Annotated in this window: 43 protein-coding genes; 6 read left to right on the top strand and 37 right to left on the bottom strand. The window is 48.8% G+C overall.

The window, feature by feature from the left end:
- Positions 1-203: 203 nt before the first annotated feature.
- From FYJ45_RS22180 to mtaB, 10 genes are all read right to left on the bottom strand, one after another.
- Positions 204-1,442, bottom strand: coding sequence for a peptidase U32 family protein (locus FYJ45_RS22180; RefSeq protein WP_154467264.1), 1,239 nt, complete (start codon positions 1,440-1,442; stop codon positions 204-206).
- Between the two features lie 106 nt (positions 1,443-1,548).
- Positions 1,549-2,205 (bottom strand): O-methyltransferase, encoded by a 657-nt coding sequence (locus FYJ45_RS22175; protein ID WP_021638771.1) that lies wholly within the window; start codon positions 2,203-2,205, stop codon positions 1,549-1,551.
- A gap of 3 nt (positions 2,206-2,208) precedes the next feature.
- Complete coding sequence (locus tag FYJ45_RS22170) at positions 2,209-2,628, bottom strand: endolytic transglycosylase MltG (protein ID WP_146045262.1); 420 nt, start codon at positions 2,626-2,628, stop codon at positions 2,209-2,211.
- A complete protein-coding gene (locus FYJ45_RS22165; protein WP_154467263.1) occupies positions 2,621-2,944 on the bottom strand; it encodes a YlbF family regulator in 324 nt (107 codons plus the stop codon). The genes FYJ45_RS22170 and FYJ45_RS22165 overlap by 8 nt, the downstream gene beginning before the upstream one ends.
- A gap of 25 nt (positions 2,945-2,969) precedes the next feature.
- Positions 2,970-4,649 (bottom strand): ribonuclease J, encoded by a 1,680-nt coding sequence (locus FYJ45_RS22160; protein WP_025488391.1) that lies wholly within the window; start codon positions 4,647-4,649, stop codon positions 2,970-2,972.
- On the bottom strand, positions 4,624-5,100 hold the full coding sequence (locus tag FYJ45_RS22155; protein WP_154467262.1) for a Fur family transcriptional regulator: 477 nt from the start codon (positions 5,098-5,100) through the stop codon (positions 4,624-4,626). The genes FYJ45_RS22160 and FYJ45_RS22155 overlap by 26 nt, the downstream gene beginning before the upstream one ends.
- An 83-nt stretch (positions 5,101-5,183) precedes the next feature.
- Positions 5,184-5,450, bottom strand: coding sequence for a DUF1292 domain-containing protein (locus FYJ45_RS22150; protein WP_025488390.1), 267 nt, complete (start codon positions 5,448-5,450; stop codon positions 5,184-5,186).
- 25 nt (positions 5,451-5,475) lie between these two features.
- Entirely contained in the window at positions 5,476-5,982 is a 507-nt protein-coding gene (gene ruvX / locus FYJ45_RS22145) for a Holliday junction resolvase RuvX (protein ID WP_025488389.1), read from the bottom strand.
- 68 nt (positions 5,983-6,050) lie between these two features.
- A complete protein-coding gene (locus FYJ45_RS22140) occupies positions 6,051-6,326 on the bottom strand; it encodes an IreB family regulatory phosphoprotein (protein ID WP_025488388.1) in 276 nt (91 codons plus the stop codon).
- Between the two features lie 251 nt (positions 6,327-6,577).
- Positions 6,578-8,119, bottom strand: coding sequence for a tRNA (N(6)-L-threonylcarbamoyladenosine(37)-C(2))-methylthiotransferase MtaB (gene mtaB / locus FYJ45_RS22135; protein ID WP_154467261.1), 1,542 nt, complete (start codon positions 8,117-8,119; stop codon positions 6,578-6,580).
- Positions 8,120-8,255: 136 nt separating this feature from the next.
- Between mtaB and FYJ45_RS22130 the strand changes: the two genes are divergently transcribed.
- Positions 8,256-8,486: an HPr family phosphocarrier protein gene (locus FYJ45_RS22130; protein ID WP_009251471.1), complete on the top strand. Its 231-nt coding sequence runs from the start codon at positions 8,256-8,258 to the stop codon at positions 8,484-8,486.
- Positions 8,487-8,953: 467 nt separating this feature from the next.
- Here FYJ45_RS22130 and thiI read toward each other — a convergent pair whose 3' ends face one another.
- The 7 genes from thiI to FYJ45_RS22095 all read right to left on the bottom strand — a co-directional run bounded on the left by thiI (position 8,954) and on the right by FYJ45_RS22095 (position 17,398).
- Positions 8,954-10,144, bottom strand: coding sequence for a tRNA uracil 4-sulfurtransferase ThiI (gene thiI / locus FYJ45_RS22125; protein ID WP_154467260.1), 1,191 nt, complete (start codon positions 10,142-10,144; stop codon positions 8,954-8,956).
- A 102-nt stretch (positions 10,145-10,246) separates the two neighbouring features.
- The gene (locus FYJ45_RS22120) at positions 10,247-11,407 is read right to left on the bottom strand and encodes a cysteine desulfurase family protein (protein ID WP_021634593.1); all 1,161 of its coding nucleotides are present in this window, start codon (positions 11,405-11,407) and stop codon (positions 10,247-10,249) included.
- 105 nt (positions 11,408-11,512) lie between these two features.
- A complete protein-coding gene (locus FYJ45_RS22115; RefSeq protein ID WP_154467259.1) occupies positions 11,513-12,265 on the bottom strand; it encodes a 16S rRNA (uracil(1498)-N(3))-methyltransferase in 753 nt (250 codons plus the stop codon).
- 37 nt (positions 12,266-12,302) lie between these two features.
- Positions 12,303-13,292 (bottom strand): 50S ribosomal protein L11 methyltransferase, encoded by a 990-nt coding sequence (gene prmA / locus FYJ45_RS22110; RefSeq protein ID WP_154467258.1) that lies wholly within the window; start codon positions 13,290-13,292, stop codon positions 12,303-12,305.
- A gap of 43 nt (positions 13,293-13,335) precedes the next feature.
- Entirely contained in the window at positions 13,336-14,061 is a 726-nt protein-coding gene (locus FYJ45_RS22105) for an SWIM zinc finger family protein (RefSeq protein ID WP_154467257.1), read from the bottom strand.
- An 18-nt stretch (positions 14,062-14,079) separates the two neighbouring features.
- Complete coding sequence (locus FYJ45_RS22100; protein WP_154467256.1) at positions 14,080-16,704, bottom strand: DEAD/DEAH box helicase; 2,625 nt, start codon at positions 16,702-16,704, stop codon at positions 14,080-14,082.
- A 142-nt stretch (positions 16,705-16,846) separates the two neighbouring features.
- Entirely contained in the window at positions 16,847-17,398 is a 552-nt protein-coding gene (locus tag FYJ45_RS22095) for an AAA family ATPase (RefSeq protein WP_235930957.1), read from the bottom strand.
- Positions 17,399-17,783: 385 nt separating this feature from the next.
- Here FYJ45_RS22095 and FYJ45_RS22090 point away from each other — a divergent pair, with 385 nt between their 5' ends.
- Positions 17,784-18,236 carry a GNAT family N-acetyltransferase gene (locus FYJ45_RS22090; protein WP_195841936.1) on the top strand — a complete coding sequence of 151 codons (453 nt, stop codon included), beginning with the start codon at positions 17,784-17,786 and terminating at the stop codon, positions 18,234-18,236.
- 152 nt (positions 18,237-18,388) lie between these two features.
- Here the strand turns inward: FYJ45_RS22090 and dnaJ are convergent, their stop codons facing one another.
- From dnaJ to FYJ45_RS22050, 8 genes are all read right to left on the bottom strand, one after another.
- Positions 18,389-19,564: a molecular chaperone DnaJ gene (dnaJ, locus tag FYJ45_RS22085; protein ID WP_021634601.1), complete on the bottom strand. Its 1,176-nt coding sequence runs from the start codon at positions 19,562-19,564 to the stop codon at positions 18,389-18,391.
- A gap of 103 nt (positions 19,565-19,667) precedes the next feature.
- Positions 19,668-21,539 (bottom strand): molecular chaperone DnaK, encoded by a 1,872-nt coding sequence (gene dnaK, locus FYJ45_RS22080; protein WP_154467253.1) that lies wholly within the window; start codon positions 21,537-21,539, stop codon positions 19,668-19,670.
- Between the two features lie 58 nt (positions 21,540-21,597).
- The gene (grpE, locus tag FYJ45_RS22075) at positions 21,598-22,290 is read right to left on the bottom strand and encodes a nucleotide exchange factor GrpE (RefSeq protein WP_154467252.1); all 693 of its coding nucleotides are present in this window, start codon (positions 22,288-22,290) and stop codon (positions 21,598-21,600) included.
- Positions 22,291-22,325: 35 nt separating this feature from the next.
- On the bottom strand, positions 22,326-23,360 hold the full coding sequence (gene hrcA / locus FYJ45_RS22070; protein WP_021634604.1) for a heat-inducible transcriptional repressor HrcA: 1,035 nt from the start codon (positions 23,358-23,360) through the stop codon (positions 22,326-22,328).
- Between the two features lie 346 nt (positions 23,361-23,706).
- Positions 23,707-24,246, bottom strand: a complete 540-nt coding sequence (locus FYJ45_RS22065) for a DUF6465 family protein (protein ID WP_154467251.1) — start codon at positions 24,244-24,246, stop codon at positions 23,707-23,709.
- 105 nt (positions 24,247-24,351) lie between these two features.
- Positions 24,352-25,755: a sensor histidine kinase gene (locus tag FYJ45_RS22060; RefSeq protein ID WP_021634607.1), complete on the bottom strand. Its 1,404-nt coding sequence runs from the start codon at positions 25,753-25,755 to the stop codon at positions 24,352-24,354.
- Positions 25,756-25,758: 3 nt separating this feature from the next.
- Positions 25,759-26,475 carry a response regulator transcription factor gene (locus tag FYJ45_RS22055; protein WP_117545578.1) on the bottom strand — a complete coding sequence of 239 codons (717 nt, stop codon included), beginning with the start codon at positions 26,473-26,475 and terminating at the stop codon, positions 25,759-25,761.
- Between the two features lie 93 nt (positions 26,476-26,568).
- Positions 26,569-28,260 (bottom strand): Na/Pi cotransporter family protein, encoded by a 1,692-nt coding sequence (locus FYJ45_RS22050; RefSeq protein WP_154467250.1) that lies wholly within the window; start codon positions 28,258-28,260, stop codon positions 26,569-26,571.
- A gap of 370 nt (positions 28,261-28,630) precedes the next feature.
- Between FYJ45_RS22050 and FYJ45_RS22045 the strand changes: the two genes are divergently transcribed.
- From FYJ45_RS22045 to FYJ45_RS22035, 3 genes are read left to right on the top strand one after another with little or no spacing between them, the layout of a single operon-like run.
- A complete protein-coding gene (locus FYJ45_RS22045; RefSeq protein ID WP_154467249.1) occupies positions 28,631-29,026 on the top strand; it encodes a hypothetical protein in 396 nt (131 codons plus the stop codon).
- 20 nt (positions 29,027-29,046) lie between these two features.
- Positions 29,047-29,493, top strand: coding sequence for a LytTR family DNA-binding domain-containing protein (locus tag FYJ45_RS22040; protein WP_154467248.1), 447 nt, complete (start codon positions 29,047-29,049; stop codon positions 29,491-29,493).
- The gene (locus FYJ45_RS22035; protein ID WP_154467247.1) at positions 29,490-29,915 is read left to right on the top strand and encodes a hypothetical protein; all 426 of its coding nucleotides are present in this window, start codon (positions 29,490-29,492) and stop codon (positions 29,913-29,915) included. Before FYJ45_RS22040 ends, FYJ45_RS22035 begins: the two co-directional genes overlap by 4 nt.
- A gap of 119 nt (positions 29,916-30,034) precedes the next feature.
- Here the strand turns inward: FYJ45_RS22035 and FYJ45_RS22030 are convergent, their stop codons facing one another.
- The 12 genes from FYJ45_RS22030 to FYJ45_RS21975 form a co-directional block, all read right to left on the bottom strand.
- Entirely contained in the window at positions 30,035-30,778 is a 744-nt protein-coding gene (locus FYJ45_RS22030) for an alpha/beta hydrolase (protein ID WP_276893106.1), read from the bottom strand.
- Positions 30,779-30,816: 38 nt separating this feature from the next.
- A complete protein-coding gene (locus tag FYJ45_RS22025) occupies positions 30,817-31,203 on the bottom strand; it encodes an HAD family hydrolase (RefSeq protein WP_154467246.1) in 387 nt (128 codons plus the stop codon).
- Between the two features lie 86 nt (positions 31,204-31,289).
- Positions 31,290-32,126, bottom strand: a complete 837-nt coding sequence (locus FYJ45_RS22020; protein ID WP_021634615.1) for an undecaprenyl-diphosphate phosphatase — start codon at positions 32,124-32,126, stop codon at positions 31,290-31,292.
- Positions 32,127-32,214: 88 nt separating this feature from the next.
- Positions 32,215-33,081 carry a patatin-like phospholipase family protein gene (locus tag FYJ45_RS22015; RefSeq protein WP_154467245.1) on the bottom strand — a complete coding sequence of 289 codons (867 nt, stop codon included), beginning with the start codon at positions 33,079-33,081 and terminating at the stop codon, positions 32,215-32,217.
- 52 nt (positions 33,082-33,133) lie between these two features.
- Positions 33,134-34,330 (bottom strand): pyridoxal phosphate-dependent aminotransferase, encoded by a 1,197-nt coding sequence (locus tag FYJ45_RS22010; protein WP_154467244.1) that lies wholly within the window; start codon positions 34,328-34,330, stop codon positions 33,134-33,136.
- 450 nt (positions 34,331-34,780) lie between these two features.
- Complete coding sequence (locus FYJ45_RS22005; RefSeq protein ID WP_021634618.1) at positions 34,781-35,566, bottom strand: adenosylcobinamide-GDP ribazoletransferase; 786 nt, start codon at positions 35,564-35,566, stop codon at positions 34,781-34,783.
- A 41-nt stretch (positions 35,567-35,607) separates the two neighbouring features.
- Positions 35,608-36,801, bottom strand: coding sequence for a DUF3048 domain-containing protein (locus FYJ45_RS22000; protein ID WP_154467243.1), 1,194 nt, complete (start codon positions 36,799-36,801; stop codon positions 35,608-35,610).
- A 223-nt stretch (positions 36,802-37,024) separates the two neighbouring features.
- The gene (locus FYJ45_RS21995) at positions 37,025-38,656 is read right to left on the bottom strand and encodes a putative polysaccharide biosynthesis protein (RefSeq protein ID WP_154467242.1); all 1,632 of its coding nucleotides are present in this window, start codon (positions 38,654-38,656) and stop codon (positions 37,025-37,027) included.
- 26 nt (positions 38,657-38,682) lie between these two features.
- A complete protein-coding gene (locus FYJ45_RS21990; RefSeq protein WP_154467241.1) occupies positions 38,683-39,783 on the bottom strand; it encodes an alginate O-acetyltransferase AlgX-related protein in 1,101 nt (366 codons plus the stop codon).
- Between the two features lie 144 nt (positions 39,784-39,927).
- The gene (locus tag FYJ45_RS21985; protein ID WP_154467240.1) at positions 39,928-41,340 is read right to left on the bottom strand and encodes an MBOAT family O-acyltransferase; all 1,413 of its coding nucleotides are present in this window, start codon (positions 41,338-41,340) and stop codon (positions 39,928-39,930) included.
- 201 nt (positions 41,341-41,541) lie between these two features.
- The gene (locus tag FYJ45_RS21980) at positions 41,542-42,264 is read right to left on the bottom strand and encodes a tRNA threonylcarbamoyladenosine dehydratase (RefSeq protein WP_021634623.1); all 723 of its coding nucleotides are present in this window, start codon (positions 42,262-42,264) and stop codon (positions 41,542-41,544) included.
- A gap of 367 nt (positions 42,265-42,631) precedes the next feature.
- Positions 42,632-42,871 (bottom strand): HPr family phosphocarrier protein, encoded by a 240-nt coding sequence (locus FYJ45_RS21975; RefSeq protein ID WP_021634625.1) that lies wholly within the window; start codon positions 42,869-42,871, stop codon positions 42,632-42,634.
- Positions 42,872-43,233: 362 nt separating this feature from the next.
- On the opposite strand from FYJ45_RS21975, the gene FYJ45_RS21970 reads away from it, so the two are divergent.
- A complete protein-coding gene (locus FYJ45_RS21970) occupies positions 43,234-44,133 on the top strand; it encodes a helix-turn-helix domain-containing protein (protein ID WP_154467239.1) in 900 nt (299 codons plus the stop codon).
- Positions 44,134-44,334: the final 201 nt, after the last annotated feature.

Here is a 44,334-nt window from a genome sequence, read left to right as displayed (position 1 = left end):
TTATTCTGAATGCCATTCGTATTTACCACCTTTACTTGATAAACACAGTATATCACACCGAGCAAGAAATAGAGTGTTTGTGTAAAATTTTCAAGGTACTATTATAGGGCTTTTGACCCCAACATCAAAAAAATAAAAAACATGCCCCAAATCAGACATTATGCAGACAGCAGCCCGGAAAAAAGCGTTTTCCCCGGCAGCTGTTAATCGTTTTTAACTCTCAGGATATCATACTGTTCCGGCGCCGCCGAAAGCTGCAGGAATAAAACCTGCCTTGGATGAGGCGCGCTTTCCACCTCGTTTCCCTCCTCATCAAGAATACGTTCCACCTTAACGGGGATATTCCTTCCATCGGGCTTCATGATTTCTATTTCGTCCCCGGTGCAGAACTTGTTACGCTGCTCGATTCTGGCAAGTCCGTCTTCCCGGACAGCGCCGACAATACCCAGATAAATATATTCACTGACATAAGTGTTATTGTCATAAATCTGCGCCTGCTCCGAAGGTTTACCGAAATAGAATCCGGTAGTAAACTGCCTGTAGGTACATTTGGCGATTTCGTCCCTGTACCACGGCAGGTTATTCCGGTATTCCTCCTCCGAACGCAGATAATCGTCAATGGCCTTCCGATAGGTACGGGCCACGGTTGCCACATAGAGGGCGGTTTTCATCCTGCCCTCGATTTTAAAGCTGTCGATTCCGGCCTCCATAAGCTCCGGGATATGTTCTATCATACACAAATCCCTGGAATTAAAAATAAAAGTCCCTCTTTCATTTTCATAAACCGGCAGATATTCGCCGGGGCGGCTTTCTTCCATCACCGCATATTTCCAGCGGCAGGGATGGGTGCATTCCCCCTGGTTGGCATCTCTTCCGGTAAAATAATTGCTCAGAAGGCACCTTCCTGAATAAGAAATACACATGGCCCCGTGCACAAAACTCTCTATTTCCATTTTCTCCGGAATATTCTCACGGATTTCCCTGATTTCCTCCAGCGAAAGCTCCCTGGCGGAAACGACTCTTTTCGCCCCCTGCTCCCACCAGAAGCGGTAGGTCATATAATTGGTATTGTTGGCCTGGGTTGAAATATGGATTTCAGCCTCCGGCCATACCTGCCTGGCAATGGAAAACATGCCCGGGTCGGAAATAATCAGCGCATCCGGGCCGATTTCCCTAAGCTCCCCAAAATAAGCGCGGGCGCCCTCCAAATCCCTGTTATGCGCCAGGATATTGGCAGTGACATATACCTTCACGCCGTTCTCATGGGCAAAACGGATTCCCTCCTGCATATCCTCTTTGGAAAAATTCTTGGCCTTCGCCCGCAGGCCAAAGGCTTCTCCTCCAATGTATACCGCATCCGCGCCGAAAATAACCGCGGTCTTAAGTACCTCAAGATTACTGGCCGGAATCAGAAGCTCCGGCTTTCTGTTTTTTTCACTCATACCGTTCTTATCCCTTTCCGTTACAGCAGCAGTCCGGATATCCAGACAGCCGCTCATGATCCGCAAAACGCCGGAAGAAGCACATTCAGCTCCCTCCAGGCGTAATTCAAAGTCCGTTATTTTTACTCTTTACACTGACGGCCACACCGTCTCCCACAGGAAGCACGGAGGTAATCAGCTCCGGATGATGCTTCAGTACATACAGGTATTCCCGCATACGGGCATGGATGGTCCTGTCCCTTCTGGTCACCGCGTACCGGGATTCCAGAATGTCCCCGTCCTGGAGCACATTATCCGATATCAGCAGCCCGCCGTCCCTTAACAGGCGAAGCGTATCCGGCAGAAAATGCAGATACTGGCCTTTGGCCGCATCCATAAAAATAAAATCATAGCTTCCGCTCAACTCCCTGAGCACTTCTGCCGCATCACCTTCCAGCAGGTGAATCTGCTCTTCCTTCCCAAACCTGCGGAAATTCTCTTTTGCAATGGGAATTCTTTTTTCATATTTTTCAATGGTTGTGATCTGACAGCCCTGCGGTGCATATTCACTCATGCAAAGGGCAGAAAAACCAATAGCCGTCCCCACCTCCAGAATCCGTGCAGGCCTGTTAATGGATATCAGTGTCCTTAACAGGCTCTGGGTTTCCGTGCGGATAATCGGCACATTGGTTTCCCTTGCTTCCTTTTCCAGTTCGTTAAGATATGCCGGATTCCCCGTATCCAGGGAATTGATGAAGGCCGTCAGGCGTTCATCGGTTATCATAGGTTAACTTCCTTCCCCGTCCTGGTCCTCCTCCGAAGAGGCCGCCATAATCTGTATCATTTCATCCGGCGTCATGGAGGTGTTCAGCGTATAGGTTCCCGCTTTCAGGCCATCCTTATAACCGGCCAGCTTCTCCTGCAGGACAAACAGGCCTGCGTCACGGACCAGCCCCGCATCCTCAAGCTTCTGCGCAATCACCTTCACATCGTCGCCGTTCTGAATCATAATTTCTATATCAGTTCCGGGGGCATCTGCCATCGGCGGTTCTCCGAAGATTCTTTCCCCGTATTCAAAGGCCATGCTTCCCAGACGGTAGATGACCATGACCACAAGTACGATTACAACGATTTTAATTACGGAATGCACCGCCATTCCCGCTGCCTCTTTTTTCTTCATCGACCGCTTTTTTCCCTTCCTACTCAAAATCCATTGCCTCCGCCAGTTTTACGTCAATTTCCTGCATCATACGGCAGAAAGCCAGTTCGGCATCCAGGAATTCCTCCACCAACGGGTCTTCCCTGAATTTCTCATATTCTCTCTCAAAAGCATCCAGCTTGTCAAGTAAATCTTCTGTCTGAACCGAATTCTGCAATTCAAAGTTACGGACACGGTACTCGTCAATCTTTTCCCGCATATCGCCCGTATTATCCACTTTCTCGCTCTGTCTGCGGTATTCCCGGTATATGTCAGAGTCCTTTATCGCCTGGGCCAGCTGTTCCAGAGCTTCCTGTACTTCCATCCTTTTATCACTCCGTTTCACTCATCTAGACTTCCATAATGATGGGAAGTATCATAGGACGGCGTTTCGTCTTTTTCCAGATGAAATCACCGAGAGAATCCTTCACTGTGGATTTGATTTTGCCCCAGTCGCTGCAGCCGCGGCCTATGCAGTTGTCAAGGACATTCGTCATCAGGGCTCTTGCCTCTTCCATCAGCTCATCGGATTCCTTCACATATACAAAGCCTCTTGATACCAGATCCGGTCCGCTTACCAGCTGTCCTGTAGCGGAATCCAGCCCCAGGACCACGATCATGATTCCGTCCTCCGCCAGATGCTGGCGGTCCCTGAGCACCACATTGCCCACATCACCGACGCCAAGGCCGTCAACCAGAATGGAGCCAACCTGTACCTTGCCGGTCACCTGGGCCTTTTCCTCATCCATTTCCAGAACATCTCCGGAATTTATCATAAAAATATTTTCCTTGGGTATTCCCAGATCCGCCGCCAGCCTTGACTGCGCCTTACGGTGCTTGAATTCACCGTGAACAGGGATGGCATATTTGGGCTGTACCAGTGTATAAATCAGCTTGATCTCTTCCTGGCAGGCATGTCCGGATACATGGACATCCTGGAAAATTACCTCCGCACCCTTTATGGAAAGCTCATTGATTACCTTGGTAACCGCCTTCTCGTTGCCGGGGATCGGATGGGAAGAGAAAATAATAACATCATTGGGAGTAATGGAAATCTTCCTGTGTGCGCTTCCCGCCATACGGCTCAAAGCCGCCATGCTCTCTCCCTGGCTCCCCGTTGTAATGATAACGGTGCGTTCATCCGGATAATTCTTGAGCTGTTCAATATTAATCAGCGTATTTTCAGGAATATTCAGGCAGCCCAGGTTCATGGCAGTATCAATGATATTTACCATGCTCCGGCCTTCCACAACAACTTTACGGTTGTATTTATACGCAGAGTTAATAATCTGCTGCACCCTGTCCACATTGGAAGCAAAGGTGGCAATCAGGATTCTCTGATTGGGATGCTCATGGAAAATGGTGTCAAAAATGCGGCTCAAAGTCCTCTCGGACGGTGTAAAGCCGGGTCTTTCGGCGTTAGTGCTGTCGCACAGCAGAGCCAGTACGCCTTTTTTCCCGATTTCTGCAAAACGCTGCAGATCTATGGCATCACCGAATACCGGTGTATAATCCACTTTAAAGTCCCCTGTATGAACAACGGTGCCCGCCGGGGAGTAAATAGCGAGAGCTGCCGCATCCACAATACTGTGGTTTGTCTTAATGAATTCAATCCTGAACTGGCCCAGATTAATGGACTGGCCGAATTTGATAACCTTCCTCTTGGTATGATTCAGAAGGTTGTGCTCCTTAAGCTTGTTTTCGATAATTCCCATCGTCAGACGGGTGGCATAAACGGGGATATTCAGCTGCTTTAATACATAGGGGAGCGCTCCGATATGGTCTTCATGTCCGTGGGTGATCACGAAGCCCTTTACCTTGTCCACATTTTCCTTCAGGTACGTGATATCCGGGATCACCATGTCGATTCCCAGCATATCGTCGTCGGGGAACGAAAGACCGCAGTCCACCACAACAATACTGTCCTCGTACTCGAAGGCAGTAATGTTCAGTCCAATCTGCTCCAGCCCGCCCAAAGGTATTACTTTCAGCTTGGAGCCGCCATTATTCACTTGTTTTGTTTTTTTCAATCAAATTACCTCCACATTCCTTACAGTACCCGTAGAGCTTCACCTCATGATCGGTAACCTTAAAGCCTGTCGTCCGCGCAATTTCTGCTTCCAGTTCGTCCAGCAGATCATCCTCCACGCTCAAGACCCTGCCGCACGAAAGACAAATCAGGTGATGATGGTGATGGCTGTTTTTTTTCGTCCCCATATCGCCAATTTCATACCTTACAAATCCATCATCCAGGTTAATCCGGTCTATCAGATGCAATTCCATAAATAACTGTATTGTTCTATAAACAGTAGCCAGCCCTATTTCGGGACTGTCTGTTTTAACTAAATCATATATTTCCTCTGCAGTCAGGTGGGAATCCGGCTTCGATGCCAGCGCGTTCAGCACAACAAGACGCTGACGGGTTACCTTCAGTCCTTTTTCCTTCAGTATTCCTTTAATCTTTTCTTCATCAAGGGCCATGTCCACTACCTCCTACCGAAAAATTGCTGACCGGCAGGAAAGCTTATCCAACGTAACATTTCCTGACTGCTAATTTTCCCGGATTATTTTTCCAGGTCGATATCCTCCAGCATATCGGAAAAAATCTCGGCCACCGCATCCAGCTCGCGTTCATCCTCCACGATTTCATAGATGGCCTCTTTATCTTCAGGTGCTGAGATATCCTTCAGGATCAGGGCTTCCCCCTCTTCCTCCTCCGAATCCATGGAATCGGTTACCAGGATATAATCACAGCCTCCCAGTCTTGTCTGTTCCAATACGTAAAATTCAACTTTTTCGCCGCCGTCGGGGCAAAATTCAATTTTTTCCAAAATAACTTTCCTGCTTTCTTCTCTCTTACAGCCCGGTTTCCATCCGCACTTCTGTTTCTCCGGCATCCTCGTCCGGCTCAGGCTTTTCCTGCTCCAGAACGCCATCCTGTCTGTTCTTCCTGTAATCCAGATAGCCCTGCAGTATCAGGACCGCAGCGATCCTGTCCACATGCTCTTTCCTGTCTTCCCTGCGGATTCCCGCTTCTATCATGGTGCGGTCCGCAGCCACCGTGGTAAGCCGCTCATCCCAGAAGGTAATGGGCAGCGCAGTACGCCGCATCAGCTTTTCCGCAAATTCCTTGGTCAGGGCGACACGGTCTCCCTCCGAATCATTCATATGCTTCGGATATCCCAGCACAATTTCCTCCACCTCATACTCCAGAATCAGTTCCTCAATCCTGGCAAGCGTCTGGCGGAGTTTGTTTTCTTCTTTTCTACGGATAATTTCAATTCCCTGGGCAGTAATCAATAAAGGGTCACTGATGGCGACACCTACCGTCTTTGACCCGAAGTCCAGTCCCATAATTCGCATATTTACCATCCTTTTACGGGGTCCACCCGTTCCCGGCCGCAGCCCCCTGCCGTTCCGTCAGGCCGCGCTTACCGCTTGTCCCAGTTATTGTTCTTAATATACTCCTTGAGCATCTCTTCCACCAGCTCGTCGCGCTCCGCACGCATAATCATGCCTCTTGCGTTCTTATGGCTGGTAATATAAGTCGGATCTCCGGACATAATATATCCCACTATCTGGTCAACCGGGTTATAACCTTTTTCCGTCAGTGCTTCATAAACCGCAGCGAGGATAACCTTTACCCCGTTCTCCGGCTCTTTTTCCACCTTAAAATACTGCGTGCTGCCAAAATCCTGGTCCTGCATTTTATACTCCATTCCGTCTTCCGCCTGCCGTTTTCATATAAAACAGGGGGCGGCATTCCTGTCAAGATACCTGTTCCATTCTATCTTACTCTACTTTCCGGAAAATTTCAACGTAATTTAATGTGTGCAATAACGAATCCGTTTTTTTGTAATAATGTCTTTTTTATCTTCGGTCCGTTTTTTCCACATCCATACACAAAGGCACTCGCAGGGAAATCCTCTGTACAGGCCAGACGGAGAAATCCTGGGATCTAGTTTTCCAGCAGAAGGATATCTTCCTCAAGCAGTCTTACTGCCCTGCCGGATATTAACTGGTTTCCTCCCGCCTTCTCTGCCAAAACCGCCGCCTTCACATACGTTTCGGTATGGCCGATACGATACTCTTTTCCGTCAATTTCCCTGGCTTCTTCCGTGAGAATCGTAATTCCATTCCCTATGTAGCCCTGTCTGTATGCCGCTGACTGTTGCCGCTCCAGCTCCAGCAGCCCGGCGCTGCGCTGCGCCTTCACCTGCTCCGGCACCTGATTATCCATGGCGGCAGCCACGGTTCCCCGACGCCTGGAATACTTAAACACATGCATTTCGAAGAAATTCACCTTCTCCAGGAAACGCTTTGTCACCGCAAATTCTTCCTCCGTTTCCCCGGGGAATCCTACAATCACATCTGTCGTAACCGCGGGATTGGCAAAAACACGCCTGAGAAGCGCCACCTTGTCATAGTATTCCTCCGTCGTATAATGTCTATTCATTCTTTTTAAGGTTTCATCACAGCCGCTTTGCAGGGAAAGATGAAAATGAGGGCACACCTTGGGAAGCGCAGCCAGGCCGCCGGCAAACTCCTCCGTAATAATCCTCGGCTCCAGTGATCCCAGCCGGATTCTTTCAATCCCGTCAACAGCTGCAATATCCCGGATCAGATTCAGCAGATACGCCCTTTCCATGGCTGTTCCCCGCAAATCCTTCCCGTTTTCCAGATAATCCCCATCTGTTTTATCAATGAAATCCATCCCGTAGGAGCTCAGATGAATCCCTGTCAGGACTACCTCTTTAACACCGCTTTCCGCCAGCCCCCTGATTTCCCGCAGCACATCCTCCTGACGCCTGCTGCGCACCCGGCCCCTGGCATACGGTATAATACAATAGGAACAAAACTGATTACAGCCGTCCTGGATTTTGATATAAGCCCTCGTATGGGCAGACAGCGCCATCTCTCCGGACTCTCCGCCGACACCAAAAGTCCCTCCGCCAACGCCTGCCGGATCCCCATCTTCAGGGCCGCGTCCCACGTTAGAACCGGCTTCTCTACCGACCTCATCCTCATCCTGAGGCCGAAGCAGCGTCATCTCCTCATATGCCTCCTCCCGGCTGATATCCACTACAGAACGCCGGGAAAGCGTCTTCTCCTCCCACACATCACCGCCGGATTCCCTCCCGCCGGCCTTCTCCCGCTTTGCAAGAAAGGCCTCCAGAATCTCCACAATATCCTTCTTCCTGTTATTGCCCACAGCCAGATCGATACTGCCGTCAAGCAATGCCTCTTCCTTCCCCGCCTGCACATAACAGCCCACTGCCACCACCACCGCATCCGGGTTCATCTTCTTCGCCCGATGCAGCATCTGCCGGCTTTTCCGGTCCGCAATATTTGTCACAGTACACGTATTTACGATATATATATCCGCTTTTTTATCAAATGATACAATATCGTATCCTTTTTCTTGTAACTTTTGTCCGATTACCTCTAACTCATAGGCATTTACTTTACAACCCAAATTATGTAATGCTACACTTTTCATATTATTCCCCACTATTTTTGTCATGTTTGGTGCTTGACTTTTACCCCCCATCCCTTTAATATGTAAGCAGAAGGTATAAGATAACGTAACCGGTATGCCGGCCATTGTTATCCAACAAATAAGGAGGTAAAACAAAATGAAAACCGTTAAGATTTCATTAAATTCCATTGATAAGGTAAAATCATTTGTTAATGACATTACCAAATTTGATTATGACTTTGATTTAGTATCCGGAAGATACGTAATCGATGCAAAATCAATCATGGGCATCTTCAGCCTCGACTTATCCAAGCCGATCGACCTGAACATCCATGCTGAAGATAACTCTGACGAAGTTCTGGAAGTACTCAAGCCTTACATGGTTTAATCCTTCCCGCAACCGTCCAAGTTAAAACAAATGAGAGAAAAGGGCAAGAGACCACCCCACAAAAAAGAAGGGAAAGGGAACTTGTTCCTTTCTTTTTTTATAGCTACGAGCCGGGCGCAAACCCCAAATAAGAACTGTCCGAAATACAGATAACCGCCCTTTATTATCTGCATTTCGGGCAGTTCTTATTTGGGGATTTGCATGCGGCGACAGCCGCAAAGTTTCAGAATTCCCGCAGGGGATTCTGAAACCTGTCCGGCTCGATCCACCCGTGCGATGGGGTGCCCGTCCCGAGCCCGTCTCCCTCTCCCTCTCCTCCCATAAGCGATGGGCCCCCGGTCCCGAGCCTTCCCCCTCCTCCCATAAGCGATGGGACCCCGGTCCCGAGCCTTCCTCCTCCCCCATTAGCGATGGGGACAGCGCAGCGACTACCCGAGCCCGCCCCTCACTCCTCTCCCCAAACCATCTCAATCCTTCCCCACAACCACCAGCTCCTTCGACTCCACCGCCGACTTCACCAGTTCATCGATCCTATCATCCAAAAACCTCTCATGCTTCCGGATCACATTCAAATTCGGCTTCGTCACCGGATGCTTTGCCACAAAGATCGTACAACAATCCTCAAACGGCAAAATCGACGTCTCATACGTCCCAATCCTCTCAGAAATATCAATAATCTCCTGCTTATCCATCCCAATCAGCGGCCTGTACACCGGCATCTCACACGCATCATCCGTAGCCGCCAGCGAATGCATCGTCTGCGAAGCCACCTGCCCGATACTTTCGCCCGTAATCAGCCCCAGACACTCCGTATCCCTTGCGATCATCTCCGCAATCCGCATCATATACCTTCTCATAATTATCGTCAGCTCATCATGCGGACACTTCTCATAAATATACAGCTGAATATCCGTAAAATTCACCACATGCAGATAAATCGGCCCGCTGTACCTTGACACCAGCTTTGCCAGATCCACCACCTTCTGCTTCGCCCTCTCGCTCGTATACGGAGGCGCATGAAAATAAACCGCATCAATCTTCACACCGCGCTTTGCGATCATATACCCCGCTACAGGAGAATCAATCCCTCCCGAAAGCAGCAGCATCCCCTTACCATTCGTCCCCACCGGCATTCCTCCCGGCCCGGGAATCTCTATGGAATAAATATAAATCTTCTCCCGGATCTCAATATACAGCATCACATCCGGCTTATGCACATCCACCTTCATATCCGGGAACGCATCCAGCAGGATGCCGCCCACCTCTGAATTGATCGTCATAGAATCCAGCGGATAATTCTTCCTTGCCCTTCTCGCACTCACCTTGAACGTAATATTCTTGTCCGCATACACATCGTCCATATATTCCACAAGCGTACCACACAGCTTGTCAAACCCTTCGTCCTCCACCTGCACCATCGGACAGATTTCCGCGATACCGAACACCCTCTGCAGATGCTCCACTGTCTCATCATAATCATACTCCTCAGACAGCACGTCCACATAGATTCTGCCCCGGGTACGATGAACCGCAAAATCTCCCTCACACCGCTTCAGCGCATACTTAATCTGCTGCACAAGCGCATCCTCGAAAATCCCCCGGTTCTTTCCCTTTACGCCGATTTCCGCGTACTTTATCAAAAACGCCTTAAAAACCATACATCCTCCTATCCTGCCCTGCCCGGCTGCTTTTCACGTGCCGCCCGACAGCCCAACGACTCCTGCCGGTTTTCCGTCCGGCCAAAAGGCCGGACGCCGACTCTATCTTCTTGTAAACCTGCGCAACATGGGCACCATCTCATACAACGCATTCAACGCATAACGGATCTCTTCCTCCGTGGTAAACACCGACAGGCTGAAACGAAGCGTAGAGCCCATCAGCTCCTTATCCAGACCAATCGCCCGCAGCGTAGCCGATGCCGCCGTTCCCGGCTTATTGGAAGAACAGGCGCTTCCCGAAGAAACATAAATTCCCCGCTCCTCCAGCGCATGCAGCAGAACCTCGCTCCGGATTCCCCGGAAAGATACACTGATAACATGAGGCGCGCTCTCACGCCCGGTCAGCCCGTTAATCTGCACGCCGTCCAGCTGTGTCACACCGTCAATAAACATCTGCTTCAAAGCATACAGCCTGTTCACATCCTCATCCAGATTTCCATACATCTCCTCGGCGGCCTTCGCCAGCCCTGCAATTGCCGGTACATTTTCCGTCCCGGAACGCATGCCGCGCTGCTGGCCCCCGCCGAAAATAATCGGCTGGATTTTTACCGCTTCATTGATATAAAGAAATCCCACGCCCTTGGGCCCATGAATCTTGTGTCCGCTCACAGACAGCATATCGATTCCCATTTTTTTCGGCAGAATCCTGTATTTACCAAATCCCTGCACCGCATCCACATGAAAAAGCGTTCCCGGATTCATCTGTTTAATCAGCCTGCCCGCCTCAGCGACAGGCTGCAGGGAACCGAGCTCATTATTCGTATGCATAATGGATACCAGAATCGTATCCTGCCTCATTGCATACTCCAAATCCTCCAGCCGGATCCGCCCATAGCAGTCCACCGGCAGATAAGTCACTTCAAAGCCCTGTCCTTCCAGATACTGCATCGTCTGCAGGATTGCCGGGTGTTCAATAGAGGTTGTTATCAGATGCCTTCCTGCCCGGCAGTTTGCATAAGCGCTTCCGATGAGGGCAAGATTATCCGATTCCGTACCTCCCGAGGTGAAGAAAATCTCTTTTTCATTCACCTTCAGGATTCTTGCAATCACATCTTTGGCATAGCGCAGATACTGCTCTGCCTGCACTCCTTTCATGTGCATACTGGATGGATTGCCATAGTCCTGACACATGACCTGGGTCATGATAGCCGCTACGCTGTCAAAGCATTTTGTCGTAGCAGAGTTATCCAGATAGCATTCCATAATTTTTCCCAACTTTCTGTATTTGATTTGCCGGTAAAGAAGCGCGGACTCCCCAATCGGAATCCGCCTAACTTATTATATGTCTGCTTTCGACAATTGGTACTCCTAAACGCCCTGATCCGCCTCCAGCTGATACATAATCCAGGCAAGCACGGTAAAGCCTGCCGTTTCCGTCCGCAGAATGCGCCGCCCCAGTGTCACCGGCACGAAACCGCACTCCGAAGCAGCCTCCACCTCACCATCCTCAAAACCGCCCTCCGGCCCGATGAAAACCGCGATGGACTGGCCGGGGCGGATGCCTGCGATCAACTCCTTTGTCTTTCCCATCCCTTCAGCCAGCTCGTAAGGAAAAAGCTTCACATCCATATCCTTTGCAAAATGCAGCGCCTCCTGCATGGACATCACCGGCATTACCTCCGGTACGATGCGGCGTTTGCTCTGCTTGGCCGCAGACTCGGCAATTCCCTGCCACCTTGCCAGCTTGCTCTTTACCTTTTTCGCATCCAGCTTTACCACACAGCGCTTAGCCGCCACAGGCACCACCGCAAAGGCCCCCAGCTCCACCGCCTTCTGGATGACAAGCTCCATTTTATCCGCCTTGGGCAGACACTGGAACAGGTAAATCCTGGAAGGCAGCTCCAGCCCATCCTCTTTGATGAAACGAAGCGTGCAAACCACCTCGTCCTCCCGGATTTCCTCAATCCCGCATCTGTACTCCCGTCCATCAACGCCGTTGCTTACAGCGATTTCCTCTCCCGGCCTCATACGCAGTACATTCTTAATATGATTCACATCACTTCCCGTGATGGTAACCGTCTTTCCCTGAATCTGCCCGGGCTCCACAAAAAACTGATACATTCCGATTCCCGCTCTCCTGTCAAACTGGCTGTTACTGTCACACTGGCTTTCTCGCCGTCACGCCAACCCATTCCCCCTGATAATTGACCTCCAGAAGCTCCAGCCCGGCAGCCTTTACCGCATCTACCACCGTTGTTTCCTTGTCATCTATAATTCCTGAAGTAATATAGATTCCGCCCGGCTTCAGCTGGCTGCAGATCACCGGCGTCAGGTTTACCAGTACATCAGCCAGGATATTTGCCGCCACAATATCATAACAGCCATACCCCACCCGATCCTGAACTTCTTTTTCCGTAATGATATTGCCAATCATCATTTCAAATTTATCCGGGTCAATATGATTGGATTCCAGATTTTCACGTACCGCTTCCACTGCGCAGGGATCCAAATCAGTTCCCACCACGCTCCTTGCTCCGAACATCAGCGCAAGAATCCCCAGGATTCCGCTGCCGGTGCCCACATCCAGAAGCACGGTTTCCGGCGTCACAAACTTTTTCAGCTGCCTGATGCAAAGCTGTGTTGTCTCATGCATCCCCGTCCCGAAGGCGGTACCAGGATCAATATGAAGGACCAGCTTGTCCTTATCCGTTTCCTCCACCTCTTCCCAGGAAGGGATAACAAGGAGATCATCAATATAAAACTGGTGAAAATACTGCTTCCAGTTATTGATCCAGTCGATATCCTCCGTCTCATCCACGGAAATGCTTCCTTCTCCGATGTCGCAGAATACCCGCAGCTCCTCCAGCTTTCTGCGCACATTTTCCATAACGGACTCCTCGTCCGTCTCTTTGCCGACTACCAGAAGATGCCCGTCCTCTGTTTCCTCCACGAAAAAGCTGAGCCACGCAATCCCGTCATCCTCCGGCCCATCCGGCAGGATGTCGACGAACATCTGCTCCTTTTCCGCGGCTGTCAGCGGCACCTTATCCTCGATCTGCGCCCCTTCCAGGCCAATATCATAAAGGGTGCTGATAATTATGTCCTCCGCATCCGTTATTGTTTTTATCCTGAATTTTTTCCATTTCATATTATATGCTCCTTACAGAAGGCCTTAACCTATTCCTCATTTTTCACAGTCCGAAAATCTGCCATGCATCTTCATCTGTAATGATTCTGCTGCTTGGCCTGGAAGCATTCTCCAACATTGCTTCCACCTTATTTTCAAGCGTAACATCAATAAAACGCTCCACGTCAATTCCACGCAATTCAAAAAAGAAGAAGGGATTTTCATCCACACGCACTCCGATACCGTACATAACAGCCGCCACATGCTTGCACATCAGGGCCCAGTCCGGACAGCTGCAGGAAAAACTGATTTCCCGCGGCGTAGGAAAAAGACCGTCCGCTCCGGTAAAAATTTCTTTTAATTCCTCCGGAATACTGCCCTGTATCAGCGCCTCCATATTTTCAATTTTTTTCCCGCATTTTTGTATAATCTTCTGGCATTGCTCCTCAGTCATCGGACTGATCCGGACTTCGACCTTATATGGCGTCTTTCTCGTACCCTGTACCCTGGCCTCTATTCTTCCCTTCTGTACCTTTAAATCGATAACCGCTCCGGAGCGCACATAACGCTTTCCTCTGTCCAGACGGCTGCTGTAATCAGCATACTGTTCCAGGTTGACGCACCATGCCTGTCCCCACCAGCTTGTACAGATCTTCTTGTCCTTTACAATGACCGGCTCCAGCTCCTGCCCTTTTTTTCTCGCTTTACCGGCGCTTTCTCTTGCCTTCCTTCTCAACTCCTCCACCGGGATCTGGCTATATGTGCCTTCCGTATTCCAATATCTGCTCATGTTTCCATCCCCTCTATATTATAACTCAAGCCGCATCATCGCCAGGAGCTGCTCATTGTTCATTTCGGTAATCCAGTTTTCACCGCCCTTCCCAATCACATTATCCGCCAGTTCCTTCTTTGCATTTATCAGCTGATCAATCTTTTCTTCAATCGTCCCTTCGCTTACCAGCTTATGGACCACTACATTCTTATCCTGGCCGATCCTGTAGGCTCGATCGGTGGCCTGGTTTTCCACTGCCGGATTCCACCAGCGATCAAAATGGATGACATGATTTGCCGCTGTCAGATTCAGCCCGGTTCCTCCCGCCTTCACTGAAAGCACCATAAACGGAATATACTCCTCTCCATTAAACATATCCACCAGCTCCGCCCGTTTTCCCACACGGGTACCTCCATGCAGCACCAACCCCGGCTGGCCCATAACCTGCTCCAGAAAAGCCGCCAGAGGTTCTGTCATCTCTTTATACTGGGTAAATACCAGCACCCGTTCCCGCTTCTCGTAAATGGTTTGGCAGATTTCCTGCAGCATCTGGAATTTACCGCTCTCAGACGGTTCAAACACCTCCTGGCCCAAAAACTGATCCGGATGATTGCAGATCTGCTTGAGCTTTGTGATCGCAGAAAGTACGATTCCCTTTCTCTGAATCCCTTCCGCCTCCTCAACCTGCTTTGCAAGCTCCGCCACCTGCTTCCGGTAAAGTACAATCTGCTTTTTGCTAAGCCCTGCATAGTCCACACGTTCCAGCTTATCCGGAAGATCCGCAATAATACTCTTATCCGATTTCAATCGCCGGAGAATAAAAGGGTTCACCATATTCTTCAGCTTGCCATACCCCTCCGGATGGCTTTCCAGTCCTTTTGCAAAATCGTGAAATTCCTTACTGTTTCCCATCAATCCGGGATTCAGATAGTCAAATAATGACCACAGGTTCGTTAAATCATTTTCAATGGGAGTTCCCGTCATTGCAATCCGAATACCGGCCCGCAGCTTCTTGACCTCTCTGGTCTGCTTTGTGGCAGGGTTCTTGATTGCCTGCGCCTCATCCAAAATCACCGCCGTCCACTGCTGTTCCTTCAGCTTGTCCAGCCGGCTGACCATACCATACGTTGTAATTGTAAGAAAGGTCTCCTGTTCCTCATCGGCCGCCGCCCTTCCATGCAGAATCCGGAAATCCATGGCAGGGGCAAACCGCCCGATTTCCTTCCTCCAGTTTCCCAATAAGGAAGCCGGAACCGCCAGCAATACCCGCGCATCAGCATCGGTATTCCGAAGCTTTTCCAAAAAAGCAATGACCTGAACCGTCTTTCCAAGTCCCATATCATCGGCAAGGCAGGCTCCAAAACCAAGTCTGGCCATATAAGAAAGCCAGGTATATCCTGTTTTCTGATATGGACGCAGATCAGCGCACAGGGTTTTAGGAACCGCCGCCTGGCTGATTGTACCCGGCATTCGCAAATTACGCATCAGGGTGGCAAGCCATGTACCATTGGTAATCCCCGCCCAGCCTTCCTTTGACAGGTCTTCTTTGCCAGTCCCCCGCTCCAAATCCATGCGCAGCGCTTCTTTCAAGGTGACCATCTCCGGGAATTCCTGCATTTCCTCCAGGAGCTTTTTGAGTTTCCTGTGATCTACCTCCACCCAGCGCCCCTTCAGCCATGCCAGTCCCTCCGTCTGAGAGAGCAGCTGTTTTATCTCCTCCCGGCTCAATTCCACGCCGCCCGCCATCAGCTTTGGCTGTACACTGATCAGTGAATCAAATCCAAGCAGCGCCGGTTTCTTTTCGCCAAGACTGACAGACAGCGATGGCGATGCGTAATGCTTCTTCCACCAATTCGGAATTCTGCATAAAATTCCCGTCTCTTCAATGGCAGGAATTGCCTTTAAAAATTCATAAGCCTCATCAGCCGTCACCTGCAGAGGATAAAACATTTCTCCGCTTTCCACAATCTGAGAAATAAACGGTGATTTCTCTGCCGCTCTGTTCAGACAGGACAGCAGCTCCAGTAATTTTTCCCTCTGATGCTTATACTCCGTCAAAGCATACTGCAGCGGCATATGGCGCAGTTTACCTGTCTCATCCTTCGTAGCATAGGTTGCAAGAAAAGCAAAGGGCTCCTCAAAATCCTTCTTATTCTCTACCAGATGAAAAAAAATCCGTTCCGGCGCCTTCAAATTCTGACTGTTTTCAGCCAGAAACATTTCTACCGTTCCCTCATACTGACTGATTTCATAAACATAGGCCTGGGTAAGCCTTCGGTATATCCCCTCCAGCCAGCGCTTTGTTATATACTCACTGCCGATTCCATAAGGCGCTGCGTTCAGAAGCAGCTCTGCCGTATCCTCCTCAAGGTCAACCTCAATTTCTTCCCTTGCCAGCTCCAGCCCTGCGTGCGCTGTCAAGGATTTCAGAAATTGCTCCGACAATAAATGAAGATAGCCAAAAGAAGCCGACGCCTCTTCTGGCCTTTCCCCAAATCCCAAATAAAATAAGGCTTTATATCGGTTCTTTCCAAAACGTTCCTTCCATTCCTTATGTGCAGGCAGCACAGATGCCTTTGTTTTATCCAGCCGAAAGGTATCTGCTGTAAAGATAAAGCTCAAAGAAACCTTCTGTATTCCATCTTTTTTTTCAGAGCGCATTTCTTACTTCCTTCCTGCAATAACTGCCTGTCCCCCGAAAGTATGTATTTATCCGGCAGCGCCGGTACTATACCTTTTAAGGTCAATCATCTTTCCTTCAAGTTCATACTCCGGCATATTATACCATTAACCAACTGTTGTTTCAATAAGTTAAAACGCAAGATAAAATTTTCCAGGGATTATAGACCTCGGCATTACCAAACCGATAACCATTATACCATTCCTTCATTGTTTCCATCTTATCTGCCCGATCGTATTCATCTAACAACGCCTCGGTTTCCTTTTGCGTAAAACCAAAGTACTCATCATATATATTGCTGAGGATTGATACCATTTTCAGGTTATTCAACCCTGTAAAAATCGACTCTTTTGTTATTCTCAGGCATCCCGTGATCACTCCAAACTCAAGATAAGGGTTTGACTTTAAGGCAGATTCAAAATGCGAACGGATAAAATCCGACATTTCTTCATAGAAACCATTTAAATAAGCATTTTCCAGCGGAACATCATATTCATCTATTAATATGATCGATTTTTGGCCTGTACTCTCCCAAAGAGCCTCGCTTAAAAACTGAAGGGCTCCTGAAAAATCATCTTCGGAAGCGGTTTCCTCCAGAATTTTTTGATATCTGACCGCTTTTTCAGGAGAAAGCCTCTCTTTTATTTTCCTATGCCTGTCGAATTCATTGGCCAGTTCTCTTATTGTAAATAAATTTACATCTCCTTTTTTATCTAACAGTTCAAATCATCAACACCTATTGGTAATGGCTTTTTCATGCTTTACCTCCGTTGAGTTACAGCTTCACAATTCTATCAGCTTCCAGTCTATCATAGGCATGTCGGCTTAGCAAGGATTACCCGGGTTCAACAGCAGTTAAGTATAAACTGTCATTTACAGCCGTTACAAACGTTGCAGCCCCATACGGACCGCCTCTATATGGTCGAAGGCCAGTCCCCGTCCCACTTCCGCATCAAGACATACCGGCATCCGCCGCGTCGGCTGCCGTCCGTATACGCGCGCAGAATACCGGATGGCACAGGTCCATGTGGGGAAAAAATCATTTTCAAGGAGGCCCTTTATGCAGATAATCGAATATTTTGAAGATGGAAAAAAAGAATGCTGGATAGAAAAAATCGGGAGCTGCGACTGGGGCGCAGCAAAATATCTGGCAGTGCTGCTCAGGGACGGCCGGTTTGAAACGGTGCTGGGAACAGGCGGCAAGCTGTTTCTTCTGTGCGATGGGGATGAACTTGTTTCCTTTGTTACCCTGACACATCAGGACTGTATCGATGATATCCGGCTGTTTCCCTGGCTGGGGTTTGTATTTACAGCGCCTGAGTACCGGGGACACAGATACAGTGAGCAAACTATCAGCCATGCTTGTGAAGAAGCCAGGAGGCAGGGACATGAAAAAGTATATCTGGCTACGGATCATATTGGGTTCTATGAAAAATACGGATTTGTTTACATGGAAAACCGGCCGGATACGGGCGGTGAGGACAGCCGGATTTATTTTAAGCCGCTCTCCTGACAGCTGTACTCCGTTCTTATAGCATTCCCTTATCCAAAGCGTTCCTAAGGCGCTCGCCTGTTATCCACCCGTTCCCTCCGGGGAAACGCCGCTATATACAAAAGGCAGCCCCGCGGGCTGCCTTTTGTTATCTGTCAGGAATCCGGAAATTCCTATTTCCAGAATCCTTTTTTCTTCTTTTCTTTCCCTTCCGCAGCTCCGCCATCGCCCATTCTCTTCGCCGCATTCAGGCTGTCGCCGGAAACTTCGTCGAATTTTCTGAGCAGTTCCTTGGCTTCGCCGGAAAGCTTGTCGGGTACCTGGACTACAAGAGTTACGTAGTGGTCGCCGCGCACCTCTTTGTTCCGCAGATTGGGAACGCCTTTTCCCTTCAGGCGGATTTTGGTGTCCGTCTGGGTTCCGGGCTTCACATCGTAAATAACCTTGCCGTCCACCGTATCAATAACTACCTCGCCGCCAAGAGCCGCTACGGCAAAGGATACAGGGACCGTGGAATAGATATTGTAATCCTGGCGCTGGAATATGGGATGACGCCCTACAATGACTTCTACAAGCACATCTCCCCTCGGGCCGCCGTTGACGCCCGGTTCTCCCATGCCAGCCAGACGCTTGCACTGGCCGTTGTCGATTCCCGCAGGGATATCCACCTCAAACCGTTTCTTCATGGGTACATAACCGCTTCCATGGCAGTCAGTACATTTATCTTTAATTACCTTGCCGGTGCCGTTACAGTCCGGACAGGTCTGTACATTGCGGACCGTGCCGAAGAAGGACTGCTGGGTAAACACCACCTGGCCCTTACCGCCGCACTTGGGACAGGTAATGGGCTGTGTGCCCTCCTTGGCTCCCGTTCCGTGACAGGTCTTACATTCTTCCTTTACATTCAGTTCTATGGTCTTAGATGTACCGAATACCGCTTCTTCGAAGGTTATGTGCACACTGGTACGAAGATTGGCGCCCTTCATGGGTGCATTGCTCGCCCTGCCGCTTCTGCGGGATCCGCCGCCGAAGAAATCACCAAATATATCACCGAAAATATCGCCAAAATCTGCGCTGTTGAAATCAAAGCCGCCGAAGCCGCCGCCACCCGCGCCGTTGTCAAAGGCTGCATGGCCGAACTGGTCGTACTGGCGCCGTTTCTCAGGATCACTCAGTATCGCATATGCCTCCGATGCTTCCTTAAATTTCTTTTCCGCCTCCGCATCTCCCGGGTTCATATCAGGATGGTATTTTTTGGCGAGGACTCTGTATGCTTTCTTAATGGCTGCGTCGTCAGCATTCTTCTCAACGCCTAGGACCTCATAATAATCTCTCTTTTGTTCCGCCATAAATATGCCTCCCTTGGTTCTGCATTCACCGCAGAATCATCTTTTTCTGAACGCAACACTAAGGGACACGGCAGTGCCCCCTAGTGTTGTATTTTTGTTAAGCTTAAACCTCTCTGAAATCACCGTCAATTACATCATCATCCGGTGCGGAGCCTGCGCTTCCGGCTGCACCGCCCATGTCGGGGCCTGCGCCTGCTGCGCCGCCGGCTGCCTGTGCCTGCTCATAAACCTTGGAGAACAGGGTCTGTGCGCTCTGCATCAGTTTTTCCTGGGCAGCCTTCATATCTGCAACCTGGGATTCTGTCATTTCCTGATCCTTGGTCTGATCCAGCAGAGTCTTCAGAGCAGACAGATCTGCCTGTACGCTTGCCTTGTCAGCTTCCGGAATCTTGTCACCTACATCTTCCAGCGCTTTTTCTGTCTGGAATACGAAGGAATCAGCTTCATTTCTTGTGTCAATCGCTTCTTTTCTCTTCTTATCCTGAGCCTCGTACTCAGAAGCTTCCCTCACCGCTTTTTCGATATCGCCTTCAGACATATTGGAGCCTGCAGTAATGGTGATGTGCTGTTCTTTTCCTGTACCCAGATCCTTTGCGGATACATTTACGATACCGTTGGCATCGATATCAAAGGTAACTTCAATCTGAGGAACACCGCGTCTTGCCGGCGGGATACCATCCAGTCTGAACTGGCCGAGAGATTTGTTATCCTTTGCAAACTGTCTTTCACCCTGCAGTACGTTGATATCAACTGCAGTCTGGTTATCTGCCGCTGTGGAGAAAATCTGACTCTTCTTTGTAGGAATGGTAGTATTTCTCTCAATCAGCCTTGTAGCAACACCGCCCATGGTTTCAATGGACAGGGACAGCGGAGTAACATCCAGAAGAAGGATATCGCCTGCGCCTGCGTCGCCTGCCAGCTTGCCGCCTTGGATGGAAGCGCCGATAGCAACACATTCATCCGGATTCAGGGTCTTGCTGGGCTCATGGCCTGTCATCAGTTTTACCTTATCCTGTACGGCAGGAATACGTGTGGAACCGCCTACCAGCAATACCTTGCCAAGCTCAGATGCTGTGATTCCCGCATCTCTCAGGGCGTTCTGCACGGGGATTGCTGTTCTTTCCACCAGGTCATGGGTAAGTTCGTCAAATTTGGCTCTTGTCAGATCCATATCAAAGTGCTTCGGTCCATCTGCAGTTGCTGTGATGAAAGGAAGGTTGATGTTGGTTGTTGTTGCGCTGGAAAGCTCTTTCTTGGCTTTTTCTGCAGCTTCTCTCAGTCTCTGCATAGCCATCTTGTCGCCGGAAAGGTCGATGCCTTCCTGCTTCTTGAATTCGCTTACCATCCAGTCGATTACTTTATTATCAAAATCATCACCGCCCAGACGTGTATCACCGTTGGTTGCAAGTACTTCGATTACGCCGTCACCGATTTCGATGATGGAAACATCGAAGGTACCGCCGCCCAGGTCGTATGCCATGATTTTCTGTTCTTTTTCATTATCAAGGCCATAGGCAAGCGCTGCTGCCGTAGGCTCGTTGATGATACGCTTAACATCCAGGCCTGCGATCTTTCCTGCATCCTTGGTTGCCTGACGCTGTGCGTCATTGAAGTAAGCGGGAACTGTGATAACAGCTTCGTTTACTTTTTCTCCCAGATAGTTCTCCGCATCTGCTTTCAGCTTCTGCAGAATCATTGCGGAAATTTCCTGCGGGGAGTATTTCTTACTGTCAATGTCTACCTTGTAGTCGCTTCCCATATGTCTCTTGATGGAAGCAACCGTTCTGTCCGCGTTGGTTACTGCCTGACGCTTTGCAGGCTCTCCTACCAGTCTTTCCCCTGTCTTGGTGAATGCGACAACACTGGGTGTTGTTCTTGCGCCTTCCGCATTGGCGATAACGGTGGGCTTTCCACCTTCCATTACTGCCACACAGCTATTTGTTGTACCTAAGTCGATACCAATAATTTTGCTCATGATTCTCCTCCATTCTACCGCTTAATACGGCTATTTCATCAGGCCATGCCTGAAATACTTAATTTGCCACCTTAACCATACTGTGTCTTACCACAGCGTCATGATATGTGTAACCCTTCTGGAATTCCTCCACTACGATGTTCTCACCGTATTCCTCATCCTCCACATGCATCACTGCATTGTGGAAATTAGGATCGAATTCCTGACCTGCAGCTTCGATGGGTTTTACTCCCATGTTGTCCAGCTCGGTCATCAGCTGTTTATATACCTTGTTCATGCCTTCCACAAAAGCGGAATCCTTCTCATTCTCCGGTACGGCTGCCAGACCTCTTTCAAAGTTGTCAACCACCGGGAGGATTTTCTCTATCACACTTTTTGCTCCGGTTTCGAACATTGCTGCCTTTTCTTTGTCGGTACGTTTTCTGAAGTTTTCAAATTCGGCCATCTGACGTTTTATCCTGTCTTCCAGTTCGTCAATTTGCACTTTGAAGGCCTCTTCTTTTTTATCTTTCTTTTTCTTTTTGAAGAATCCCTCTTTTTCTACAGAGGAATTATCCTCCGCCTGTTCGGAATCCTCCTGGGTATTCTCCGATGCCCCGGCTTCACCGCCTTCTCCGTTTCCTTCGGAAGAATCAGTATCCGCGTCTGCCGTTTCCTCTGTCCTGGGAGCTTCTGCTGTCTCTTCTCCGGCCTTCGCCTCAGAAGCAGTGTCCATCTCTTCTTCCAGATTACGGTTATCTTTATTTTCCATTTTCTGCTTCACTCCATTCTGTGTACCTGACACTTCTATTTTTTCTTATACAGCGTATCCAGCTGGCTCATGAGATTCTTCAGAATGCCCACGACTCTGTCGTAATCCATTCTCTTCGGTCCGATGATTCCCACCGTCCCTTTCATTCCTTCTCCCAGTTCATAGGTTGCTGTAACAATACTGCAGTCCTTCATTGTCTGTACCGGGGTCTCATCACCGATATATACCTGTATGCCGGTGCTGTTCTCATCAGCAAGTGTTTCCTGAACTATCTGGTTTAATGCCTGTTTTTCTTCAAATGTGGTAATAAGCTGTCCGGCCAGCTCCTTATCCGCCAGCTCCGGATATTTAAGGATGTTGTTGGTGCCGCTGGTATAAATCTCCAGGTCTTCATCCGCCTGAATGGCTTCCGCCACCGCATCGATAATTTCTCCCACCATGCTGCTGTGTATTCCTGCCTGCTGCTTCAGGTTGGCTATTGTCCCCAGATTGATCTCATCCATGGATTTGCCGTTTAAATGCGTATTCAGCAGGATGTTGAGCTTAAGCATGGTTTCCTGATCAGGCGCCTCGTCCACGTGGAGCATTGTGTTCTTAATCACATTGCCTTCCACAACGATAACCGCCAGCACCTGATGTTCATCCACTCTTGAAAGCTGAATGAACTTCAGCTTGTTTCCATGATAAAGCGGCGATGAAATCATTGCCGCATAATTGGTATTTACCGCAAGAACCTTCGCTACCTGCTGGAGAAGATGTTCCATCTTATCTTCCTTCTCCACGAGAAGCTCCTTCAAATCAGCGACTTCCCTGTCCTTCTCTTCCAGCATGCTGTCCACATAAAGACGGTAGCCTTTATCGGAAGGGATCCTGCCTGCCGAGGTATGAGGCTGAATGATATAACCGAGCTCTTCCAGATCAGCCATCTCATTGCGGATGGTAGCTGAACTCAGGTTCAAATCCGTATATTTGGAAATTGTCCTGCTGCCCACCGGCTCTCCCGTCTCCAGATAGTTCCGGATGATAGCCTGCAGAATCTTCATTTTACGTTCATCCAGTTCGCTCTGCATTACCTCACCTCTTTTTTAAGTTGTTAGCACTCAACCCTTGGGAGTGCTAACACCTTCTGAACATACATTATCACTTCTCCCAAACGTTGTCAACTCGTTTTTTGAAATAAATTAGTGAAAAAAATATGAAAATCATGAACGTAAACTTAAGAAAAAATCAAATATCCCTGCATGGGGAAACATTTTCAAAAGAAACGCCGTATCCTTAAAGAGGCCGGAATCGGACGGATCAGACAAAAGATCCGCCGTTCCTGTCCGGATACGGCGTGTAAATGATGTGAAGTTATATGCAGCCTTATGCTGCGTCAGAACGGTTCTATGTAATACAGTCCTCTGTTCCCTGGGATCAGATGGCAAAGCTGCCGGTAACGTCTCCGTTGATTACATAATATACACTGCTCTCTTCCGGCTTTACATACAGTTCCACGGTTTTGAACTCTTCTTCGTTCCTGCCCAGGTCATATTTCCATACGTCCTTCGCAATTTTTACCAGATCCTCCGATGAGTAGGATTTTCCTGAAAACTGTACGGTTACTGTCTCTTTGATCTCTTCCCTGGCCGCTGCTTTTTTCGCAGGGGCTGCTGCGGGCTTCTCAGCCGCTTTTTTCACAGGGGCTTTCTTAACAGGCTCTTTCTTCACAGTTTCCTTCTTTACGGTTTCTTTCTTTACTGTCTCTTTCTTCACAGCTTCCTTTTTTACAGCTGTTTTCTTTGCAGGCGCCTTTTTGGCAGGTGCCTTTGCCTCTGCGGGCTCTTTTACGGCCGCTTTTACTGCTGGTGTTTTTTCGGGTTCTTTGGTTTCGATTTTGGGCGCATCAGCTTTTGCAGCGATTTTCTCAACAGGTTTTACAGTTTCCTTTGCTTCGGTTTTCTTCGTTTCTGCCATAATTTTTTCTCCTCCTTTAGACCCAGGTACTTTGTCCAAGCACAATACACATAGCAGTAATATACCTGAATATAGGACTAAGTTTACCGCAAAGCCGCGAAGTTGTCAACTTTTCGTCTGATTTCCCGGGATCGTCACCGTAAAACAGCTGCCTTTCCCCGGCTCGCTTTCCAGTTCAATATGACCGTTATAGTACTCCGCAATATGTTTTACGATGGACAGGCCAAGCCCTGTGCCGCCCATCTTTTTGCTGCGTCCTTTGTCCACGCGGTAGAAGCGTTCGAAGATCCTGTCCTGATCTTCCTTTCTGATTCCGCAGCCGTCGTCGCGGACACGAACGCACATATCCGTCCCCCTGGCGCTGATTTCAACCCATACATTACCGCCGGGATGGTTGTATTTGATGCCGTTGCTGACCAGATTCATAATCAGCTCCCGAAGCTGTTTGGCGCTGGCCTCTATGGAGACAGGCTCGCATTCCTTATGAAGCGTTACCTGATATTCCGCGGCAATGGGTTCGACAGATTCAAAAATTTCCGTAAGCAGCGGCACCATTCGCACCGTGGAATAGGTCACCTCCGCTTCCTTGGCTTCCAGCCTGGATATCATGAGGATATCATTGATCAGATTGGTCATATTGTCCGTTTCCTTCAGAATCCTGGCAATAAAATCCTTTTTGACGGCCTCATCCGTCACAAAGCCCTGATCCAGCAGCTCCGCATAGCCTCTCACCGATGTGATAGGGGTTTTAAGCTCATGGGAGGCATTGCTGAAAAATTCCTGGCGGATACGTTTTTCCTTTTCCAGGCGGTCCATGTGCTCCCGGATTTCCTCCGCCATTTTCATGGTGGTTGCGGAAATCACGTTCAGTTCCTTATATTTATAGGTTTTAAAGGTAAAACTGGGATTGTCGCTGCGCACCTTTTCCATCTCCCTGGAGATCTCATTTAAGGGCGTGGTAATCGTATTTGTAAAACGCACGGCGATGACGACGCTCATGGCAAAGGCAATCCCTGTGCCCAGAAGAAGCACCGGGAAAATCAGTATCATATAATCCAGCATATTGGTATAAGGAACCGCCATGCGCACCACATAGGGTCCCTTCTTGGAATGAACCGCCACATACAGCATGTTCTCCCCCAGGCTTTCCGAATTCCTGGTAGCAAAACCGGAGCCGCTGCGCAGCGCCTCTTTCACCTCTTCCCTCTCCAGATGGTTTTCCAGGGAATCCACCTGTTCAATTTCGTTGTCCGCCACTACCGTGCCGTCTTCACCGATAATGGTGACGCGGGAATTTTCATCCATGGTCGCTTCATGCAGACGGCTGAGCTGTTCCTGCAGATCCCCGTCATAATTCAGGGAATAGTCCACCACATGAATGGTATTCAGCATGGATTCCCGATTGCTTTTCAGCATATTTTTGCCGATAAAATAGTAAGAAAAAACACTGCTGACCGCGAGGGCCAGCATGAGTATCGCTACGAACCGGAGTAATATCGCTCGTTTCATAATTTAATTATCCCTGTTTTCCGTCTCCTGCGGGAGCACAAAACGATAGCCCACGCTGCGGATAGTCTTAATATATCTGCTGCCTTCCTCGCCCAGCTTCTGGCGCAGGGTACGGATATGGATGTCCAGTGTACGCGTTTCTATGTCTGCCGTATAATCCCAGAGTTTGTTAAGAAGCTCATCCCGCTCCACCACTCTGGCCCGGTTATCGATCAGATACATAAGAAGCTCATATTCCTTATAAGTCAGAACCACCGGCTCCCCGTTCATGGCCACTTCCCTGGCCGCCGTATCCACACATAAACCGCCCAGACGCACCTTTCCCTCGGACTGCACAGGCTGCTGCTCGGACGCCCTTCTAAGCAACGAACGAATTCTCGCCGCCAGCTCCAAAACCCCGAAGGGCTTAGTCACATAATCATCCGCGCCGCCGTCCAGCCCCACCACCTTATCGTACTCCTTATCCTTAGCCGTAAGCACAATAATCGGCATACTCTTCAGCTCATCCTCCCGCCCCCTGATAATCCGAATCGCAGAAAGACCATCCATGCCGGGAAGCATTAAATCAAAAACCGCCAAATCCGGCTTCTCCCTCCCAACAACCTCCAACGCTTCTTCCGCAGTCTCAAAAGCCGCCACCTGATAGCCATAACCTTCCAAAGCAATTTTCACCAGATTCCGGATATTCTCATCATCCTCAATCACAAATATCTTCTGCATCCTACTCTCCATTCCGCCAAACGCCATTATTTCCTACACCTGTTGCACAAAATCCGGTACCGAGGAGTGTCTGGATCTTATGACAACAGTATATCACTCTTCATCCAGCGCAGGAAGTGGTTTGCGGGATTCGCTGACCACATACCCCGCAATGTTGGTGGCATGATCCGCGATTCTTTCCAGATTGCTAATCAGATCCAGGAATACCACGCCGCTTTCCGGCTCGCATTTCCCTTTGGAAAGACGCTGGATGTGCTTCTCCCGCAGCTCATCCTCCAGCTTATCCACATTCCTTTCATAATCCGCTTCCTGAATTGCATCCTGTGTGCTGGAAAGCTCCCTGGCCTTCAGCGCGCTTTCCAGCGCCAGTATGGTTTCACTGGAAATCAGCTTCAAATCTTTGAAGCCTTTCTTGGAAAAGGAGATCTCATCCTTGCGCATATTTTCGGCAAGCTCCGCGATATTTTCCGCGTGATCTCCCACCCTTTCCAGGTCACTGATGGTATAGAAAAGATTTTTTACCACCTTATGCTGTCCCTCGGTAAGGGAAAGATTATCCACCCTCACAAGGAAGGAGGTTAAAACCTTTTCCATTTCATTTATGATTTTTTCCTTATCAAATACAGATCGGATCAGTTCCTTGTTGCCTGTCTCCACGCCTTCCAGGGCCGCCTTCAGGTTTTCCAGGGCGGACTGACCCATCATATTTACCTCTCCCATCACGGTATCCATGGCAAATGCAGGGTTTTCCAGAATACGTTCGTCCAGATGGCGGCGCATTTCCCCTGCCGGCGTTATTTCTGCGATCTCCGCTTCCTTATCATCCCTTATTATATAGGTAGAAAGCTTGACAAGCTTATTTGCAAAAGGAATCAGCATCAGGGTATTTAGAACGTTGAAAATCGTATGGAAAACAGAAATTTCCACGCTGTTAATGGCTGCCGCGCCCCATGCCGCATTAAAACGGAACAGGACAAACATGATAATGCCGAAAACCACAGCGCCGATGACATTGAACAACAGGTGGATAACAGAGGCTCTTTTTGCATTTTTCCCGGCACCCGCGCTGGAAATCAGGGCTGTCACACAGGTCCCGATATTCTGGCCCAGCGTAATGAACACAGCGGACTGCCAGTTTACCACACCGTTGAGCGCCAGCGTCTGCAGGATACCCACAGAAGCCGAGGAGCTCTGGATAATGGCGGTAACCACAGCGCCGGCCAGCACCGCGAGAACGGGATTCCTGCCAAGGACGGCAAAAGCCTGTGCAAATATGGGCGCTTCTCTGTATGGCTTAATCGCATCGGACATGAAGGAAAGGCCAATAAACAGGATACTGAAGCCTACCAGAATCTCTCCGATTTTTTTCTTTTTTTCTGATTTTGTAAAAAGTACGAGGAACGCGCCGATCCCCAAAAGCAGCGGGGCAAAAAATTCCGGCTTCATTACGCTCCCCCATTCGCTCATGGAAACAATCCATGCCGTAATGGTAGTACCGATATTGGCGCCCATGATAACGCCCACTGCCTGGGCAAGCTCCAGCATACCTGCATTTACAAAGCCTACCACCATAACCGTAGTGGCTGAAGAGCTCTGTATGATAGCGGTGACTCCTGCGCCTACAAGAATAGCCATCAGCCTGTTTTTTGTCAGAAAGCCCATCAGCTTCTGCATTTTTCCTCCGGCTGATTTCTGAAGGCCGTCGGCCATGATATTCATCCCGTAAAGGAACATTCCCAGGCCGCCGATGAAAGAAAACAACATTCCTACATCATTAATAGACATCTCATCTCTCCTCTGCCCTCATCAACGGATATCGCTGTCTGAAACTTACTCGAAATCCTGACGTATCCCTCATTCCGCTTCGGGGCGGTATCTTTTTCCTATGTTTCCAATGAAAAACTGCTGTCCTCCGGATTTTGGCCGGACCACGGCATTTTCTCATTGTCCATCATTATTTTAACAGGTGAGTGTAAAGTACACGCTTAGGTTATGTAAAATCTATGTAAAATATCAGCAATCCGAACCTTACATAAACCAAATGGCATCTTGTTGTGCCCGAGGGTATCTTATCCTGTGCCACATTGTATTTCCTCTGCTGTCCGGCTATAATAACCTCAATCCCAGAGGAAAGAAGGGCTGACCTATACTTTATATGACAAATATCATATTTATTCCCGCTGGGGAACGGGTACTGCGTTATAAAAATACCGTATGTGACAATATCATGTATTTTTCAGTGAAGAAGGGGATGGGCATCGGCGCAAGGGAGCCGCTGAAATCTATGACAGCCGAAACCGCACGCAGGGATAAAGTGACCTTTCTGATATCCTCCCACGATTTAAACCTTTTCAGCAATCTGGCCGGCAGATATCTGCTCCTGTTTCACGGGCGCATTGTCTGTCTGACTGGGGAAAAAACGGAGGCGAAAGAAATCAGGAAAAAGTATGAAGAATGCAGAATACGCAACTTATGCGAAAAAGAAAGGCCGGCGTTTTATTCCGGGGCATTGAAAAAAGAACGGATATACGGCATTTTTAACACCTATTAACGTAATTGTGAGGAGGTTCCATGAAGCTGATAATCCATCAGGATCGTCAGATTACTGAAACTGAAATTACCATCCGCTGTGCACGCATGGATTCCCGGCTGGAGCAGCTGGCCGGACATATCAGGCAATTTGGTCTTTCCCTGACGGGCTATCAGGAGGATAAGGAATTCCAGCTGCCGCTGGAGAAGATATTTTTTATGGATTCCGCAGATGGAAGAACCTATCTTTATCTGGAGAAAGAGGTGTACTACTGCCGGGAGACTCTGGCCTCCCTGGAGGCCCGCCTTTCCCGCACTTCCTTTACCAGGATCAGCAAAAGCTGTCTGGTCAACACCAGCTTCCTGCAAAGTGTGCGGCCGCTGTACAACCACCGGCTGGAGGCCACCCTGCAAAATGGAGAAAAACTGGTAATTACGCGAAATTATATCGAACCTCTGAAGGAAAAGCTGAAAGGAGCAAATGTATGAAAAATTTTCTGACCGTACGGGCGCCGTCCACCTGTATCTGTTTTACCCTGCTGCTTCTTGCCAATGCCGCCCTGAATATGCTGAGCGGTATTGATACCGAAGGGTATGATTTCACCGTCCTGGTCCTGTTTCTGATCATATTGCTGTGCCAAGGGGTGGATATTGCCCTGGATCATGTTGAATTCAGGACATGGAGGCAGTACTGCATTACAGAGTCCTTGATTTTGTATGTGGTGAACCTGGCAGTATTCCGTATCATTTTCTGGCATTCCTTTTCGGCCAGGCAGCTTATTATTTTCACCCTGATTTTTTTAGTCATTGTAACCGCTGTATTTTCCTATTTCAGAAAGCTGCAGCGAATGCAGGCGGATGAAATCAATGCGCTTATTGCTAAAATGCAGTCAGATGCGCCGCGGCAATAAAAAAAGTCCGAAACTGCGCCCGGCTTCTAATGGAGGGCCGCAGTTTCCAGACTCAGTCAGGAAACATCTCTCGCTTTCAGTACATTTAATTCCCATTTCGCAACTTGACGGGCATGGGGTCAATTTCCGTAGCTAAAGCACTTTTTTAAGAATAAAATCCTTTTTTCTATGTTATTCTGTGCAATTTGTGTCTTTATTGCCGAATCATATCCGTGAATTGTGCCTTTTGTGTCGTTCAACTCAACTTTCGCCCCTGCTTCCATCAGTCTTTCAGCATACAAAATTCCTTCATCATGCAGGCAATCATATTCTGCTGTTTCAATGTACGTATCCGGAAGCTTATGAGGCAACACATTCTGCATGGGCGATGCGTTCCTGATGTTTTCTACTGTTACGTTCTTTAAATAGAATTCCCACATTTTTTTGTTATTTTGGGAATTCCATGATGGAGTATCAGAGTACAATTTTATGGATTTCGTGGACATGGACGCATCTGTCACCGGATATATTAACATCTGTGCACAGGGAATGGGCAAAGCTTCTTTTTCATATGCATTGCAAATCGCAGCAGCAATTGCCCCGCCGGAACTATCTCCTGCGATTCCAATCAGTTCTCTGTCAATACGCAGGCTTTCCGCATTCTTTAACAGCCATTTATATACGGACAATACATCCTGATATGCCGTTGGATATGGATGCTCCGGCAACAGATGATAATCCGGAAAGACCACCCTGCAGTTTGCTTCCAATGCATAGATACAGGCAAGCTTTTTATGATGGACTGACGCCTTATAACTGAACGCGCCGCCATGGATATATAGCAAACACGGAAGCTTATCCGCTGCTGAAACAGGTTCGTATATTACAACCTTTAACGGTAACCTGCCGTTTTCCCGTATTATTATCCGTTTGCAACTAATTTGCTTCTATTAATCAGCACTGAAACCGCCCCGACACTGTTTGCCCCAACTATATCTTTTTCTTCATCTCCCACATAAATCATTTCGTTTGGCAGTATATTAAAACACTCTGCCGTTTTTAGAAATCCTTCTTTACATGGTTTTCTGTAGCCTACATCTACAGAAGTCAGAATTAAATCAATATAATCAGTAAGCATTGCAAAGTCCTTAAGAATTTCTGCTGCAGCGTCCATCATACCGTCTGCCAAAACTATATTGCATTTAGCGGCTGCTTCACAAAGCGCAGGACGATATAAGGAAGTCCAGCTTAAGGGATTATTGTATTTTATTAACGTATGCCCAACATCAAAGGATACTACTTTTATCATATTCCAATCTGCCTTTTAAAAATATCAGCAAAACATCATTTTGCCGGAAACATACAAACATACGCTTAACCCAGGCCACCACAAATTTACGCAGCAATCACATAAAAATACAGCAGCACCAGAATACCCAGCACGATACGGTACCAGCCGAAAACCTTGAAGTCATGCTTTTTAATATATCCCATGAGGAAGGAAATAACACCCATGGACACTACAAAAGCCACCACCATGCCGATAATCAGAAGCGACGCCTCGGTCATGCTGAAGCCGAGCCCGAATTTCACCAGCTTCAGAAGGCTTGCGCCGAACATGACGGGAATCGCCAGGAAAAAGGTGAATTCCGCGGATACCACCCTGCTGACGCCGATGAGCAGCGCGCCAACGATGGTTGCGCCGGAGCGGGAGGTGCCGGGGAATACCGCGGCGATAAGCTGAAACAGGCCAATAATCAGGGCATCCCGGTAGGTCAGGGACGCCAGGCTTTTGATCCGGGGCTTCCTTCCCTTATTCCAGTTTTCAATTACAATAAAAGCCACGCCGAACAGAATCAGCATAATGGCCACCGTGGTGGCATTATACAGATACGGCTCCACCAGATCATCCAGGAGTATGCCGTAAATCATGGCAGGGATGCAGGCCACCAGAACCTTGAACCACATGACAAAGATATCCGTTTTAATAATGCCGTTTTTCTTACGCCGCTTTGAAAAATCAAAGGGGAACAGCTTATTCCAGAACAGAACCACCACCGCCAGGATCGCCCCCAGCTGAATCACTACCAGGAATACTTCCCAGAATTCAGGGGATACATCCAGCGTGACGAATTCATTCAGCAGTATCATATGTCCCGTGCTGCTGATGGGCAGCCACTCCGTAATACCTTCCACAATTCCAAACAAAACCGCTTTTAAAATTTCAATCATATTATTCTCCAATTTTTATACTGCTGCTGTCCGCCGGACGTACCGGCCAAACAGACAGTCTGTTTTCATTTTCCGAAAACTCCTCCGCCTATCTTTGCACGCTGTCACCGTTTTCCAGATAACGCAGCATATCCTCAAAGCACTCCCGGGCATCTGCATAGCCCTCCTCATAAAGCAGACGCAGCTTCTCCTTATCCTTCTCTATTCTGCCAATACCGCTGGCCCTTTTCGGACGGATAACAAAAGCCTGGTAGTTTGCTGTCTGGGCATCCAGATAATCCAGCATCCGGTTATAGGCCACATGCCGGTTTGCCATCAGCTCGTAAACTTTGGGATACCTGGCATAACGCACCTTTACCAGTCCCAGATGGCCGGAAGGCTTCCTCCGGTAGCCGGTTTCCTTGGTGAGCACCACAATATTTTTCCGGTTGCCGTCCACAATGGAATGCATGATGGGCACGCTGTCGGAGAGACCGCCGTCCAGATACAGCTTATCCCCGATTTTCACATTTCTCGATACCAGCGGAAGGGACGCGGAGGCCCGCACTGCGATGATATCCTTACGCATATCCTTCAGACGCAGGTATTCCGCCTGCCCGGTCTCAATATTGGTAGCCACCGCATACGCTCTGCCCTGATAAGCATTAAAAGCATCATAATCATAAGGATTCAGAACGTTTGGGATATCGTCATAACACATTTTTACCCCGAAAAGATCCCCTGTGGTCAGCACATTGCGCGCACTGCAGTAATGTGCGTCATCCAGATAATCCACGCTGATATCATAAGCCCTGCCCCGCTGGCGCGATAGGTAGCTGCACAGATGGCATGCGCCTGCGGACACTCCATAACAGCTGGAAAACTCAATATTTTGATCCAGGAAAAAATCCAGGACTCCGGCGGTATAAATTCCTTTCATCCCACCGCCTTCCAGAACCAGTCCGGCCTGATACATACTGTCTACCTCCAAGTCAAATTTGCTGCCGCTTTACGCAAATTATCCGATACTAACCGATGTTTCCGTACTCCGCCGCCACAAATTTTCTCAGGGCAGCCAGGGAACGCTCCACCTTTTCCGTTTCAATACAGTAAGCCATCCTGAAATATCCGGGACATCCAAAGGTATCCCCCGGAACCAGAATCAAATCGTATTTCAGCGCCTTTTCACAGAAAATTTTCGCATCCTCCTCCAGAGCCTTCGGGAATATGTAAAAGGTTCCGCCTGGCTTCACACAGGTAAAGCCCAGCCCGGTCAGGCAATCATACAGAAGGTTCATGTTGGTCTCATAGACGGAAAGATCCGCCGTTTTATCCAGTACCTTAGCCACTGCAAGCTGGATGATGGAAGGAGGACAATTATGGCCGATCCCTCTGGAAATCTGCCCGCACATGTTCACAATCACTTCCGCATCAGGACAGGCAGGATTTACCGCCACATAGCCGATTCTCTCGCCGGGAAGGGAAAGAGACTTGGAATAAGAATAACAGGAGATGGTATTCGCGTAATAACGTGACACATAAGGCGCCTTAACGCCGGCAAACACGATCTCCCTGTAAGGCTCGTCGGATATAATAAAAATATCGTGCCCGTACTCCTGCTCTTTCTTTCTCAGTATATCCGCAAGCCGCAGGATAGTTTCCTCGGAATATACAATGCCTGAAGGATTATTGGGCGAATTGATAAGAACAGCCATTACCTTCTCACCCAGCATTTCTTCAAAGGCATCAAAATTTATCTGAAAACTCTCCGTATCCGGAGGCACCACCTTCAGCACAGCTCCGGTAAGATTCACATAAGGATTATATTCAGGGAAATAAGGAGCAAATGTCAGTATTTCATCGCCTGGCTTTGTTACCGCCCTGTAGGCATGGGCAAGCGCTCCTGCTGCACCGGAGGCCATAAAAATATGCTCCGGACCGTAATTCATACCGAATCTTTCGTTCAGGGAAGCGGCAATAGCCGCCCTCACAGACGGTATTCCCAGACTGGGACTGTAGCCATGCAGCGAACATGGATCGCTGTTTTTAAGCATCTCTATCATACACTCCGTAAACTCCTCCGGAACAGGAACGGACGGATTCCCCAGACTATAATCAAATACATTGTCATATCCTATCTCTTCCCCACGCTTCGTCGCAAACTCCGACAAAATCCGAATCACAGATTTGCCGCCCAGCATGGCTCTATACTGTTCTGATACCATAATTTCCCTCCAAACCGCCTCTTGGCTTTTCATCCCGACCATTGTAACACATGCGGGGTATTTGTTACAACAGTTTGTAAGGTTAAAGTACGGTGCGCAAGACACGGGCTTCTCCGGGTGGCAGGGGCTGTGGAAGGGGGGCGAGGGGCTATGTTTCTGTAAGAGCACGCTCTCGCTCGGTTAAAAACGCAGCGGTACTAGCGTTGTAAATTACACAACGCAAGGACCGGCGTTTTTAAACGGCTCATACAGAAACATAGCCCCTCGCCCCCCTTCCACAGCCCCTGCCACCCGGAGAAGCCCGAAGTATATTAAAAAAGCCTGAACATGCTAAAAACATGACTCAGGCCTAAATTTATTTTTATCAGAAAATCTCTTCTTCCCAATAATAGCTATAAATTATCTCGCTGTAACGTTATGGCAGCCGATTGTTTCGTTGTCGATGAAAAATTACAGATAATTATTTAAATCCATCGGCATGCGGTAAATCAGCAGGGCTACCAAAGGGATCAGGATTTCGCATACCTGGACGAAAAAGCTTGCAATGTCTTCGGTGATGCCGCCAAAATGTTTAAAGGCCACCCAGCAATAATAGAGGAATGCGATAAGAGCCCCTGCGAGGCAGCCGATGCCTACCACAAGATTCATCCGCAGCATAAAAAAGGCACAGGCAGCGATATAAAGGATCAAGACAGCCGCCACTATGAGCTTGGTTCTGCCTTCAGGTACATACAGCGTGCATTTGCTGGTCTGGGAATGGCGGAACCAGATGATGGACAGGCCATAGAGAGAACGGGAAAGAATAAAGCCGAGAGAAACCACCGGCCATCCGTCTATGGGCATTTCACTCCAAAGTCCTACTATGATAAGGAAATAACTGACACAGGTGATGATGGCAAAATAGCCGCTGTGGGAATCCTGAAGGATTTCCAGTTTGCCTTTTCTGGGCTGATGGGAGGACAGGGCGTCCACAGTGCGGAAAAAGCCGTCCATATATGCGCCGCCGGAAAGAAGTAGCGGGATCATCACGCAGACAACAGACCGGAGGAACTCATAGTCCAGCAAATAGGGGTGTACTATCCGCCATTCTGTGATCAGGAAAGCAATGATGGCTCCTACCCACGGTACAAAACACAGAATATATTTCATGTTATCCTTTGTTTTTTCCACCTGGCGCGCAGGCACCACGGAGTACATGGAAAAAGCGAGTCTGAAGCTGTTCCAAACCTGTTTCATGCTTTTTGGTCCTTTCTCTTTCGTGCAGTCTGTCACTCTGATTACTCTATTACAACATCATCCGCATACTGATCCCAAATCAGGCATATCCAGGTTTTTCCCTGGCTGAGTACGATAGGATCACCATTTTCGTCCACATAATAGGCAGGATCCGTATCCGCGTAGCGGGACCAGGTGCCTTCCGTCATTTTCCCCTGGGTGAATACCTGAACCTTCATGCCGTTGTCACCGTGGCAGCCAAAGGCCAGATAATCATTTTCATCGCGCACCTCACCGTAGCAGTACTGGAAAATAACATTGTCAAAGGCAAGCTGTTCTCCGGTGCTTTCATCAATATGGGGGCCGCCGTACTGATAGCGGTAATATTTTCCGTCTTCTTCATTATATTCAAACCAGGCCTGCACCTTGCTGTAGCCGTTGGGCTGGTCTTTTTCCTTTCCGCCCGGATACAGCATTTCCGCAGTTTTTCCTTTGCTGTTGTCCGGCTTCTGCCCGTCTGCTGCAAAGGCAAATTTAGTCTTGTGCGCATCATGGTAGGTACGGCTGTATTTCATTTTATCAATGTCTTTCTGAAGGCCTTTAATGTCCAGATAGACATTGTGGGGCATTTTTCTTTCCGTTGTACGAAGAAAAGTATTGGGCGCAGGATGGTTAATCCCGGCAACGGGGCCGCTGATATTGTCCACCCGATCACTGTTGAGAAGCCCGCCCACATAAGGGGTTGCCTGTCCGAAGTGTGCATAAATGGCGTCAAATTCCAGGGCGCAGTATACAAAATAGTCCCGGCTGCTTCTGATATATCCTATTTTGTCCATGTCTCCATAATTCTCAAAAAGGCCCATCAGCCTTGTAATACGGCCCTCAACCGGTGCCTCATAGATAATGGAGGCTTTGGAAGTCCCTGTCTGGGGGCAGCCTTCCAGAATATTGTTAAGCATGACTGCAAGCGGCCTCTGCTTTACCTGTTCCGGATCCATTTTTTCTCCGGTAAGATAGCTGTGCTGTCCGTCATTTTCCACCAGGGCGGCCTGCTGGGTATTAGTCACAGCACCCGTTTCATTCGCCTTCGCCTGTTCGGTGGCGCTGACCGTCTCCTGTTTTGTCTGCGTTTCCGATTCCTGCGGAGGCTCCGTTTTCTTTCCGCAGCCTGTCAGAAGCGCCGCTCCCAATATCAGTGCGCTGAAAAAAACAGCGGCTTTATGCATCCTTTTTCCATCTGTCCGGAATTTTCTCATTCGTCTCTCCTGTAAAAAACAAAACTGACCGGCATCTGCAACACTTTCCGCCGCCTGGCCTGCATCATTTGGCAAATACAAACAGAACCGGCGCAGCATTTATCTGCACCGCCCGGTTCCTGCAATTTCTGTAAATCAGGCATCGGCTGGAAACCGGAATGCCTGTAAAGTCTATGATATTGTACTCCGCGAGGTTCTGAATGTCCAGTATTTTATGAAAATCTTAATGAATGAGACGGCATTTTTCCGCTGCCCTGACCAGAAGCGCTCCTTTGGGAAGGGCCAGAAGATCTTTTCTTCCAACAGCTCCCAGTTTGATGGTCAGCACAAAATATATCGGAACCGCCACAAGGATAGCCGCCGCCAGGCAGATCACGTTAATATGGATCAGCAAATACAGGCCATGATATACGCCGAAGGCCGCCGCCCCCATAATCACTGCGGACCAGCCGGGAAGCAGGAAGGTCTTTATTATCTCCTGCCTGTATTTCAGTTCCTTCCTTACGGAAAAGCCGTTGAGTATGCACATTAAAAGAGAATAAAGCACGGTGGCGATGACCAGGGAAAAAAGTCCCAGATCCGTCACCAGCAGCAGCGGAACCAGAACCACAGTCTGGATTACCAGGGCAACCGCCGCATTGACTACGGGCAGATTCACCTTGCCGATCCCCTGGAGCACCGCATTGCTGATAGTGGAAAGGGCGTAGAACACCACGCTGATGCTCAGTGCCGCAAGCAGCCAGGATACCGTATCCACAGAAGCCTTCTGGGGATATAAAAGCAGTGTGACCGGCTTGGCCAGCACCGCAAGGCCTACGGCGGAGGGAATAGAAAGAAACATGGTTGTTTTTATCGCCGTCCCGATCCGTCTGTTGGTTCCCGCGGTGTCCCCCTGGGCAAAGCTTCCTGAAATGCCCGGTATCATTGCCGAGGACATGGCGGAGGCAATGGCGATGGGGATGTTGGCAATCTGTTTTGCCTTACCGCTGAACAGGCCGTACTGGGTATAGGCCTCTACCTCGCTGAAACCCTTTACATGCTCCATAATCCTGGTGTAAATGGTCAGGTTTAAGGAAGTGTTGCAGTTATAGATAAAGGTGCTCAGTATTACCGGCGTCACCATGGTGATGATAATTTTATACACCTCGCCTGTGGTGAGCAGCTGGGAGCTTCGATCCCTTTTTGTTTTCTGGTTGATATATTCTCTGTTGAGAAGGAATATCCCAAACATGAACAGCAGTGCGATAAGTACGCCTGCCCCGGTGCCTATGGCGCTTCCCGAAGCGCCGAATACAGCCTGTGTGGTGGTATCCTTCCCTGCAACCGCCTTAATCAGAAGAAATGCCGCAAGTATGCTGACCACCGCATTCAGTATCTGTTCCACAATCTGGGAAAATGAGGTGGGCACCATGGTTCCGTGTGCCTGGAAATAACCTCTCAGCACGCCAAGAAGTCCGGAGAAAAATATGGTGGGCGCAAAAATACGAAGCACCGGCACGGAATTGCCGCCCACCAGGATTCCCGCGCCAAAGAAGGTAAACAGGCTGGCCAGGCCGCCCACGACTACCACATAGCCTATGGCACAGCGGAAAATTTTCTGGGCGTTCCTGTATTCCCTCAGCGCCAGCCTCTGGGCAATCACCTTGGAAATGGCCGAAGGGATACTGTAGGAGGATACGAGGAGTATGATGGTATAAATCTCATAAGCGGAAGAATAATAACCATTTCCTTCATCCCCGATAACTGCAGCCAGCGGGCTTCTGTATAAAATTCCAATGACCTTGCAGATGATTCCGGCAGCCGCCAGGATCCCTGCCTGCATGACAAAGCTGTTGCTTTTTTTATTATTACCCATAAATTAATCACCTGACCAGAATGCATTTACTCCGAAAGCCTGAAGGTAAGCAGCGCATCCAGCCTTCTTTCCACAACCTCATATACGAATATATCCGGCTGCTGCTCATCGATCATTGACTGTTCAAAGCATCCGTTCCAATGGGGCATATAGCTATAGGAAAAATTGGATGCCAGCACAGGGGCCATAGCGCCTGCAAAGGAGTCCCTCACCAGGAAAAGCCGCCTTGGATCCGGCGCCTCCGACTGGTAAATCAGCTCTGTGGCGTCGATGGCCTGGATCACCGACAGATTGTTGGTGGCGTAGCCCGTCACATCATAGCTTACTTCCGCGGGCTTGTTCTTTTTATAATAGTTCTTCAGATTCATCATATTCGCAAGGTCGTAGCCTGAGAAGTCATTTTGCGAGATCGTCAGATCCTCAACGTCCGCAATTTCCACCCCCAGCTCACGAAGCAGCGCTTTTGCGCCGATATAGCCGCCCAGATAATTCCAGTGGGTATCATAATGCCAGTAAAGATCGTACTGATCCTTATAAGCCATCAAATCCTCTCTGGGATAAACGATGCGCACGCCCGTTTCCTCACGCAGATAATTAATCACCTGCTCCGCCCTGGTCAGTTCCCCCCGTTTCCTGATATAATCCGGCAGCTGGGCGGAATAAATGTCTTCCTTATTGGAGGGGATCATGAGAATAAACTCTATGCCCCTGGCTTCCAGATAAGCTTTGGTGCTCAGGATGTTGTCCTTTATCACATCCAGCTGTTCCTGGGTGTACAGGTTCGTTCCCTTATAATCCTCAATACTTCCCTCATCTGTAAAAAATAACCAGTCATTTTTTCCCAACACCACGCTGGCGGAGGAGGAATCGCCGAACAGCTTCATGTTCAGGATGCTGTTGGCTTCTATCATCTGGCTCCGGAAAGCCAGGTGGTCGTTATAGTAGCTGTTGTACTGGGATGCATAGTTATGCAGATTGTCTCTGGTCAGCGCCGGCTTCTCGGCAAGCTGCCTGTTTTCCGTATTTTCTTCGGATATATGAGGCTCTGCAAAATAGTAGACAACCCTGGGGCCTGTAATCATCAGGGCAAACAGGATTATCCACACCACCGCCTTTTTTTTCGTCATGTAGCCATTCCTCCATTTTCAGCAAAAACCGCTGTCAGAAACTGCTGTCACACAGACTGACGCTAAAAATCGCAATCATACGGGCCGCCACTAAAATTGCACTCATATGGGCTGCCATTAAAAATTGCAATGTACGGACTGCAGTTAAAAATTCATGTAAATAAATGCGCTGTAGGTGCTGCTGACCATGAGCATAACGCTGTAGGCAAGAAGCAGCATGCAGAAAATCAGCTCTGCCGTACTGTTTTTAAATTTCTCCGCCCGGGGGCTGATTTTCACCGCGCACTTCTGCAGTACGCCGCAGCCCAGGATACCGCAGGCCGCCAGGAAAAAGGCCCTGTTAGTTACCAGCTCCTGCACCGCAAAACCGGACGCCGTATACATCCAGGGAAGGAACATGCGCTTCAGATACTGCAGCGTAAGCCCCACGTCTCCCACCCGGAAGAAGGTCCAGCCCACACAGAGCACCAGTATCGTGTAAACATGCTTGATTACTTTTGTTTTCTCCAGAAGCTTTCCCAGCCCCAGGCGCTCCAGCACCATGAAAAAGCCATGGAAAACACCCCAGCAGATAAAGTCCCAGCTGGCTCCATGCCACAGTCCCGTGGCCACGAAAATAATGGAGATATTAATGTAGGTGCGCAGCTTGCCCTTCCGGTTGCCGCCCAATGAGAAGTACAGGTATTCCCTGAACCAGGAGGTGAGGGAAATATGCCATCTGCGCCAGAAATCCGTAATCGTGGAGGCAATGTAAGGGTAGTTGAAGTTCTCCACCAGGGTAAAGCCGAACATCTTCCCAAGTCCCACCGCCATATCGGAATATCCGGAAAAATCATAATAAAGCTGAAGGGAATAAAAAATAATGGCAATCCATGCCAGCACGCCGTTCACATTTGCCAGATCCAGACCGTAAATCCGGTCCACACAGGATCCCAGCGCATCCGCAATAATCACCTTTTTCGCCAGACCGTATACAAAACGGCGGATACCCTCTCCCATCAGGGACAGGCTCTGCTTTCTTTCGTTGAGCTGTTTTTCAAAATCCCTGTATTTTTCAATAGGGCCCTGGGTAATCTTGGGGAAAAACGCAAAATACAGAGCCATATTCAGAATATTTTTCTGGGCGCCGTATTTTTTCTTATATAGATCGATCAGATAGGACATGGCCTGGAAGGTAAAAAAGGACACGCCCAAAGGCAGGGCGATATCCTTCATGGACAGCAGCTCCCTGCCTGCAACTTTGTTCAGCGTATTGATGAAGAAGTTAAAATACTTATAATATCCCAGGATTCCCAGGTTTGCCAGGATTCCCAAAATAAGGGCGGTGCGCCTTGCTCCCGCCGTCTGCGTCTTATCCATCACCAGCCCCAGCACATAATTAGCCAGTATGGAAACCAGAAGCAGCCACATATATCTGGGCTCTCCCCAGGCATAGAATACCAGACTGGCCGCGAGTAATATCAGGTTCTGAAGCTTCCTGCTCTTCCCGGCGATTTTATCCAGTATAAACACGATGGGCAGAAATGCCCACAAAAATATCATTGAACTGAATACCATTATTTATTCTCCATCGGTAACTTTCCAACTTCTCCGCAGCTCCGGGAAAAACAGTCCGCCTCCGGTAATGGCTGTCCGCTTTGCGCCGCTGCTTTATTTGAAAAGATACCTTCCTCTTCTTTTGTACTGCCCGTATCTTCTGAAACTGTTCACTGTCCTGTAATACTATCTTTTCTTATTATATACGGTGAGGGAGTTTTTTCAAAGTCTTTTTGTCAGATCCTTAATAACTTCCCCTGCCGCAATCAGCCCGGCCACGCTGGGAACAAAGGCCGTGCTGCCGGGAATGGAACGCCTTACGGAGGCTTTATCCTCCTCCAGAGGGCTTTTGGCAGGCGTGCGGGGTTCTTCCCTGGAGTATACCACCTTCAGTTCCTTAATGCCCCTGTTCTTAAGTTCACGCCGCATGACCCGGGCAAGAGGGCAGACGCTTGTCTGATAAATATCCGCCACTTCGAACCGGGTGGGATCCAGCTTATTCCCGGCTCCCATGCTGCTGATAACCGGCACGCCTGCTTTTTTCGCCCTGACAACAAGCTCCAGCTTGGCCGCCACGGTGTCCACCGCGTCCACCACATAGTCAAAGGATGAAAAATCAAACTCCTCCGCATTTTCCGGCAGGAAAAAGCATTCCCTTGTCTCCACCTCAGCCTCAGGATTGATGGACAGGATGCGTTCCTTCATCACCTGCGTCTTGTATCTGCCCACAGTGTCCAGGGTGGCGATGATCTGGCGGTTCAGGTTGGAAAGCGCCACCTTATCGTTGTCAACCAGCAAAAAATGGCCTACACCGCTTCTTGCAAGCGCTTCCACGGTATATCCCCCCACGCCTCCAATGCCGAATATGGCAACGCGGGATCGGTTTAATTTATGAATTCCTTCCTCTCCCAGAAGAAGGGCGGTTCTTGTGAATTGTTCCTGCATGGCATTTCCTCCGCAGTTTGGACTCCGCATGCGCCGGAAGCTTACTGAACAGCAGGGCAAAAGATATCCGGCATATGCGAAGACTTAATTTAAAATATATAATAAGGCATTTTATTATAACATTCTCTCTGGAAATCTGTCTATGAATACATGAAAAGTGAGTGGAAGGGGTAAATGCGGATAAAAGACATGAAAACTGCCAGCAGGTCACAATTCTGCTGGCAATTGACTTTTTTATTTTATTTTTATTTTCTGGACGCTATATTTTCCAGCATTTCAAGTTTCTTATGATAAGTCAGTATTCTTTCTGCGATCTTCTCCCTATGTAGCCGTCCCCAAGCCCCACACCCGGAACCTGCCGGCTAGTCTATTTACTCACCAGGTATTCATGCAGCGCCGTCAGAAGCTGCTGTTCTTCTCCTTTAGGGTTCACCAGCTTTAAATCCAGCGCTTTTCCCGTTCCCAGCGCACAGACGCCCAGAATGGATTTGGCATCTACCGTATAGCTGCCTGCCGCCAGATCATATTCCCCGTTAAATCTTCTGATGGTATTTACAAATTTCCAAACTTCATCCGCATTTCCAAAACGAATTTTTATTGATTCCATGCTGAATTCCTTTCTTTCTTCATTCCATGCCGTTTCCGGCGCCGGAATGCCCTTCAGGTATTGTAGCTAAAGTTTTCCCCTGTGCTTTCAAAATTATACAGGGATTGGAAAAAATTTCTTATTCCCGTAATTCTGGGCGGTATGGCCATTTCCGCTTCAGCCCCCGACTCTCCTCCGTCGGCATCCGCATTTTAAAAACATATATCTCCCGGTCCTTAAGTGTCCAGCCGCCATTTTGGCAAACAACGTCAAGACAAACATAAATGCAAATGATAAATTAAATGAAACAGTAAAAACTCTAAACAGTTACATTTTCATAACACAACCATGCCCTTTATAACGGAAAACAGGAGGAAAACCACATGGAAAGCCGGGAACAGATTAATGCGGTTTGGCAGATGCAAAACTATATCGAAGGACATCTGGATGAACCGATTACGCTGCATGCGCTTGCAAAGAGCGCAGGCTATTCTCCCTGGCACTGCGCCAGGATTTTCAAAGAGCTTACTGGCAAGGCGCCGTTTGAATATATCCGTATGTACCGGCTCTCCAAAGCGGCCATGGAGCTGAGGGACAATGATCTTAAGGTAGTTGATGTTGCGATGGATTTTTTGTTTGACAGCCATGAGGGCTTTACCAGGGCCTTCCGCAGGCAGTTCGGCATGAGTCCGAATGAATATAAGAAAAATACGCCGCCGATTTATCTTTTTCATCCCTGGTCCATACGGGAATATTATTATTGGCTCAGGGATATGCAGGAGGATGCACCGCCGCTTTCCGGGGACTTTTTTGTACAGGTGCGCAATTTCCCCAAAAGAAAGCTGCTGTTAAAACGCGGCGTGTCGGCGGATAATTATTTTTCCTACAGTAATGAAAATGGCTGCGATGTATGGGGCTTGCTGTGCAGCGTCAAGGAGGCGCTGTATGAACCAGTCGGCCTGTGGCTTCCTGATGCGCTGCGTCCGCCCGGTACCTCACGCTATGCACAGGGCGTTGAATTGCCGGAGGACTACGGAGGAACGATCCCGGAGGGCTTTGATCTCATTGATTTGCCCGAATGTAAAATGATGATGTTTCAAAGCGCTCCTTATGATGATCTTCACTTTGAGGAAGCGATATTAAATTTGTCGCAGATCATCGACACCTATGACCCCACCCGGTCCGGCTATGAATGGGCGGATGAAGCCGCGCCGCGTTTCCAGCTGGATCCGCAGGGATGGCGGGGCTATATTGAAGCAAGGCCGGTAAGAGAGCTTCCCTGAAAACATCACAAGGAAAGTCAAGTACCCTCCCATTCCTTCTGCTATGCTTATTCCAGAAACGAAATAAGCCCGCAATAAAGTCCAGCTAAGAAATGTCAATAGGTAAAATGAAAAATGTTTACAAAGTTTTTTTCAAGCAGCTGATGTAAAAAAGGGTAACCTTAATAAACCCATTGCCATGGGATTTTAAAATGTAATTCA

This window comes from Eisenbergiella porci, assembly GCF_009696275.1.
GTDB classification, from domain to species: domain Bacteria; phylum Bacillota; class Clostridia; order Lachnospirales; family Lachnospiraceae; genus Eisenbergiella; species Eisenbergiella porci.
Note: the sequence above shows the minus strand (reverse complement) of the source record. Positions and strands in the feature narration are given on the sequence as shown.

Coding starts and splice junctions, on each gene's coding strand:
- FYJ45_RS22025 (WP_154467246.1), bottom strand. CDS start 31,203: ATGATAAAAGTAGTATCCTTTGATGTTGGGCATACGTTAATAAAATAC.
- mtaB (WP_154467261.1), bottom strand. CDS start 8,119: ATGAAAAGTGTAGCATTACATAATTTGGGTTGTAAAGTAAATGCCTAT.
- FYJ45_RS21975 (WP_021634625.1), bottom strand. CDS start 42,871: ATGGAATCAATAAAAATTCGTTTTGGAAATGCGGATGAAGTTTGGAAA.
- FYJ45_RS22010 (WP_154467244.1), bottom strand. CDS start 34,330: ATGGTATCAGAACAGTATAGAGCCATGCTGGGCGGCAAATCTGTGATT.
- thiI (WP_154467260.1), bottom strand. CDS start 10,144: ATGGTTTTTAAGGCGTTTTTGATAAAGTACGCGGAAATCGGCGTAAAG.
- FYJ45_RS22005 (WP_021634618.1), bottom strand. CDS start 35,566: ATGAAACAGGTTTGGAACAGCTTCAGACTCGCTTTTTCCATGTACTCC.
- FYJ45_RS22155 (WP_154467262.1), bottom strand. CDS start 5,100: ATGGCCCTTGATGAAGAAAAGATTAAAGGAATACTGAAGGAAAAAGGA.
- FYJ45_RS22180 (WP_154467264.1), bottom strand. CDS start 1,442: ATGAGTGAAAAAAACAGAAAGCCGGAGCTTCTGATTCCGGCCAGTAAT.
- FYJ45_RS22120 (WP_021634593.1), bottom strand. CDS start 11,407: ATGGAATGCTATCTGGATAACTCTGCTACGACAAAATGCTTTGACAGC.
- FYJ45_RS21990 (WP_154467241.1), bottom strand. CDS start 39,783: ATGACGAAAAAAAAGGCGGTGGTGTGGATAATCCTGTTTGCCCTGATG.
- FYJ45_RS22040 (WP_154467248.1), top strand. CDS start 29,047: ATGAAGCTGATAATCCATCAGGATCGTCAGATTACTGAAACTGAAATT.
- FYJ45_RS22050 (WP_154467250.1), bottom strand. CDS start 28,260: ATGTCTATTAATGATGTAGGAATGTTGTTTTCTTTCATCGGCGGCCTG.
- FYJ45_RS22165 (WP_154467263.1), bottom strand. CDS start 2,944: ATGGAAGTACAGGAAGCTCTGGAACAGCTGGCCCAGGCGATAAAGGAC.
- prmA (WP_154467258.1), bottom strand. CDS start 13,292: ATGAAATGGAAAAAATTCAGGATAAAAACAATAACGGATGCGGAGGAC.
- grpE (WP_154467252.1), bottom strand. CDS start 22,290: ATGGAAAATAAAGATAACCGTAATCTGGAAGAAGAGATGGACACTGCT.
- FYJ45_RS22000 (WP_154467243.1), bottom strand. CDS start 36,801: ATGAGAAAATTCCGGACAGATGGAAAAAGGATGCATAAAGCCGCTGTT.
- FYJ45_RS21980 (WP_021634623.1), bottom strand. CDS start 42,264: ATGCAGGAACAATTCACAAGAACCGCCCTTCTTCTGGGAGAGGAAGGA.
- FYJ45_RS22055 (WP_117545578.1), bottom strand. CDS start 26,475: ATGCAGAAGATATTTGTGATTGAGGATGATGAGAATATCCGGAATCTG.
- FYJ45_RS22175 (WP_021638771.1), bottom strand. CDS start 2,205: ATGATAACCGATGAACGCCTGACGGCCTTCATCAATTCCCTGGATACG.
- dnaK (WP_154467253.1), bottom strand. CDS start 21,539: ATGAGCAAAATTATTGGTATCGACTTAGGTACAACAAATAGCTGTGTG.
- FYJ45_RS21985 (WP_154467240.1), bottom strand. CDS start 41,340: ATGGTATTCAGTTCAATGATATTTTTGTGGGCATTTCTGCCCATCGTG.
- ruvX (WP_025488389.1), bottom strand. CDS start 5,982: ATGCGAATTATGGGACTGGACTTCGGGTCAAAGACGGTAGGTGTCGCC.
- FYJ45_RS22130 (WP_009251471.1), top strand. CDS start 8,256: ATGAAAACCGTTAAGATTTCATTAAATTCCATTGATAAGGTAAAATCA.
- dnaJ (WP_021634601.1), bottom strand. CDS start 19,564: ATGGCGGAACAAAAGAGAGATTATTATGAGGTCCTAGGCGTTGAGAAG.
- FYJ45_RS22090 (WP_195841936.1), top strand. CDS start 17,784: ATGCAGATAATCGAATATTTTGAAGATGGAAAAAAAGAATGCTGGATA.
- FYJ45_RS21995 (WP_154467242.1), bottom strand. CDS start 38,656: ATGGGTAATAATAAAAAAAGCAACAGCTTTGTCATGCAGGCAGGGATC.
- FYJ45_RS21970 (WP_154467239.1), top strand. CDS start 43,234: ATGGAAAGCCGGGAACAGATTAATGCGGTTTGGCAGATGCAAAACTAT.
- FYJ45_RS22060 (WP_021634607.1), bottom strand. CDS start 25,755: ATGAAACGAGCGATATTACTCCGGTTCGTAGCGATACTCATGCTGGCC.
- FYJ45_RS22105 (WP_154467257.1), bottom strand. CDS start 14,061: ATGAGCAGATATTGGAATACGGAAGGCACATATAGCCAGATCCCGGTG.
- FYJ45_RS22045 (WP_154467249.1), top strand. CDS start 28,631: ATGACAAATATCATATTTATTCCCGCTGGGGAACGGGTACTGCGTTAT.
- FYJ45_RS22015 (WP_154467245.1), bottom strand. CDS start 33,081: ATGTATCAGGCCGGACTGGTTCTGGAAGGCGGTGGGATGAAAGGAATT.
- FYJ45_RS22115 (WP_154467259.1), bottom strand. CDS start 12,265: ATGTATCAGTTTTTTGTGGAGCCCGGGCAGATTCAGGGAAAGACGGTT.
- FYJ45_RS22020 (WP_021634615.1), bottom strand. CDS start 32,126: ATGATTGAAATTTTAAAAGCGGTTTTGTTTGGAATTGTGGAAGGTATT.
- FYJ45_RS22065 (WP_154467251.1), bottom strand. CDS start 24,246: ATGGCAGAAACGAAGAAAACCGAAGCAAAGGAAACTGTAAAACCTGTT.
- FYJ45_RS22140 (WP_025488388.1), bottom strand. CDS start 6,326: ATGCAGGACCAGGATTTTGGCAGCACGCAGTATTTTAAGGTGGAAAAA.
- FYJ45_RS22035 (WP_154467247.1), top strand. CDS start 29,490: ATGAAAAATTTTCTGACCGTACGGGCGCCGTCCACCTGTATCTGTTTT.
- FYJ45_RS22100 (WP_154467256.1), bottom strand. CDS start 16,704: ATGCGCTCTGAAAAAAAAGATGGAATACAGAAGGTTTCTTTGAGCTTT.
- hrcA (WP_021634604.1), bottom strand. CDS start 23,360: ATGCAGAGCGAACTGGATGAACGTAAAATGAAGATTCTGCAGGCTATC.